Source organism: Muricomes intestini (genome assembly GCF_004346165.1).
GTDB lineage: Bacteria > Bacillota > Clostridia > Lachnospirales > Lachnospiraceae > Muricomes > Muricomes intestini.
Genome location: NZ_SLZZ01000016.1, coordinates 1 through 57,671, shown reverse-complemented (window position 1 = coordinate 57,671; position 57,671 = coordinate 1). Strand labels below are relative to the sequence as shown.

General features: G+C 42.0%; 55 protein-coding genes and 1 tRNA gene (1 of these 56 running past the window's edge). 29 read left to right on the top strand and 27 right to left on the bottom strand.

Features of this window, described 5'->3' with window-relative positions; all coding sequences use genetic code 11:
- From EDD59_RS11720 to glgB, 7 genes are all read left to right on the top strand, one after another.
- Window positions 1–1,211, top strand: the 3' portion of a protein-coding gene (locus EDD59_RS11720; protein WP_132382073.1) for an L-aspartate oxidase. It extends 25 nt beyond the left edge of the window; 1,211 of the gene's 1,236 nt are visible here — the last part of the coding sequence; its start codon lies beyond the left edge, outside the window; its stop codon occupies window positions 1,209–1,211.
- Entirely contained in the window at window positions 1,180–2,037 is an 858-nt protein-coding gene (gene nadC / locus EDD59_RS11715) for a carboxylating nicotinate-nucleotide diphosphorylase (protein ID WP_132382071.1), read from the top strand. The genes EDD59_RS11720 and nadC overlap by 32 nt, the downstream gene beginning before the upstream one ends.
- Window positions 2,038–2,077: 40 nt before the next feature.
- Window positions 2,078–2,608: a transcription repressor NadR gene (locus EDD59_RS11710; protein WP_132382119.1), complete on the top strand. Its 531-nt coding sequence runs from the start codon at window positions 2,078–2,080 to the stop codon at window positions 2,606–2,608.
- Window positions 2,609–2,756: 148 nt separating this feature from the next.
- The gene (locus EDD59_RS17825; protein ID WP_165920926.1) at window positions 2,757–2,906 is read left to right on the top strand and encodes a hypothetical protein; all 150 of its coding nucleotides are present in this window, start codon (window positions 2,757–2,759) and stop codon (window positions 2,904–2,906) included.
- 136 nt (window positions 2,907–3,042) lie between these two features.
- Complete coding sequence (gene metG / locus EDD59_RS11705) at window positions 3,043–4,953, top strand: methionine--tRNA ligase (RefSeq protein ID WP_132382069.1); 1,911 nt, start codon at window positions 3,043–3,045, stop codon at window positions 4,951–4,953.
- A gap of 1,052 nt (window positions 4,954–6,005) precedes the next feature.
- Entirely contained in the window at window positions 6,006–9,014 is a 3,009-nt protein-coding gene (locus EDD59_RS11700; RefSeq protein ID WP_330572084.1) for a hypothetical protein, read from the top strand.
- A gap of 174 nt (window positions 9,015–9,188) precedes the next feature.
- Complete coding sequence (gene glgB, locus EDD59_RS11695) at window positions 9,189–11,114, top strand: 1,4-alpha-glucan branching protein GlgB (RefSeq protein WP_132382065.1); 1,926 nt, start codon at window positions 9,189–9,191, stop codon at window positions 11,112–11,114.
- 105 nt (window positions 11,115–11,219) lie between these two features.
- On the opposite strand, the gene EDD59_RS11690 is transcribed toward glgB, so the two are convergent.
- The 9 genes from EDD59_RS11690 to EDD59_RS11650 form a co-directional block, all read right to left on the bottom strand.
- A complete protein-coding gene (locus EDD59_RS11690; protein WP_132382063.1) occupies window positions 11,220–11,846 on the bottom strand; it encodes a V-type ATP synthase subunit D in 627 nt (208 codons plus the stop codon).
- 143 nt (window positions 11,847–11,989) lie between these two features.
- Window positions 11,990–13,357 (bottom strand): V-type ATP synthase subunit B, encoded by a 1,368-nt coding sequence (locus tag EDD59_RS11685; RefSeq protein WP_132382061.1) that lies wholly within the window; start codon window positions 13,355–13,357, stop codon window positions 11,990–11,992.
- A 15-nt stretch (window positions 13,358–13,372) separates the two neighbouring features.
- On the bottom strand, window positions 13,373–15,139 hold the full coding sequence (locus tag EDD59_RS11680) for a V-type ATP synthase subunit A (RefSeq protein WP_132382059.1): 1,767 nt from the start codon (window positions 15,137–15,139) through the stop codon (window positions 13,373–13,375).
- On the bottom strand, window positions 15,132–15,719 hold the full coding sequence (locus tag EDD59_RS11675) for a V-type ATP synthase subunit E (protein ID WP_243117414.1): 588 nt from the start codon (window positions 15,717–15,719) through the stop codon (window positions 15,132–15,134). The genes EDD59_RS11680 and EDD59_RS11675 overlap by 8 nt, the downstream gene beginning before the upstream one ends.
- Window positions 15,720–15,747: 28 nt before the next feature.
- Complete coding sequence (locus EDD59_RS11670) at window positions 15,748–16,056, bottom strand: V-type ATP synthase subunit F (protein WP_132382057.1); 309 nt, start codon at window positions 16,054–16,056, stop codon at window positions 15,748–15,750.
- Window position 16,057: 1 nt separating this feature from the next.
- Window positions 16,058–16,486 carry an ATP synthase subunit C gene (locus EDD59_RS11665; protein WP_132382055.1) on the bottom strand — a complete coding sequence of 143 codons (429 nt, stop codon included), beginning with the start codon at window positions 16,484–16,486 and terminating at the stop codon, window positions 16,058–16,060.
- A 14-nt stretch (window positions 16,487–16,500) separates the two neighbouring features.
- A complete protein-coding gene (locus EDD59_RS11660) occupies window positions 16,501–18,447 on the bottom strand; it encodes a V-type ATP synthase subunit I (RefSeq protein ID WP_132382053.1) in 1,947 nt (648 codons plus the stop codon).
- A complete protein-coding gene (locus EDD59_RS11655; RefSeq protein ID WP_132382051.1) occupies window positions 18,444–19,490 on the bottom strand; it encodes a V0D/AC39 family V-type ATPase subunit in 1,047 nt (348 codons plus the stop codon). The genes EDD59_RS11660 and EDD59_RS11655 overlap by 4 nt, the downstream gene beginning before the upstream one ends.
- Before the next feature lie 3 nt (window positions 19,491–19,493).
- Window positions 19,494–19,805, bottom strand: a complete 312-nt coding sequence (locus EDD59_RS11650; protein ID WP_132382049.1) for a hypothetical protein — start codon at window positions 19,803–19,805, stop codon at window positions 19,494–19,496.
- Window positions 19,806–20,043: 238 nt separating this feature from the next.
- Between EDD59_RS11650 and trmB the strand changes: the two genes are divergently transcribed.
- The 4 genes from trmB (at window position 20,044) to EDD59_RS11635 (ending at window position 21,705) form a co-directional block, all read left to right on the top strand.
- Complete coding sequence (gene trmB, locus EDD59_RS11645; protein WP_132382047.1) at window positions 20,044–20,694, top strand: tRNA (guanosine(46)-N7)-methyltransferase TrmB; 651 nt, start codon at window positions 20,044–20,046, stop codon at window positions 20,692–20,694.
- A 231-nt stretch (window positions 20,695–20,925) separates the two neighbouring features.
- A complete protein-coding gene (locus EDD59_RS17820; RefSeq protein WP_165920925.1) occupies window positions 20,926–21,066 on the top strand; it encodes a hypothetical protein in 141 nt (46 codons plus the stop codon).
- Between the two features lie 27 nt (window positions 21,067–21,093).
- On the top strand, window positions 21,094–21,405 hold the full coding sequence (locus tag EDD59_RS11640) for a thioredoxin family protein (protein WP_132382045.1): 312 nt from the start codon (window positions 21,094–21,096) through the stop codon (window positions 21,403–21,405).
- Between the two features lie 227 nt (window positions 21,406–21,632).
- A tRNA-Lys gene (locus EDD59_RS11635) sits at window positions 21,633–21,705 on the top strand.
- Window positions 21,706–21,822: 117 nt separating this feature from the next.
- Here EDD59_RS11635 and EDD59_RS11630 read toward each other — a convergent pair.
- From EDD59_RS11630 to EDD59_RS11595, 8 genes are all read right to left on the bottom strand, one after another.
- Entirely contained in the window at window positions 21,823–22,230 is a 408-nt protein-coding gene (locus EDD59_RS11630) for a NifB/NifX family molybdenum-iron cluster-binding protein (protein ID WP_132382043.1), read from the bottom strand.
- Window positions 22,231–22,339: 109 nt separating this feature from the next.
- Window positions 22,340–22,684 (bottom strand): DUF134 domain-containing protein, encoded by a 345-nt coding sequence (locus EDD59_RS11625; protein ID WP_132382041.1) that lies wholly within the window; start codon window positions 22,682–22,684, stop codon window positions 22,340–22,342.
- 416 nt (window positions 22,685–23,100) lie between these two features.
- Window positions 23,101–23,664: a 6-pyruvoyl trahydropterin synthase family protein gene (locus EDD59_RS11620; RefSeq protein ID WP_132382039.1), complete on the bottom strand. Its 564-nt coding sequence runs from the start codon at window positions 23,662–23,664 to the stop codon at window positions 23,101–23,103.
- Between the two features lie 99 nt (window positions 23,665–23,763).
- Window positions 23,764–24,150 (bottom strand): Fur family transcriptional regulator, encoded by a 387-nt coding sequence (locus EDD59_RS11615; protein ID WP_132382037.1) that lies wholly within the window; start codon window positions 24,148–24,150, stop codon window positions 23,764–23,766.
- Window positions 24,151–24,244: 94 nt separating this feature from the next.
- Entirely contained in the window at window positions 24,245–25,975 is a 1,731-nt protein-coding gene (gene dnaK, locus EDD59_RS11610) for a molecular chaperone DnaK (protein ID WP_132382035.1), read from the bottom strand.
- 34 nt (window positions 25,976–26,009) lie between these two features.
- Window positions 26,010–26,684 (bottom strand): DnaJ domain-containing protein, encoded by a 675-nt coding sequence (locus EDD59_RS11605; RefSeq protein ID WP_132382033.1) that lies wholly within the window; start codon window positions 26,682–26,684, stop codon window positions 26,010–26,012.
- 21 nt (window positions 26,685–26,705) lie between these two features.
- Window positions 26,706–27,497: a DUF5685 family protein gene (locus tag EDD59_RS11600; RefSeq protein WP_132382031.1), complete on the bottom strand. Its 792-nt coding sequence runs from the start codon at window positions 27,495–27,497 to the stop codon at window positions 26,706–26,708.
- An 11-nt stretch (window positions 27,498–27,508) separates the two neighbouring features.
- The gene (locus EDD59_RS11595; RefSeq protein ID WP_132382029.1) at window positions 27,509–28,129 is read right to left on the bottom strand and encodes a TetR/AcrR family transcriptional regulator; all 621 of its coding nucleotides are present in this window, start codon (window positions 28,127–28,129) and stop codon (window positions 27,509–27,511) included.
- 350 nt (window positions 28,130–28,479) lie between these two features.
- Here EDD59_RS11595 and EDD59_RS11590 point away from each other — a divergent pair, with 350 nt between their 5' ends.
- The 4 genes from EDD59_RS11590 (at window position 28,480) to EDD59_RS11570 (ending at window position 34,040) form a co-directional block, all read left to right on the top strand.
- Window positions 28,480–29,775, top strand: coding sequence for an ATP-binding protein (locus tag EDD59_RS11590; protein WP_132382027.1), 1,296 nt, complete (start codon window positions 28,480–28,482; stop codon window positions 29,773–29,775).
- A 539-nt stretch (window positions 29,776–30,314) separates the two neighbouring features.
- Window positions 30,315–30,890 carry an aldo/keto reductase gene (locus tag EDD59_RS11580; RefSeq protein WP_132382025.1) on the top strand — a complete coding sequence of 192 codons (576 nt, stop codon included), beginning with the start codon at window positions 30,315–30,317 and terminating at the stop codon, window positions 30,888–30,890.
- 22 nt (window positions 30,891–30,912) lie between these two features.
- Complete coding sequence (locus EDD59_RS11575; protein WP_132382023.1) at window positions 30,913–32,826, top strand: sigma 54-interacting transcriptional regulator; 1,914 nt, start codon at window positions 30,913–30,915, stop codon at window positions 32,824–32,826.
- A 326-nt stretch (window positions 32,827–33,152) separates the two neighbouring features.
- Window positions 33,153–34,040: a dihydrodipicolinate synthase family protein gene (locus tag EDD59_RS11570; RefSeq protein WP_132382021.1), complete on the top strand. Its 888-nt coding sequence runs from the start codon at window positions 33,153–33,155 to the stop codon at window positions 34,038–34,040.
- 108 nt (window positions 34,041–34,148) lie between these two features.
- On the opposite strand, the gene EDD59_RS11565 is transcribed toward EDD59_RS11570, so the two are convergent.
- The 5 genes from EDD59_RS11565 to EDD59_RS11545 form a co-directional block, all read right to left on the bottom strand.
- Window positions 34,149–34,526, bottom strand: a complete 378-nt coding sequence (locus EDD59_RS11565) for a DUF1667 domain-containing protein (protein WP_132382019.1) — start codon at window positions 34,524–34,526, stop codon at window positions 34,149–34,151.
- Window positions 34,520–35,758: an NAD(P)/FAD-dependent oxidoreductase gene (locus EDD59_RS11560; protein ID WP_132382017.1), complete on the bottom strand. Its 1,239-nt coding sequence runs from the start codon at window positions 35,756–35,758 to the stop codon at window positions 34,520–34,522. The genes EDD59_RS11565 and EDD59_RS11560 overlap by 7 nt, the downstream gene beginning before the upstream one ends.
- Before the next feature lie 4 nt (window positions 35,759–35,762).
- Window positions 35,763–37,214, bottom strand: a complete 1,452-nt coding sequence (locus tag EDD59_RS11555) for an NAD(P)/FAD-dependent oxidoreductase (protein ID WP_132382015.1) — start codon at window positions 37,212–37,214, stop codon at window positions 35,763–35,765.
- Between the two features lie 128 nt (window positions 37,215–37,342).
- Window positions 37,343–38,017, bottom strand: a complete 675-nt coding sequence (locus tag EDD59_RS11550) for a FadR/GntR family transcriptional regulator (RefSeq protein WP_132382013.1) — start codon at window positions 38,015–38,017, stop codon at window positions 37,343–37,345.
- A 14-nt stretch (window positions 38,018–38,031) separates the two neighbouring features.
- Window positions 38,032–39,051 (bottom strand): LysR family transcriptional regulator, encoded by a 1,020-nt coding sequence (locus EDD59_RS11545; protein ID WP_243117413.1) that lies wholly within the window; start codon window positions 39,049–39,051, stop codon window positions 38,032–38,034.
- 209 nt (window positions 39,052–39,260) lie between these two features.
- On the opposite strand from EDD59_RS11545, the gene garD reads away from it, so the two are divergent.
- The 5 genes from garD (at window position 39,261) to EDD59_RS11520 (ending at window position 44,603) form a co-directional block, all read left to right on the top strand.
- Entirely contained in the window at window positions 39,261–40,778 is a 1,518-nt protein-coding gene (gene garD, locus EDD59_RS11540) for a galactarate dehydratase (protein ID WP_132382011.1), read from the top strand.
- A gap of 363 nt (window positions 40,779–41,141) precedes the next feature.
- The gene (locus tag EDD59_RS11535) at window positions 41,142–42,344 is read left to right on the top strand and encodes an iron-containing alcohol dehydrogenase (protein WP_165920924.1); all 1,203 of its coding nucleotides are present in this window, start codon (window positions 41,142–41,144) and stop codon (window positions 42,342–42,344) included.
- 42 nt (window positions 42,345–42,386) lie between these two features.
- Window positions 42,387–42,767: a RidA family protein gene (locus tag EDD59_RS11530; RefSeq protein ID WP_132382007.1), complete on the top strand. Its 381-nt coding sequence runs from the start codon at window positions 42,387–42,389 to the stop codon at window positions 42,765–42,767.
- 19 nt (window positions 42,768–42,786) lie between these two features.
- A complete protein-coding gene (locus EDD59_RS11525; protein ID WP_132382005.1) occupies window positions 42,787–44,022 on the top strand; it encodes a MalY/PatB family protein in 1,236 nt (411 codons plus the stop codon).
- Between the two features lie 107 nt (window positions 44,023–44,129).
- Window positions 44,130–44,603, top strand: a complete 474-nt coding sequence (locus EDD59_RS11520) for a hypothetical protein (RefSeq protein WP_132382003.1) — start codon at window positions 44,130–44,132, stop codon at window positions 44,601–44,603.
- Between the two features lie 24 nt (window positions 44,604–44,627).
- On the opposite strand, the gene EDD59_RS11515 is transcribed toward EDD59_RS11520, so the two are convergent.
- The gene (locus EDD59_RS11515; RefSeq protein ID WP_132382001.1) at window positions 44,628–44,834 is read right to left on the bottom strand and encodes a hypothetical protein; all 207 of its coding nucleotides are present in this window, start codon (window positions 44,832–44,834) and stop codon (window positions 44,628–44,630) included.
- A gap of 324 nt (window positions 44,835–45,158) precedes the next feature.
- Entirely contained in the window at window positions 45,159–45,758 is a 600-nt protein-coding gene (locus EDD59_RS11510; protein ID WP_132381999.1) for a TetR/AcrR family transcriptional regulator, read from the bottom strand.
- 152 nt (window positions 45,759–45,910) lie between these two features.
- Here EDD59_RS11510 and EDD59_RS11505 point away from each other — a divergent pair, with 152 nt between their 5' ends.
- Window positions 45,911–46,669, top strand: coding sequence for an EFR1 family ferrodoxin (locus tag EDD59_RS11505; RefSeq protein WP_132381997.1), 759 nt, complete (start codon window positions 45,911–45,913; stop codon window positions 46,667–46,669).
- Between the two features lie 37 nt (window positions 46,670–46,706).
- On the opposite strand, the gene EDD59_RS11500 is transcribed toward EDD59_RS11505, so the two are convergent.
- Complete coding sequence (locus EDD59_RS11500; RefSeq protein WP_132381995.1) at window positions 46,707–47,357, bottom strand: Crp/Fnr family transcriptional regulator; 651 nt, start codon at window positions 47,355–47,357, stop codon at window positions 46,707–46,709.
- Between the two features lie 137 nt (window positions 47,358–47,494).
- Here EDD59_RS11500 and nrdD point away from each other — a divergent pair, with 137 nt between their 5' ends.
- From nrdD to EDD59_RS11475, 5 genes are all read left to right on the top strand, one after another.
- A complete protein-coding gene (nrdD, locus tag EDD59_RS11495) occupies window positions 47,495–49,651 on the top strand; it encodes an anaerobic ribonucleoside-triphosphate reductase (RefSeq protein ID WP_132381993.1) in 2,157 nt (718 codons plus the stop codon).
- A gap of 1 nt (window position 49,652) precedes the next feature.
- Window positions 49,653–50,204, top strand: coding sequence for an anaerobic ribonucleoside-triphosphate reductase activating protein (nrdG, locus tag EDD59_RS11490; protein ID WP_132381991.1), 552 nt, complete (start codon window positions 49,653–49,655; stop codon window positions 50,202–50,204).
- An 83-nt stretch (window positions 50,205–50,287) separates the two neighbouring features.
- Window positions 50,288–50,566: a helix-turn-helix domain-containing protein gene (locus EDD59_RS11485; protein ID WP_132381989.1), complete on the top strand. Its 279-nt coding sequence runs from the start codon at window positions 50,288–50,290 to the stop codon at window positions 50,564–50,566.
- The gene (locus EDD59_RS11480; protein WP_132381987.1) at window positions 50,550–51,677 is read left to right on the top strand and encodes a type II toxin-antitoxin system HipA family toxin; all 1,128 of its coding nucleotides are present in this window, start codon (window positions 50,550–50,552) and stop codon (window positions 51,675–51,677) included. The genes EDD59_RS11485 and EDD59_RS11480 overlap by 17 nt, the downstream gene beginning before the upstream one ends.
- Before the next feature lie 16 nt (window positions 51,678–51,693).
- Window positions 51,694–52,107, top strand: a complete 414-nt coding sequence (locus EDD59_RS11475) for an EamA family transporter (protein ID WP_132381985.1) — start codon at window positions 51,694–51,696, stop codon at window positions 52,105–52,107.
- On the opposite strand, the gene EDD59_RS11470 is transcribed toward EDD59_RS11475, so the two are convergent.
- Window positions 52,094–53,368, bottom strand: coding sequence for a sensor histidine kinase (locus EDD59_RS11470; protein WP_132381983.1), 1,275 nt, complete (start codon window positions 53,366–53,368; stop codon window positions 52,094–52,096). The two genes, EDD59_RS11475 and EDD59_RS11470, sit on opposite strands and share 14 nt — an antisense overlap.
- A complete protein-coding gene (locus EDD59_RS11465) occupies window positions 53,361–54,041 on the bottom strand; it encodes a response regulator transcription factor (protein WP_132381981.1) in 681 nt (226 codons plus the stop codon). Before EDD59_RS11465 ends, EDD59_RS11470 begins: the two co-directional genes overlap by 8 nt.
- A gap of 183 nt (window positions 54,042–54,224) precedes the next feature.
- Here EDD59_RS11465 and EDD59_RS11460 point away from each other — a divergent pair, with 183 nt between their 5' ends.
- Genes EDD59_RS11460 through EDD59_RS11450 form a run of 3 tightly spaced genes read left to right on the top strand, consistent with a single transcriptional unit; the run spans window position 54,225 to window position 57,397 of the window.
- Window positions 54,225–55,001, top strand: a complete 777-nt coding sequence (locus EDD59_RS11460; RefSeq protein ID WP_132381979.1) for a polyphosphate polymerase domain-containing protein — start codon at window positions 54,225–54,227, stop codon at window positions 54,999–55,001.
- Window positions 54,994–55,671: a DUF4956 domain-containing protein gene (locus EDD59_RS11455; protein ID WP_132381977.1), complete on the top strand. Its 678-nt coding sequence runs from the start codon at window positions 54,994–54,996 to the stop codon at window positions 55,669–55,671. The genes EDD59_RS11460 and EDD59_RS11455 overlap by 8 nt, the downstream gene beginning before the upstream one ends.
- 19 nt (window positions 55,672–55,690) lie before the next feature.
- Window positions 55,691–57,397, top strand: a complete 1,707-nt coding sequence (locus EDD59_RS11450) for a carbohydrate-binding domain-containing protein (RefSeq protein ID WP_132381975.1) — start codon at window positions 55,691–55,693, stop codon at window positions 57,395–57,397.
- Window positions 57,398–57,671: the final 274 nt, after the last annotated feature.

Sequence of the window (57,671 nt, the reverse complement as noted above, 5' to 3'; positions counted from 1 at the left end):
TTGTTGGCACTGGTGTATCCGGCCTTTTTGCGGCACTTAATCTGCCAAAGGATAAGGATATTCTGATGATTACAAAGTCGGATGTTAAGAGCAGTGATTCTTTTCTTGCACAGGGGGGAATTTGTGTACTGAGGAATGAGGAGGACTATGACAGCTACTTCGAGGATACTATGAGGGCGGGTCATTATCAAAACAGGAAGGAGTCAGTGGACATTATGATTCGCAGCTCCCGGGAAATTATAAACGACCTGGTTGGATATGGAGTGGAGTTTGAAAAAGCGGGTAAGAATTTCGCGTATACAAGAGAAGGCGCCCACTCGAAGCCGAGAATTATGTATCACGCGGATATCACGGGAAAAGAGATTACAAGCAAGCTTCTCGCGCAGGTGAGGAAGCTTGAAAATGTCACTATAGCTGAATATACGACTATGACGGATGTGCTTGTGGAGAATGGAAAATGTGTGGGGATAGAAGCGGAAAATGAATTGGAAAGGGAAATTCAGATTTATGCGGATTATACGATTCTTGCAAGCGGCGGTATAGGCGGAAGATATAAGAATTCTACTAATTTTCCCCACCTGACCGGCGATGCGATAGATATTTCTAGAAAACATGGAATCAAATTGCAGCATCTGGACTATGTACAGATTCATCCAACTACGTTATACTCAAAGAAGCCGGGAAGACGTTTCTTGATTTCTGAATCCGTCAGGGGTGAGGGGGCTGTTCTTTATAACAAAAATAAAGAACGGTTTGTCAATGAGCTGCTTCCCCGGGATGTTGTGACAAAAGAAATTTGTAAGCAGATGAAAAAAGATGGTACAGATCATGTATGGCTTTCGATGGAACATATTGACAGAGAAACAATTCTGAACCATTTTCCAAATATTTATCAATACTGCCGGGAAGAAGGCTATGATGTGACGAAGGAATGTATTCCGGTAGTCCCGGCCCAGCATTATTTTATGGGAGGAATCTGGGTGGATTCGGACAGTAAGACATCGATGGAACAGCTGTTTGCGGTAGGTGAGACAAGCTGCAATGGTGTCCACGGGGCAAACCGCCTTGCAAGCAATTCCCTGTTGGAAAGCCTTGTGTTCTCAAAACGGGCGGCGAATAAGATTAAGGGATTCTATATTGAGAAAGAAGATAAGACGAAACGACAGGAGGGACAGACAGATGAACAAAATTACCATGGAATTGCAGGCTGACCATCTCATTCTGGCGGCACTGGAGGAGGATATTTCTAGTGAGGATGTCACAACAAATGCTGTGATGAAAGAGGCTGTGACCGGTGAAGTGGAGTTAATCTGCAAGGAAGATGGAATTGTCGCCGGTCTTGACGTATTTAAAAGAGTATTTGAATTGTTGGATGACACTGTACAAGTAGAATTCTACTGCAAAGACAGTGAGTCGGTGAAAACGGGGGAGCTTATGGGAAAAGTAACAGGTGACATTCGCGTGCTTTTGTCCGGTGAGAGGGTGGCCCTGAATTATCTCCAGAGAATGAGCGGAATTGCGACCTACACACACACTGTGGCTGAGCTTTTAAGGGGAACAAGAATTAAGCTGCTTGACACGAGAAAAACAACACCGAATATGCGTATTTTTGAAAAATATGCAGTCCGGGCAGGCGGCGGTTATAATCACAGGTATAATTTATCAGACGGTGTACTGCTGAAGGATAATCATATTGGTGCGGCCGGGAGCGTGACAAAGGCTGTGCAGCTTGCGAAGGAATATGCCCCCTTTGTAAGGAAGATTGAAGTTGAGGCCGAGAATCTAGATATGGTAAAGGAGGCTGTCGATGCGGGGGCAGATATCATCATGCTGGACAATATGACAACTGAGGAGATGCAGGAAGCTATCCGTATGATTGACGGCAGGGCCAAGACAGAATGTTCCGGGAATGTAACAAAGGAAAATATTGGAAGTATTACTGCCCTTGGAGTGGATTATGTATCCAGTGGAGCTTTAACTCACTCAGCCCCGATCCTAGATATTTCTCTGAAAAATCTTCACGCAGTGCAGGAATGAAAGAGATGAACAAAAAGAAAGGAGTGGACAGCACCATATGATGACAGGTTCAAAGCGAAGGGATGCTATAATCAACCAAATAAAAGGCAGCACCGTACCGGTGTCCGGCAGGGCTCTGGCGAAGGAATATGAAGTCAGCCGTCAGGTTATTGTGCAGGATATTGCTTTGATTCGGGCATCCGGCTACGACATCATTTCGACAAACCGGGGATATGTATTGCATACACCTCATGTTGCATACAGAATATTTAAGGTGCACCACACAGACGAGGAACTGGAGCAGGAGCTGTGCTCCATTGTAGACCTGGGTGGCAGTGTGGTAAATGTGATAGTCAATCACCGGGTGTATGGCCATCTGGAAGCTGAACTTAACATTAATTCCAGAAGAAAAGTGATGGAATTTCTGGAGGACATTAAGAATGGGAAGTCCAGCCCTCTCAAAAATATTACATCAAATTATCACTACCATAGAGTGGAGGCTGAAAATGAAGAAACTCTGGACATGATAGAGGAAATGCTGCGCAGGAAAGGATATCTTGTGCATATGGAGGGACCTTTTGAATCCATATAAAGTAGCTCAGCCTTGACATTTTAAAAATGCTGTGATACTGTTTTTTAATAGGAGAAATAAAATCAAACGCAATGATAAAGAGAGTAGTCTGACGGACATCCTACAGAGAAATCCCGCGAGTTTTTGTGCAGATCCGCAGCTGAGAGGGATGGATGAAAAGCAGGTGAACATGGCTTTTGAGCGGCGCACCGAACAGGAAACAACATATTTTCCGGCAAGGCTGCGAGGGGATCCGCCCTTTACAGCGGAGAAGTGCTTACAGGCACTTCATGAGGTTTTGTCTGTGAAGGCAGAATGAACTAGAAGTGGTAACACGGGATAATCCGTCTTCTTATTTATATTTTATATATAGTAAGAAGGCGGTTTTTTATGCGAGTGAAACCCACAAAGCGTGTTTCGTCTCGTTGTACAATAATTCTAAAGGAGATATTACTATGTCAGAAAAACCAAAATATTACATTACTACAGCGATTGCCTATACATCGGGTAAACCACATATTGGAAATACTTATGAAATTATTCTTGCCGACGCGATTGCAAGATACAAAAGGAGCCAGGGCTATGATGTGTTCTTTCAGACAGGGACAGATGAGCACGGTCAAAAAATTGAGCTGAAGGCGGATGAGGCAGGTATTACTCCGAAGGAATTTGTGGACAATGTTGCCGGTCAGATTAGGCAAATATGGGATTTAATGGATACCTCCTACGATAAGTTTATCCGCACTACAGATGAGGATCACGAAAAGCAGGTTCAGAAAATTTTTAAGAAGTTATACAATCAGGGAGACATCTACAAAGGGTATTATGAAGGAATGTACTGTACCCCCTGTGAGTCCTTCTTTACAGAGTCACAGCTCGTAGACGGAAAATGCCCTGACTGCGGACGTGAAGTGCAGCCGGCAAAAGAAGAGGCTTATTTCTTCAAAATGAGCAAATATGCAGATCGGTTGATTGAGCATATTAACACACATCCTGAATTTATTCAACCAGTATCCCGCAAAAATGAGATGATGAACAACTTCCTGCTTCCGGGCCTGCAGGATCTGTGTGTATCCAGGACATCTTTTAACTGGGGAATTACTGTAGACTTTGATCCAAAACACGTTGTCTATGTGTGGCTGGACGCCCTCACAAACTACATTACAGGTATTGGCTACGACTGTGGCGGAAACAGCACAGAGCAGTTTAAAAAATACTGGCCGGCAGACTTACATCTGATTGGAAAAGACATCATCCGCTTCCATACAATTTATTGGCCTATTTTCCTCATGGCACTGGATCTGCCTCTCCCGAAACAGATCTTCGGCCACCCATGGCTTCTCCAGGGAGATGGTAAAATGAGCAAGTCCAGGGGAAATGTACTGTATGCAGACGAATTGGTGGACTTCTTTGGTGTGGATGCAGTGCGCTATTTTGTACTCCATGAAATGCCCTTTGAGAATGACGGAGTTATCACCTGGGAGTTAATGGTAGAGCGCATGAACGCAGACCTGGCAAATACATTAGGAAATCTGGTAAACCGCACCGTTTCTATGACAAATAAATACTTCGGGGGTGTGGTAACGGACAAAGGTATAACAGAAGAAGTTGATGCAGATATGAAGGCAGTTGTGGAAGGCACACCAAAGGTAGTAGAAGCAAAAATGAATGATTTGCGCGTTGCAGATGCAATTACAGAAATCTTTAACATTTTCAAACGCTGCAATAAATATATTGATGAAACTATGCCCTGGGTTCTGGCAAAGGACGACACAAAAAAAGACAGACTGGAAACCGTACTCTGGAATTTGATTGACGGTATATCTACGGGGGCCAGACTTCTTAGCTCTTTCATGCCTTCCACCAGCGAGAAAATCCTGACCCAGTTAAACGGAGGACATGTCACAGACAAACCTGAAATACTCTTCCAGAGACTGGACATAGACGAAGTCATGAAGAAGGTAGAAAGGCTTCATCCTTCTATAAATAAAGAAGAGGAAAATATAGAGGACGAAAATGTAATTGATATAGAAGAAAAACCGGAAATTACATTTGACCAATTTCAAGCAATGCAGTTTCAGGTAGGTGAGATTATAGCCTGCGAGGAAGTGCCAAAGTCCAGGAAATTACTTTGTTCCCAGGTAAAAATTGGGAGTCGGTTAAAACAAATCGTATCTGGTATTAAAGCTTACTATACGGCAGAAGAAATGGTTGGCAAAAAAGTAATGGTGCTCGTAAACTTAAAGCCTGCAAAACTGGCAGGGGTATTATCAGAAGGAATGATTCTCTGTGCAGAAGATGTAGAAGGAAAGCTGTCGATTGTAACTCCGGAAAAGGACATGCCTGCCGGAGCAGAAATTCGTTAAAGGGGACAGTCCCTTTTGCCGTTCTTTTTCAGAATTGTTTTCAAATTCCAGAAATTTAACGGCGAGTGACTGTCTAAAGGGTTATAATAGACAGATAATTCATAAAAATAAAAACAATAATAAATTTATTTTTAAAAATGGCATAAAATGCATTGACAAATAATATAAGCTGTGGTAGTATGTAACCAATCCAAAAGAGATAATAAAATTAAAAATCTCAAAAAGGATATTATCTAAGAGAACATTAAAATAAGAGATGTTCAATTGGATTAGAAATTATTATAAAGGAGGCAGAGGTCCAATGGACAGTGTAGCATCATTTATAATTCAATATGTTAGTGGTACGGCAGATGAAGGTTCCTGTGAGGAAGAGACCTTTACCGACAAAAGATAAAGGAATCCAGTACATAGAAGAATAAAAAGTTCTAATCGGAGAGTTCAATAAGCTGGATGAACAACAAAGATTTAACATTTGCCAATGTATTGAATATAGATACCACACATAACAAAATTCCTCAAATGTGTAAAGAAACATGAAGAGGATATCATTTCATAAGAAGTTTGTAGTTATAGAATGAATAGCCAAATAGTCTGTTGGAATATTGCAACACAATACTGCAGGAGACAAAAGGTTATAGGATGAATAACTTAGTATCAGATTTTGAACTTATGGATTGATACTGGAGGTGAAAATCACCGGATTTTAGTTATAAAGTGTTTTGGATATTGAAGAACAGGAGGTTTAATAAGCCAGTCTTAATAAGCGGACTGAAGTGTCAATAGTCAAAGCGGTAAAGGTCTTACAGGAACGATAAATCAGATGATTCCTCCGATTTATAAAATATATATTATGAGAAAACTAAATAAAAATTAAAATGCATCTTCAATGTCAATTGGGGATGCATTTTTTTGACATTATGGGGTGCTTATGGTAAACTAGGTTCAGAATTATCTGCACAGGTGCGTATAAACGGGCGTATGCCGGATAAAGAATATAGGTAACTATCCTGAAAACCATTAGGAGTATAAATAATATTAACGAGGTGAGTGCTGTGGATAAGTACGAATATAAGTTAAAGACAGAACAGATGCTTGAACTTATGGAAAGCGGTGCATATAGTAAAGCGGCAGAGATTGCAGATGTCATCGACTGGAAAAGGGTTAGGAATGTCACAATGTTGATGAATGTCAGCGATATATATGAAAAAAGTGGGTATTATCAAAAAAGTTATGAGGTTCTGAATATTGCTTATCATCGTGCGGAGGGAAGTAGAAAGGTGCTTTACCGTCTGTGTATGCTTGCACTTAAGACAGGTAATGTGGATGAGGCTATAGATTATTACGATGATTTTATGCAGATAGCTCCGAAAGATCCGAACCAACACATTTTAAAGTATAAGATACTCAGAGCGCGCAGGGCGCCGATTGAACAGCAGATTGAAGCTCTTGAGGAGTTTAAGAAGGCAGAATATATTGAGGAATGGGCATATGAACTAGCAAAGCTGTACCAGGAAGCAGGGATGACTGTAGAGTGTCTGGAGGAATGTGATGACCTAATCCTTTGGTTCAGCGAGGGTAAATATGTCTATAAAGCAATGGAGTTAAAGATGCAGTATAAGCCGTTGACTCCGTCACAGCAGGAGCGGTATGATCACCGTTATGAGAAGGTTGAAGCAGAAACTGAGCAAATTCCTGACCTAACACAGTATCAGGCAAGTGTGGCGGATATGAATCAAGATGGAATGGGGGACAAAGAGCAAGAGGAAACAATTGAAGGGAATCCTGCGAAAGATGCTGAAGAGGTAATCAAGGAAGACAACGATAAAGAGCAACCTTATGGAGAGATAATCGAAGATTTGGATAAAGAAGATTCCGGCGAAGAGGACATTGATGAATCTGAGTTAGCTGGTGAAGACGAGAGCGTGCAGAAGCTGACTAAAAGAGGAATCGGCAGTACAATGAAGCTGGAGGAAGCCCTGCAGAAGCTTTTGAAGCCTAAGGATGAAGAAAGGTCGGAGGCTAAAGATGCATTGGAAGATGAGGAAAATGTTTCCGGTCTGGAGGATGCAATTGAAGAGATTGAATCGGTAATTGATCTTGAACTTGTAAATGAACTTACAGGGAAAAATGATAAGGATGAGCCGCTTGATGCAGACCTGGAGGAATTGAAGGCAGAACCACTTGCAGAGGATGAAGAAGATAAGAAACCTGAAGCTGCAAAGGTCAAAAGTCCAGAACCGAAGGACATAGAACCAGAGAATACTGAAGCGGAGTCTGAGGAGCCGGAAGACGACGGACAGATTGATGGTCAGATTAGTATTGAAGATATTTTGCTGGATTGGGACAGCGAAGAGGAACCGGCAGAAAAGGCTAGAATGGAAGATGAGGAAAAAGGCGAGGATTCGGATTCGATACTGCCCGAGGATATACAGCGTATGATAGACGAGATTGAGGGTGTGCTTCCCGAAAAATCAAAACCGGTGCAGACAGCAGCACCAGTCAAAGAGGATATTGAAGATGAACCAATAGTGGTTGTCGATGACCTTCCGGAAGAAGTAGAAGAATCTAAAGATGAACTGAGTGAAGATGAATCTGAAGAAATAGACGAATTGGAAGAAGATCCTTATGAAGAATTCGGCGAGGAACCCGAAAAGGGATCTTGCGAGAAAGATTACGATGAATCGGAAGAGGATTCCTACGAGGAAAACTACGATGAACCGGAAGAGGATTCCTACGAAGAAAACTACGATGAACCGGAAGAGGATTTCCACGAGGAAGACTACAATGAACCGGAAGAGGATTCTTATGAGGAGGACTACGGTGAATTGGAAGAGGATTCTTATGAGGAAGATTACGATGAATCGGAAGAAGATTCTTACGAGGAGGATTACGGGGAATTGGAAGAGGATTCTTACGAGGAAGACTACGATGAGCTGGTGGATGATTCCTACGAAGAAGACTATAAGGCTCCGGAAGAGGAATATGATGAGTATGGTGACCGGGTAGCTGCCGGAGACAATTTGGAAAATATTGAGGCCAACTTTGAAGAGGAATTTCGTCCAAATCCAGAGCATGCTAATGAGCCGGATGACAGGGAAATTCCGGATGATAATGGTATAGATATTATGTCTGCAACCACCCCCCTGAGCCGTAAGGAAACAGCTAAACTTATTGCCACAGGAAAGACGGCGCCACTTCCTCTGGACGATATTTCTAATGCACTTTCTATGTCTAACACTGGATTCATCGTACATGGACGTTACGAGCTGGAGACCCAGAGTGGTATTGGAACCAGAGCGGGGCTTACGGATGAGCAGAAAAAGTTGTTTTCATATTTTGTGCCTGTAAGGGGGATGAGTGAACAGCTTGTTGATGTTCTTGAACAGGACCGCAATTGTACAAACCGTCGGGGTACTTCCAATACAGGAAACCTGCTGATTATAGGTAATAAAGGGAATGGAAAGACCGTTTTGGCTGTAGATGTTGTGAAAGCAATTCAGAAACAGAGAAATATCCGCCAGGGCAAAGTGGCAATTATAACAGGAGATTCCCTGAATAAGAAAAAAATCAGTGATATATTTGCAAAGCTTTATGGCGGGGCATTAATTATTGAGAAGGCCGGAAAATTGAATGAGAAAACCGTGGCAAGGCTGAACAAGGCTATGGAACAGGATACCGGGGAAATGTTGATTGTACTTGAGGAACAGAGAAAACCTCTGGACAGACTGCTCTCCTCTAACAGGGAGTTCCGCAAAAAGTTTACAGCCCGCCTGGAGGTGCCTGTTTTTATCAATGATGAGCTTGTAACATTTGGCCAGACATATGCCCAGGAGAATGGTTACCGGATTGATGAGATGGGAATTTTGGCACTCTACAGCAGGATTGACGCTCTGCAGAGGGAAGACCATGCGGTATCGGTTGCGGAGGTAAAAGATGTTATGGACAGTGCTATGGATCACTCTCAGAAAGCATCTGCAAAAAAACTGGTAAAGCGGGTATTTGGAAAAAACACAGATGATTCTGACAAAATTATTTTGACAGAAAAAGATTTCAACGCGTAAGCTAAAACAAAAATTAAAAAGCGGCAGACAGACTCTTCGCGGGCCTGTCTGTATGTTTGTAATGGAAAACTTTCATTTCATATTGCAAAAATACTCTTCGAGGGATTTCTCTTTCCTTTTCCGGTTATTTCAAGTATAATTATAGGTATAAAATACGAACTGTGAGGTGGGCTTATGGGGAAGAGTAAAACCGTACGGAAGAAGACAAAGCCTTATGAAATCGGGGAACTGGATCAATATTTGTTCGGGCAGGGTACTCATTACGAGATTTACAAAAAGCTTGGGGCCCACAGAGTAACAGTAGGAGGAAAAGAAGGAATATATTTTGCGGTCTGGGCTCCGAATGCAAGACGGGTGGCCGTTGTCGGCGATTTCAACGGCTGGAATTTTGAAAAAAACTATATGGAGCGCCAGGGAGAGATTGGCATTTACACCTGCTTTATCCCGGGAGTAAAATCAGGCGACTTATACAAGTTTTGTATAGAGACAGCCCAAGGAAAGCGCATATTTAAGGCAGACCCATTTGCCAATTATGCAGAACTGCGTCCGGGAACGGCATCCCGGGTTACGGATATTTCACATTTAGTCTGGACAGATGAAGCGTGGATGAAAGGCAGAAGAGAGTGGGATAATAAGAAAAGTCCACTTTCTGTGTATGAAGTTCATATGGGGTCATGGATGAGGCATCCGGACGGGGAGAATGAAGGCTTTTATACATACAGGCAATTCGCCAGAGAGATTGTAAAGTATGTCAAAGATATGGGGTATACACATGTGGAGCTGATGGGAATTGCGGAGCATCCTTTTGATGGCTCATGGGGGTATCAGGTGACGGGATATTATGCTCCCACATCCAGGTATGGGACGCCGGAGGATTTTGCCTACATGATTAATTATCTCCACAGGAACAGGGTTGGAGTCATACTTGACTGGGTGCCGGCACATTTTCCCCGGGATGCACATGGACTTTCTCTTTTTGACGGGACCCCGGTATTTGAGTACGCGGATCCAAGAAAAGGGGAGCACCCGGAATGGGGGACGAAAGTTTTTGACTACGGGAAACCGGAGGTACAGAATTTCCTAATAGCAAACGCACTGTTCTGGATTGAACATTATCATGCAGACGGGCTGCGCGTGGATGCTGTGGCCTCTATGCTCTACCTGGATTATGGTAAAGAAGAAGGACAGTGGATACCGAATAAATTGGGAGGAAATCAGAATCTGGAAGCGGTTGCATTTTTTAAGCATCTGAATTCTGTGGTTTTGGGCAGAAATCCCGGGACTATGATGATTGCAGAGGAATCTACCGCATGGCCAAAGGTTACAGGAGCGCCGGAGGATGGAGGCCTGGGATTCAGTCTGAAATGGAATATGGGCTGGATGCATGATTTTACGGAATATATGAAGCTGGATCCCCTGTTTCGGAAAAATGCACATTATCAGATGTCATTTTCTATAGAATATGCATATAGCGAGGATTACATACTCGTATTGTCCCATGATGAAGTGGTACACTTGAAACGCTCTATGATTAATAAAATGCCGGGGAAGGGATTTGACAAGTTTGCGAATTTAAAGGTAGCCTATGCATTTATGATGGGGCATCCGGGGAAAAAACTGCTATTTATGGGGCAGGAGTTTGCGCAGCTTCGCGAATGGAGCGAGGAACGGGAGCTAGACTGGTTTTTGCTGGCGGAGGAGCCTCATCAGCAGATACAAAAATTTTATAAGGACTTACTCCATTTATATAAGAGAAACAAGGCTTTGTATGAGTTGGACGATGAGCCGGCAGGATTTGAGTGGATTAATAAGGATGATACATTCAGAAGCATTTTCAGTTTTGTAAGACACTCTAAGGAAGGAAAGAAAAATCTTTTATTTGTATGCAATTTCACACCTGTTGAGCGTTCCGATTACAGGGTGGGGGTGCCAAGAAGAAAGCAGTATAAGCTGGTGCTCAACAGCGATGAAAAGGAATATGGCGGAGCGGGTGAAGAAAGGCCAGTTGTTTATAAGGCTGAAAAAAAGGAATGTGACGGCAGAGTTTACTCTTTTGCTTATCCGTTGCCGGGATATGGAGCTGCGATATTTGAATTTTAACAGCTTTAGGACAGACAGACCAGCCTGTGGGGAAATGGTTTAAAAGATGAGATATTTTAAAAAGAGGAAGGATTTGCAACATGCAGGAATCTTTCCTCTTTTTTGTCAGGCACCTTTTTTCTCTTTCATGCGTTTAATGACCTTTAAACGTGTGAACTCTTCCCGTTCTTTTTCTTCCAATGCATTTGTAATATCATATACAAGTTGGGAATATTTTGGAATTGTAATATTTTGCAGAGCATTTGCACGCTTCTGGGTTTTCTTTATATTGGCGGCAAGGCGATAGGCAGCATTTTCCACCATGGCAAGCTTGACAGTTAGGTCCTTCACCTTGCGGAATGCCTGTACAGCGATGTCTATGGATTCCTTTGTTGTGTGAAATGAGTAGGTGGGAACGTTGTTTCTGGGGGTATATTTCACATGAGGAATCTCAGTACCCATGATGCTGCGGGTTTGTATTGTGATGGAGTTTTCAATGGGTATGGTGTAAGCAAGCTGCGAAACCATATTGATACCATGCTCAATATTAGCACGCTGCAGGCAGCGGTAGGCGTAGGTAAATGTACTGTCTATTTCATCTTGAATATCACGGGCTTCATTAATTAAATCCATCAGCTCACGAATCAGGATATTTCGCTTTCTGTCCATTAGATCGTAGCCCTGCCGGGCAAGGGCCAGAGAATTCCTTGCAAGCATGAGGTTGCCCTTGGTTGGAAAAGTACGTGGATCCATATGTGTCCTCCTTTCTCAGTACCGAAGGGCCAGATCGATTACGCGCCGGATAGAAATACCCACGGTTAATTCGTGAACATTTCAGCCCTTCTAATTAATTTAAGAATATTCTGAAAACGGACCGCAAAAGGGACTGACCCCTTTTAGTAATATTTGTCGAGTATTTTTGTGTCTACCCGATCCAGTTCTTCTTTTGGCAGCAGTCTTAACAGTTCCCATCCCAGGTTTAATGTTTCTTCTATGCTGCGGTTTTCCTGCTGTCCCTGCCCGATGTATTTTTCTTCAAATGTCTTTCCGAATTCCAGGTATTTTTTATCGATGGGTGAGAGTTCATCTTCCCCAATGACGGATGCCAGATTTCTGGCATCTCCTACCTTTGCGTAGGCGGAGAAGAGCTGGTTTGCCAGATCTTGATGGTCTTCCCGGGTGTAGCCTTCTCCGATGCCGTCTTTCATGAGGCGGGAGAGGGAGGGCAGGATGTTGATCGGCGGGTAGATGGACTGTCCGTGAAGCTCCCGCTCCAGCACAATCTGGCCTTCGGTGATGTAACCGGTCAAATCGGGGATTGGATGGGTAATATCATCGTTTGGCATGGTCAGTATGGGGAGCTGGGTTACAGAGCCTTTTGCTCCCTCTATAATGCCGGCACGTTCGTATATGGAAGCAAGTTCGCTGTAGAGATATCCAGGGAACCCTTTCCGGCTGGGGATTTCTCCTTTGGAGGAGGAGACTTCACGCAGGGCTTCGGCAAAGGAGGTCATGTCGGTGAGGATGACCAGAATATGCATGTTCTGGTCAAAAGCCAGGTATTCTGCAACGGTAAGTGCCACTTTTGGTGTTATGAGACGCTCTACCACAGGGTCGTTTGCCAGATTCAGGAACATGGCAACATGGTCGGCAACTCCGTTTTCTTCAAAAGTGCGGCGGAAAAAGTCTGCCACATCATGCTTGACACCCATGGCGGCAAATACGATGGCAAACTCTTCCCCGGAATCCTCGCCGAGAGAAGCCTGCTTTACAATTTGAGCAGCGAGCTGGTCGTGAGGAAGTCCGTTTCCGGAAAAAATCGGAAGCTTTTGTCCCCTGATTAGGGTTGTCAGGCCGTCAATGGCAGAAATGCCGGTGTTGATATAGTTTCTGGGATATTCCCGCTTAACAGGATTCAAAGGCAGGCCGTTTACATCCCTTTTTAAAGTAGAAGTAATCTGTCCCAGGTCATCGATGGGGCGCCCGATGCCATCGAAGGTACGTCCAAGCATTTCCGGTGAAAGGGCAATTTCCATAGGATGCCCGGTGAGGCGGGTGTGGGTGTTTTTTAAGGACATGCTTTCGGTTCCTTCAAATACCTGTATCACTGCCTTGTCCTCATATACTTCGATAATGCGTCCGATTTTATGCTCTGTATCATTCACGACGAATTCTACAAGTTCATCGTAAAAGGCGTCCTGTACACCCTCCAGCGCTACCAGAGGGCCGTTAATACTGCTGAGTCCTAAATATTCTATTGCCATGAGCTCTCTCCCTCCTTAAGCATTTTTTTCCAGCACACGCTGATAAAAGGCATCAATATCGCGTTGATATTGAGCAAACATTTCCGGTTTGTCATTTGGCACATCATATTTGATGGCGATAACTCTGTCAAAAATATCCTCTGATTTTAATACGGACATGGGATGCCCCATCGTTACCAGTGAACGGGATTGTTTGTAAAGATATAAAATTGTGTCCATCATGAGAAATTGCTTTTCCATGGAAACACAAGTGTCATCTTTGTGAAAAGCATTCTGCTGTAAAAACCCAAGACGGATGACACGGGAAATTTCAAGTATTAGTTTCTGGTCATCAGGCAGCACATCGCTTCCGATGAGTTTCACAATCTCCAAAAGACTGCTCTCCTGATTCAAAAGCGCTATCAGGCGGTTGCGGTAGTCTACAAATTTGGGAGAAACGTTATCGTGGTACCAGGAGGCCAGATCTCCCAGATACTCACTGTAGCTTGTCAGCCAGTGGATGGCCGGAAAATGTCTCGCATATGCCAGACTCTTGTCCAATCCCCAGAAGCAGCGCACAAAACGCTTTGTATTTTGAGTCACAGGTTCGGAAAAGTCGCCCCCCTGAGGGGAAACTGCACCGATGATTGTGACAGAGCCGTCTGTGTCATTTAGATTGTGCATCATGCCGGCTCTTTCATAAAATGCGGAAAGCCGTGAAGCAAGATATGCAGGAAACCCTTCTTCTGCAGGCATCTCTTCCAAGCGCCCGGACAACTCCCGCAGTGCCTCTGCCCAGCGGGAGGTGGAATCCGCCATAATCGCTACATCATATCCCATATCCCGGTAGTACTCAGCCAACGTCAGGCCCGTATAGATGCTGGCCTCACGGGCCGCTACAGGCATATTGGAGGTATTGGCAATAAGAATTGTCCTGTCCATCAGCGGGTTGCCTGTTCTGGGATCGACCAGTTTTCCGAACTCTTCCAGAACCTGAGTCATCTCATTTCCACGTTCTCCGCAGCCAATATAAACAATAATATCCGCGTCGGACCACTTTGCTATCTGGTGCTGGGTCATAGTTTTCCCGGTGCCGAATCCGCCGGGAATTGCAGCTGTACCTCCTTTTGCAATAGGAAACATGGTATCAATGATGCGCTGTCCCGTAATAAGTGGCTTGGATGCAGAAAACCGGTTCTGAACTGGCCGCGCCATACGGATGGGCCACTGCTGAGTCATGGTCAGTTCTCTTTTTGCTCCATTATTAAGTTCCAGTGTAATCAGTGTATCCTGAATTGTGTAGTCTCCATCCGGTGCAGTATCCACAACAGTGCCCTGCAGATTGGGAGGCACCATACACTTATGCACAATGGCGTGAGTTTCAGGAACCTCTGCAATAATATCTCCGGGGTGAAGATATGCTCCTTTTGTTACAGTGATATGAGTTTTCCACTTTTTTTTCTTGTCCAAGGCATCTACACTGACACCGCGGGTAATAAATGGGCCGCCTGTTTCAGAAATTTTTTCCAGGGGCCGCTCGATGCCATCAAAAATATTATTCAAAATCCCGGGGGCAAGAGTCACAGAGACCGGATTGCCTGATGCAATTACCTCTTCACCAGGGTGAAGCCCTGTTGTCTCTTCATAAACCTGTACCGTAGTCAAATCCTTATCCAGGGCAATGACTTCCCCCACAAGCTTTTCATTCCCCACAAATACCATTTCTGACATCTGAAAGCCAGTGTTGCCTTTCAGATAGATGATGGGACCATTAACTCCATATATTGTTCCAGTATTAAGCAATACTGCCACCTCCTGAGAAAAAGAATTTGTCGTATTCATTCCGAAGAGCCGTTTTAAATGAGTCGTCTATTAAAACATTGCGGCTTCGGATGACTGCGCGGATGCCGCCCGTAAAATCTTCTTTGCTGACTGTGAGCTCTGCACCGGCAGCAGCCTCTAAAGCAGGGAGAAGTTCTTCATCGGAGGGATTGATATAGATGACTACGATGTCGTCCCCCGCAAAGGCTACTGCTTTGCGGATACATTTTATAAGGTAATCCTTATAGTCATCTGTCTTCATGAAATCCTGTACCAAAATGGCAGCTTCTTCAAAAATCTTGTCCTTTAGCTCTTGCTGAACCTTTCCCTGCATCCTTTTCAACTCAAGCTGGGAACGGGCCATGGTCTGATTTAACTGAAGCTTGGCGCTGATAGTTTCAGCCTTAATCCGGGTTTCGGATTGGCGGAGCGCTTCTTCTTTATGGTCTTCCAATACTTTTTGCAATGCTTCCCGGTATTTATCGATAATGGCATTTCCCTCTGCCCTTGCCTCTTTCATAGAGGTAGTCCGCAGGCGCGAAATTTTTTCTTCCAGATCCAAGATGGGCACCTCCTTTTTATGTTTTGCTTTACAGCTTCAACCCTATGGCTTCTGTAATATAAGATGTGATAAAGTCCTTTTTACGCCCGGTTCCATGCCTGTCAGGAATTTCAATAAGAAGAGGCATCTTCCTCTCCAGCCGGAATTCATTGATAATATCAGGAAATTCCACTCCGAATTTTTCTGTGAGGAGAACAATGCCTATGCTCTTATCCTGCAGGACTTTCTGGAGAGTGTCGTAAAGCTCTTCACGCTCGTGCACAACAATCCCGTCTACTCCTGCAAGACGCATTCCTGTATAGGTATCGACATTATCACTGATCAGATACATTTTCATATTACAGTTTACCCAGGATCATGAAGGAGATGATCAGCCCATAGAGGCAGACACCTTCTGCAAGACCTACAAAAATCAGTGACTTACCGAGTACGCTGGAGTCTTCACTGATGGCTCCTAAAGCTGCACTGGCTGCACTTGCCACGGCAATACCTCCGCCGATACAGGATAAACCGGTAACCAGAGCGGCTGCGAGATAGCCAAGTCCTGTTGCTGCAGACGCGGCAGCAGAGGTGTCAGCTGCCTGCACGTCGCCGCCCAGCATCATAATGGAGGCGGCAGCGAATGCGCCAAAAAAGAAAAATGCGTTTACACCGATGGTTTTCTTATAGCGTTTTTTGTTCTTCTCTCCAATTAGGTAGTAGCCAAATGGAATGATAATACTCAGAATTAAAGCTGCAATAAAAATGATTTTTGTTGCTAAAGTCATAATGAAGGTCCTCCCTACTTTTTCTTTGTTTTTTTCGTTTTTTTAGTATATGGTTCAAAGGCTCTGCCGCCTCCTTTGTAAAAACGGCTGAACATTTCATAATATTCCAGACGAAGTACCTGAATTCCTACAATCAAACCTTCAAAGCCGCATACAAAAAGATTCCCCAATATAACGACCGCCCAATTGGGAGAACCGCTTTCCGCGCCTGCCAGAATAAGCACAACTTCCATAATGGCAGCATGGCTGACTGCGAAGGCACCAATACGGACAAAAGAAAGGGTGTTGGAAAAGTAACTCAACAATGTTTCAAATAGTTCAAAAAATCCCTGTACAAGAAACATGCCGGCACCTTCGTCCATTTTTTTTGCCCGTTTTTGTACTGCTCTTGTAAGCGGCTCCTTAAAGAGGATGAGCAGAAGCGGTATCCCAAACATGATGCTCATAACAATCCCTCCGGGAGTTTTATGGCCGGTCATGAACAATACAATAGTAACCACAATGGAAAGATAAAATACAAACCCGGCAAGTCCGTTGGAGTCAAACCAGATATTTTCTGTATCTTTACTCCGGGCGGCATTGACAATATGCAGAAGCATTGCCACCAGTATGATTCCCATACCAAAAGCCACAGATACAATAAAAACCGTATTCAGCTTTCCGATAAAGGGCAGTGTGGTCATATGGTCGATTGGTCTCAGCCAGAGAGGCCTGATAACATCTTCAAATCCAAATATACTGCCGAACATAAATCCAAAGATTGTGGAAAAGATGCCGGCTGTCGCAATAATTCCTGCCAGGGGAGCCTTTTTAAAATGATAAATGAGGCCGCCGCCGATCAGAAGCAGAAGACCCTGTCCCACATCCCCAAACATGACACCAAATATGAAGGAATAGGTCAGCCCTACAAATATTGTGGGGTCTATTTCGTCATGAGAAGGAAGGCCATACATTCGGACAAACATTTCAAAAGGCTTAAAAATCTTAGGATTTTCAAGCTTTGTTGGGGGCTCTCCAAAATAAGTGTCACGGTCGTCTTCCACAACAACAAAGATTTTATCGTCATTTTTTACTTCCTGCAGAAACATCTCCACATCATCTTCAGCCATCCATCCACATAAAATGTAATAATCTTCTTTTTTATTTTCCATGCGGGCTGCCATTTTGCGGACGTCGAAGTTATTGGCAAGTTCCTCCAGACGGTTTTTGGCTGCAATGAGCCGGGGAGCCTGTGAAAGAAACATTTCACCTATAGCTTTCTCCAGTTCGTCCATCTTCTGATTTGTATTGTAAATTTCACGGATCAGTTTTTGATATTCATCTACGGGAGTATCACGAAATTCATCGGGCAATTCTATTTTTTCAAAATGGAGGGAACGAAATACCGCATCTATTTTCTGTGTATCTCCCGGAGATAAAAAGTAAGCTCCGTATACATAGCTTTCGTCTCTCTCTCCCTCTACAAATATGGCACTGAGATTATCCATTAGATATTTATTCATCTTGTCAAAATATTCTATGGGAATGCGTCCGAACCGATATGCAATATACTTAAAGTTCAGGATCTTTCCCAGTTCACAGTCCATTGACTTGAAGGGTGCGATAATCTGCTGTTTTTTCTTCAGCTCATCCATTCTTTTCTTCAGTTCATTTCTCTTTTCCTGAAAACCTGTATAGCTTTGATTCGCATTTCGGATGACCTCAAACATATCATTGAGGGTAAGCGAATCATCCGGTGTAATATTTTCAGAATCGGGCAAGTAATCTACAAATTGCACAGCCTTGTTCAGCGCATCCCGGTATGGATTCATTTCCATAAAAGGCCTGAGATCATCAACGGTTTTCAATTCGGAGAGGGCTGACTCCAATTGAATCTCATATCTTGACAGGTAGAGATCTGTCACCCGGTCAATATCGTTCCGCGGGCCGGAGATGTTAACAAATTTCATTTTAACAATCATTGAGTTATACCTCCAACATATGCCAGTGTTTCGCCAGGCGTAAGATTGTAGCGGATACACTCCATGGCGGTCGTTAGTTTTCTGAGCTCTTCTTCTTTAAGGAACAAATAGGTATTAATTGTAGCAATGGAATAAGGATTGCTCCTTTTGTCTGCAGTATAAAGGTGATACAGGCAGTTTGTGTACATCTGTTCAATCGTCAGATGTTGCTCAAAATCATAGTGATGCGAGTAAGATGTCTTTGCCATGGCTGCAAAAAAATCCTCCATGTTAGCTGACTCCACAAGCTCCTTTATTAAATCTATAGAAATTTTATAGTGTATAGGAATCAGAAGAGAATAAATGTGGACAGGGGGCATTTCGTAATATTTTTTTGCCCGGTATATCCACTGCAGGTTCAGTAAATCTATCTGTGAACCACAATCATGGGTAAAGATTTCCAACTCCTTCTTCTTCAGCACTTTTTTTCGTTCTTTCCATATAGTAGAAAAGTAATATAAATCCAGGGTCAGGTCGTAATCAAATAAAGTGACTGACTGTCTGTCCTGAAGTCTCTTTAATGGCAGATAATATTCCGTATCTTTCAGATTTTCAACAAGTTCGTCCGTTGTCCTTGATTCAATCAGCCTCTCAATAGAAATGCTGGAATACTTGTCAAAAAACGGCCTCTTGTAATCAATGTCAAAAGGTTGGGAATAATGATTGATTACAATACGAAAGCAATAGTTAATTAAATCAATTTCATAGCGTTTCATGTAAAGCTTTAAAAACCTGCGCTGATCCAGACTGCAAAAGGCAAAAATTTTCTGGTAATCCTGATACAAAGATAGTGTTAAAACCTTTTCAATGTCACCTCGGTGAAGTCTAGCTTCATCGATTGCTTCCAGAGCATCGGCGTAGGAGGAATTTTCTTTGAGATAAGAAAAAACTTCCGGTACACTGTGAAGACCGGCAATCTCCTCAAACTGCTCCGGTTTTAAAAGCCTGGCCTCCATGGCACGGATTTTCGTCACAATCCCGCTGTAAACAAGTAGATTCCCCATAGACTACACCTCTGTTATCTTTTTTAAAATGGCCTGAGCGTAATGCGTGTGATTTTCATTATACTCATGATACAAAGCTGTGATAAAATCATTGTTTGCTCCGGTCTGCCCCACGAGGTGGCTTGTCTTGCTGCGCTCCAGCTCCTTTCGGATCTCTGTGATTTTAGCCTGTGTCTTTGCCTCTAGTTCTTTGTCAAATTTGCGGCGTGCCTCCTGGTACTCTTCATCCAGGGCTGCTTTCTGCGATTCTGCATGATCTACGATGGCAGCGGCAGAAGATTCTATCTCCGATAATCTCTTTACAATAGAGTCCATACATTCCCCTCCTGAACAATTACAATTGTTGATACTAATTGTTTTTATAATACACCTTTTAAAGAAAAAAGCAAGGAGAGTACAGAAAGAGGATTGATTTTTAAGCTATCTACAGTATACTATAAATAATAAGGAGGGCAGAAATATTTACAAGCTGACCGTGCAAGCTTGCCCTCTTGGATGTTCATATAAATAAAAGAGTTGTCTGGGGAGAGAAACATCGATAAGGAGGCAGAATATGAGATTAAGAAATATTCCACGTGCGGAGGGCACGATTCAGGCCCATCTTGCGGTGATTAAAAGGCCGGAGGCCCAAAAAGGATGCTGGAGGCAGGTGTTTGGGAATACAAATCCCATACATATTGAGATTGGCATGGGAAAAGGGGGATTCCTGTTAAATATGGCCCTTACGCATCCCGGTATTAACTATGTGGGAATAGAAAGGTATTCCAGCGTTTTATTGCGGGCTGTGGAAAAGCTTGATATGGAGGATTACAGAGGCTTACAGAATATACGTTTTGTCTGTATGGATGCCCGGAATGTGGGAGAAGTTTTTTCTTATAATGAAGCGGAAAAAATATATTTGAATTTTTCTGATCCCTGGCCCAAGGCCCGGCATGCAAAGAGAAGGCTGACCTCTAAGGAGTTCCTGGCACGTTACGAGAAGATTTTGGTGCCCGGCGGGCAGCTGGAATTCAAGACCGACAATACAGAGCTATTTAACTTTTCACTGGAACAGGTGAGGGAGGCAGGCTGGACCCTCGACAGATACACATATGATCTGTACCACCATGAGATCCTTAATAAAGGCAACATAACGACAGAATATGAAGAAAAATTCTCGGCAAAGGGAAATCCGATTAATAAAATGATTGCAGTCAGAAAGTAGAGGAACATTAGTAGTTCAATATAAATATCTTATTGAACATTGACAGTTCAATATAAATATCTTATTGAACATTGACAGTTCAATATAAATATCTTATTGAACATTAGTAGTTCAATAAGCATAGTATAATTATGAGTAAATAAAACCTGGTGGGCTGTTTTATTGGTTTTCAGGCAGGATATCCGAAAATGCCAATGACGGTACATCACTACAGGTGGGACAGAGGTAAGTATGAAAAGAAGAGGCTGGAAAGATTATGCACGCCGTAAAATGTATGTCAAGCCAGAGCTGAACCGAAAGCTGATGTACCTGAAATGTTCTTTTGAAGAAGTATTTAATATTTTAAACGGTGTAAATAAGTGTGAGAAGTAAATATCAAGAGAAATGTGGGTGTTTGTCATGAAAATCAGAGTAACCGCGAAAAATTATCCACAGGAGGTTCTGCAATCGGAAACATCTGTATTAGTTGAATTTTTTGCCGCATGGTGTGCAAAATGTGCCATGATGGAAAGCATTGTAGATGAACTTGCAGAGGAATATGACAGCCGGGTTAAGATATGCCAGATTGACATTGATAAAAATAAAGCCCTGGCAGCAGAATTTGGAATTGGGATAGTTCCCGCATTTGTCCTCTTTAAAAAAGGAGAACCCGTGTCGGCTGCCGAAGGTGTCCTAAGTAAGAATGTGCTGGAGGATATGATTGGGGAATAGATAGATGGAGGGAACCGCTTTTTGCGAGCGCGGTTCCCTCTTATATAATATATGTTGTGAAGCAAAGGTCAAAAGGCTTATAGTACCGGGAATTTGCGTGGCAAAACAGAAGAATAGAATGTAAAAAAGCTTAAAAAAATGTAAAAAAAGCTTGCAATTTTTAATCATATGATTTATAGTATTACTTGCGTTACTCATAAAAGAAACGTTAATTGAATAAAATATATGCGCGATTAGCTCAGTTGGCAGAGCACCTGACTCTTAATCAGGGTGTCCAGGGTTCGAACCCCTGATCGCGCAGTCAAAAGATCGCTTTTACAGACATGGAGCTGTGGGGGCGGTTTTTTTCGTTGTAATGCTTATTTACAAGGGTTTGTGGATTCACAGGGAATCCCTATTCTGCTATTTGCGTATCGCTTACCTTACAAACGCCCTGTGAGAACCATGTTCATCCTGGCCGTCACAACTGTGACCTTCTCCATGATGCTCACCATGGTGTCTGCACGTTACATCGGGGGTGTATTTCAAGTTACCGTCCAAAAAGTCTTTTACAGCCTGATCAGCATTTCCAGAAACACCACCGTACAATTCAATGCCTGCTTCTGACAGAGCACGTTTTGCACCGTCCCCAATTCCTCCGCAAATCAAGATGGCAACGCCGTTTTCTTTCAGAAGGCCAGTCAATGCTCCGTGCCCGCTGCCGTCTGTGTTTACAGTGGAAGTTAGTTGAACCTTATCATCTGCAATGTCATAGACCTTAAATTGTTTGGTGTGCCCAAAATGCTGAAATATTTTTCCATCCTCATATGCTACTGCAATTTTCATTTTTCCTCCATTTCTTCAAATAGATTGATTAACCCGATCAGATTATTGTTCTCAAACGCGGCATCCAGAGAAATGTCCTCCACGTTTTTCACTCAATATTAAACCTTTCCTATTCAATTTGAGAATTTTTCCACCTGCAGCAACCTTTGCTGCAGGTGGGATTACGATACTCACAAATACGCACATCACCGCCGCTAATTTGTAGAGAATGTCCTTCGACGATACATTGAGCCAATGTTTTTCTTGCCCTGGCATAAATGGCCTGTACGGTGGTACGTGCGACCTCCATCTGCTCTGCACATTGTTCCTGTGTTAATCCTTCTAGATCAATCAGGCGAATAACCTCATATTCGTCAAGTGTCATTGTGATTACTGGCTTATCCCCTCCGCACGGCTTGAAGCCGGTGCATCTTGGATGCGAGCATACACGCCGATGTTTCCTGGGTCTTGGCATCTTTTCACCTCATATATGTTATTGACATATGTCAATATTATTATACATCTTTTATGTCATATGTCAATAATAAAACCTATTAGCCAGATTAATATTTGCATCTCTTAAAAATGATACCAGGGTCAAAAGGTCATGCGTTTCATGCTTGCATGAAAAAGCATGACTTTGGGACCCGCAAAACATGAGAAAGAAGCCCGAGTAGGGCGGATTTCGAATGTTTTTAGGATTGCGGGAGCACAAAGTGCGGAGCAATCCGTAGGTATCAGGGGGCAAAATACCTTTTGACCCCTACATCTTAAAAATGTTAGAAGAACAAAATACGTATATTTCGATGACAGAAAAAGGAAACAAAGAGAGAAGGCCGGTCGCCTCTAATGGCGACCGAACCTTCTGCTAATAGGATATTTGAATGTAGGTTACTTTCTATATCCACACTTGGGGCATACGCCGTTTGCATCTAAGGCAATGCCGCACAGTGGACAGCGGTCAATTTTATTGTTCGTCTGAAATTCTTCAGAAGCTGCATTATCACCGCTGGTAAAGGTAAGTTTGGCTATGTTCAGCTTATCCTTCAGAAGGTCATAAACAATTTTAATCATGCCTTCAACGGTCATTGTCTCTTTGGTCACTACTAAACGGCACTCAGGATATGCAGTTGCCAGCGCTGTCTTAAAAGCGGGTCCCTTCATTTGGTTGTTTGGTGCGCCGTCCTTAATACCCTGTTGTTCATAAACACCAAGGATTGCAGGCAACAGGGGATCGTCTTCTCGCAGGATCAGCGCATGGTCGAAGTTTTTCAGGACTCCCCATGCGGTTTTCTGAATTTCATTACAGGGGAAAACCATATTTACGCCGGAATTAACAGAATCTTCTACCTCAATCGTCAAGGTGCCGGTGTGACCGTGCAAATACTGAGCTTCACCTTTGAATCCATAGAATCTGTGTGCATACTGCAGGTTCAATGTTGTAATACTTCTCATATTTTCTCTCCTTATGTATATATTATTTACGGGGATTCGTATGCTCCCGTATGAGCATTAAAGAATGTCTTCTGGAATATTTGGAGCCAAAGTTATAGCTTACAGCTTATTTTTGCATTCCTGGCAGATACCTTTGAACACAATGTCGTGCCCGGTGAATACGAATCCATGGGTATTCTTGATAGATTTCTCCATATCCGTTATATATTCCATGTCTACATCAAAAACATGACCGCATTTAATGCACCTGGCATGATAATGATCACTGCAAATATGGTCGAAACGTTCAGGTTCGCCTGGAATCTCTCTTTTTCGTATTTCTCCCATTTCACATAACCTCTGCAGATTACGGTATACGGTTCCTTTGCTGATATTTGGATGTTCCTTAATAAGCTCATTGTATATCTCGTCTGCAGTTGCATGACACTGTAATTTCTTTACAGCCTCAAGAACTAAATCATATTGAATTGTTTTACGTTTAATCATAAATTCGACTCCATTTCAGTATTCATTCCTTAATGATAATATACAACAATAAGGAATGAATGTCAATAGGGAAAGCAGCTCTAGTGAATCAGTTTTATTTTTGATATCTTCCCATTACCTGCTCAAGCTTCATGGCACACCTGTTGAGTTCATCCAGAGTTGTATTCTTCCCTTTCAGTGCTTTGGCCGCATCTTTAATCGGCCTCGCCAAATCTTTTTTTGCCTCTTTTCCCTTGGCTTTATCCGTTTTTGAGAGCTGTTTTTGCATTTCATTTGCTTGAAGAATTAAAGTATTAAGTCTATTTCTTGTTTCACTCATACTACGGATATTTTCATCTTCTCCTGCATAACGTCTGGCATCCTCCATAGCCTTTTCTATTTCCGCCTGACTCATGTTTTCAGAAGATTCTATTGTAATCTCCTGTGCTTTTCCTGTCTTTTGATCTCTGGCACTAACATTTACAATACCATTGGCATCAATATTAAAGGTCACCTCAATTTGAGGCACTCCTGCCATCGCTTTTTGAATGCCTTTTAGTTTAAATTTTCCCAGCAGCTTATTATCTGCCGCTTTTGCTCTTTCTCCCTGCAGCACCTTAATCTCTACCTGGGGTTGAAAACTCGCCGCCGTTGTAAATACCTGGCTCTTTGAAATAGGAATAGTTGTGTTTCTTTCAATTACTTTGGTACACATTCCGCCTACCGTCTCAATGCCAAGGCTAAGAGGGGTCACATCAAGAAGCAAGAGTCCGGTAATCTCTCCGCCCATAACGCCTCCTTGAAGTGCTGCTCCCATAGCTACACATTCATCAGGGTTAATTCCTTTAAAGCCTTCTTTTCCCGTAAGAAGCTGTATTTTATTTTGAACAGCAGGTATTCTGGTACTTCCGCCTACAAGGATTACTTTTCCTATATCATCCTTTGTTACATGGGCATCCTCCATTGCCTGTAATACCGGTTTTTGCGTTTTTTCTACAAGAGCAGATGTGAGTCTGTCAAATTTAGCCCTGTCAAGAGTGTATTCTAAATGTACCTGTTCTCCTTTGATCTCTGTCAGGTAGGGCAGGTTAATCTGGGTTGTTGCTGTAAATGAAAGTTCTTCTTTCGCCTTTCTTGCAGCTTCTCTAATTCGCCGCATAGTTATCTCTTGATTCCTTATATTTACTCTATATTGTCTGGAAAAAGTATCTATAAGCTCTGTGGTTATACATTCGTCAAAATCATCCCCGCCAAGATGATTATCTCCAGCAGTAGCAATGACTTCTATTACTCCGTCTTTAATATCTAATATGGATACATCAAAGGTACCGCCGCCAAGGTCAAAAACTAATACTTTCTTCGCTTCTTCCTTATCTACTCCATATGCCAAAGCTGCTGCTGTGGGCTCATTTATAATACGTTTTACATTTAATCCTGCAATGGTTCCGGCATCTTTTGTTGCCTGCCTCTGAGCATCTGAGAAATAAGCCGGAACGGTAATAACCGCCTCTGTTACATCCTCACCTAAATAGCTTTCTGCATCTTTTTTAAGTTTACCAAGAATGATTGCCGATATTTCGGCAGGGTTAAAATTTCTTCCCTCCGCTTTTACACGATAGTTTGTACCCATTTCTCTTTTAATAGATGTAATTGTTCCTTTTGGGTTTGTTATCGCTTGTCTAAGAGCAACTTGACCTACAAGGCGTTCTCCATTATCTGTAAATGCTACTACACTGGGGGTTGTACGCTCTCCCTGTGAATTGGGAATTATTACTGCTGCACCGCCTTCAACCACTGCCACACAAGAATTCGTTGTACCAAGGTCAATTCCAATTGTTTTACCCATATTATATCCTCCATCTTTCTTTGGTTATTTATAGTTAAAATAGTCTGCAGCAAAAGCAACAAAATAGCTGCATAAGCATTATGCTTAAAAAGCTGCTGCCCATGTTTTCCATATTGTATCCACTTTGTCTTCCGGCATTCTGATAGGTATAATTGCCACTTTTAAATTGCTCCAGCAGTTGCTGGTACTGTCTGTTAGCCGGTTCCATTCGCACTGCCTCATTTGCATAATTAAGAGCACTTACTTGATTTCCTGCTCCTGCATTTGCTCTTGCGCACAAATAGTACCATCTTGCATCACGATTATTTATCTGTGATAAAATCTGCCCTGCATACTGGTATTGCCCTCTGCTCATATACATTTCCGCTTGTACATAAGGGTCTCCTCCTCCAAAAAAGCTCCCAAATATGTCTTCAAAGTCAAAATTAAATCCACCATATGGATCATCACCCTGATAGGAGCCTCTAGAGGAATCATATTCTCTTTGAGGGCCGTAGCTTCCATCTGCCTGTTCATAGTTTACGCCGCCGGTCTCCCCGGTTTTTATCTGCTCATAAGCTGCATTAATCTGCCTCATTTTTTCTTCTGCCGTTACATCATCCGGGTTGATATCCGGATGATATTTTCTTGCCAGCTTTCGATATGCCGCGGTAACCTCTTCCATAGAGGCATCACTGGACACACCTAAAACACTATATGGATCCTTCATAACCGCTGTTTCTCCCTTTTACTAATCTTTTATATACGTCTGCCATATCCCTGCATAAAGTACGTTTTCAATAATGTCTTTATCTTTATAGACATGTATTTTATCCAATACATCTGTAACCTCAGAAAGAATGGCAGTGAGCACCATTTGGTAGTCCATGTGCATCTGTGCTACTAACGGATTATACCTCTGTTTCTTTAAATCCTCTTTAAAATCATTCACTGCATCCAAAAGATAAATGAATTTGCCAAGACCTTCTCCCATTTTAAACAAAATATCTCTGTAATCATCATCTCTCCATGCAAAAACTTCTCCAAGTATTTTACCAAAGCAATTGGTTGGTAAATCAGGATTAAGTTCATTATCTGCCTCCATTTTCCCAAGGGTTTTTAACCCTTCTTCTACTGCCTTAGTCTGTCTTGGCCACTTAGTCCGTATATCTGTAAGAAATGGCTTTAAATCTTTACTCTTTTTAAATGCCGATTTATTCTTATCATCATTCCAGTCATCCAGTGCCTGATAATATGTCAGAAATATATTCATATCCGCGGCATACCCGGCCGCTTCATTTACAATATACTTATGAGTTTTAAAGGGATGGACAGTACACTTCTCTTTACCCTTTTCTTCCGGCAAATTGTAAATGCCGCCCAATAGAATACTTAGAAATGTCATATCATAAGTTAATGTTCTCTGACCGACCGCCCCATAGTCTTCTAATAGCGTGTGGCACAATCCACAATAGCTTTCACCATAGCGGACATTTGATTCCTTTGATAAAGTTTTTCGCTGAATCATGATGGTTCCAAACATTTTGTCTCCTCTTATTTTGCGAAGCCTCTTTTTATAAGCTCAAGTTGTTTCCTGAAACGCTCTCTGTTTACATTATAATTGTCGTCTGTATCCCGAAAGGTCTGTGCAAATGAAAATGCTGCGTAAGGTATCAGTACTCGCAGCATACCTTCTAAATCATCTTCTTCTCTAATGTCAAGTTTATTTTTATCTATAAGAGAAAATATTTTCTCAATCAACTCACTTTTTACATGTCTGCTTTGATAATTTCTATTCATTGTGAAAGCTTCTACATTAAAGCGCATATCTGACAATATCCGCATCCATGCATGCCCCTCTCCCTTACTCCTTAACTGACTAAATGTAAAATCCATTAAGTCAAGAAACATAGCAAAAATATCACCATGATTTTTGCTCAAGCTTTCTTCTGTCTGTTTTAAAATTTCCTTTTGATACTCTTCGAGAACAAATTCAAGAACGTCATGCTTATCTTCAAAGTATTGGTAAAAACTTCCTCGCGGTATCTTCGCTATACCGATAATTTTATTAATAGATACATCTTCATAAGACACTCTTGAAAATTCTTGATAAATGGCATTTATGAGCCGTTCTCTTTTTTCTTCCGGCAGATTATAAAATGTTTGTTTTGGCATATTTATGTCCTCTTTACAAATTCATTTATGCATTTATGACAAGCTGTCATGTCATAAAAACAGTATAAGGAAAACCCTTTGATCTGTCAATATATCCAAGAGACTTCACAGTTTTTTCATTTTTATATAATGATGTAGGGGTCAAAAGGTATTTTGCCCCTGATACCTACGGATTGCTCCGCACTTTCTGCTCCCGCAATCCTAAAGTCATGCTTTTTGTGATGTTCATGTAAAATTATGCAAAGTCGTTAAAAATGTTGGTGGCATATAGTGAGAAAAACTAAATAAAATATGTTTATATTTACATGAATATGTGCTATACTATAATCAGCATTTTAGGAGGGATGATTATGTATCGGAAAATCATGGGCTTTTTGGAAGTGTGGAAAAAAAATGAACACCGTAAACCTTTAATTTTGCAGGGGGCAAGGCAGGTTGGCAAAACCTATGCTGTTCTGGAGTTTGGACGAAACCATTATGAGAATGTTGCCTATTTCAATTTTGAGACTAGTCCAAAGTTAAGCGAAACCTTTGAAGAAGATATTAGCCCCAATTATCTGATTCCCATTTTATCGCATATTGCAGGTCAGACTATCGTAAGAGAAAAAACATTAATTGTGTTTGATGAGATACAGCTTTGTGAACGGGCATTGACTTCTCTGAAATATTTTTGCGAGGAGGCTCCTGACTATCACATTATCGTGGCGGGAAGTCTGCTTGGTGTGGCAGTCAACAGAGCGAGGTTTTCTTTTCCTGTGGGCAAGGTGGATATGAAAACCTTGTATCCTATGGATATGGAGGAATTTATGCTTGCCATGAGCGAGGAAGCTCTGACAGAGCAGATTAAAGAGTGCTTCCGGACGGATACGCCGCTGCCTTCTGCTTTGCACAATGCAGCGATGCAGCTCTACCGTCAGTATCTTGTGGTGGGCGGAATGCCGGAATGTGTGCTGCAGTTTGCAGAAACAAGAGATTATGTTCTGATACGTCACACGCAGGATACAATTTTGGCAGGCTATCTGAGTGATATGAGTAAGTACAACAACCTGAATGAAATCAAGAAAACAAGGCTTGTCTATGATAATATTACTGTTCAGCTTTCCCGGAAAAATACCCGTTTTCAATATAAGCTGATTAAAAAAGGGGGACGAGCTTCGGAGTTTGAGAATGCAATTGAATGGCTTACTCTTTCCGGCATCGTATCTCAGGTCTATAAGGTGGAGCAAATAAAGAAGCCTTTGGAAAATTATCGGGATATTGATGCGTTCAAGATTTATGTTTCTGATTTAGGATTACTCTGTGCAAAAAAAGACCTTGCAGCAAATGATGTTCTGTATATGGTTGATGAAATCAATGATTTTAAGGGAGGTATGGCTGAAAACTACGTCAATGTGCAGCTTTCTATAAGTGGATATAAGACCTATTATTGGGAATCTCCACGGGGAGCGGAAATTGATTTTATTATTCAGCGCAAAGGAGAACTCATTCCAATTGAGGTCAAATCAGCTGACAACACCAGAGCCAAGAGCCTGAAGGTCTATATGGACACCTACAAGCCGTCCTATGCCATCAAGCTCTCTGCCAAAAACTTTGGCTTTGAGAATGGGAAAAAAATTGTTCCTCTCTATGCTGCCTTTTGTATCTAAATGTATGTAATGTGAATTGTTTATAGTAGCTTTGTTTATAGTAGCTTAAGACTATGCTTTACAAACACCACCGTATAGTTCAATGCCTGCTTCGGCCAAGGCACGTTTTGCACCGTCGCCAATTCCCCCGCAAATCAAGGTGGCAACGCTGTTTAAGCGGCATCCAGAGAGACTTCCTCCGCGCTATTCACTCAATATTAATTGCTTTCCTTTTCAATTTGAGAATTTTTCCGCCTGCAGCAACCTTTGCCGCAGGCTGGATTATGATACTCACAAATACGCACATCGCCGCCGCCAATTTGCAGCGGGTGCCCTTCAACGATACACTGAGCCAACTATTCGTATGTTTTTGATACAGGCAGTTGCTATTTTGTATAACATATGATTGAACTATAGGGGATGTTTTGGTAAAATTAAAGAAACATCTTTGCCTAAGCGTTAACAAAGTATATACTAGCTGAATCATTTGAAAAATTGCTGGAAACACGCTCCTTTGTATTCAGTGAAGCTTTGACTTTATACTAGTGAGGAGGAATAAAATGGAGAAGTATATTAAGTTGATAAATGGAGACACAATCCCAAAGCTGGGCATGGGAACATGGTTCCTTGGGGAAAAGCGGAAGACGAGAGAGCAGGAAATAGATGCGCTGCAGGCGGGATTAAAAGCAGGGGTGGCACTTATAGATACGGCAGAGATGTACGGGAACGGGAAGTCAGAACAGTTAATAGGCGAAGCAACTAAACCTTTTGACAGAGAAAAGCTTTATCTGGTGTCCAAAGTATATCCTCATAATGCAGGAAGGGGAAAGATTAGCGAAAGTCTGGAGCAGACTTTAAACTGTCCGCTCGCCCAGGGCGGAAACCTGCGCAAAGAAATGCAGAGAAACCCGATTCTTCTTAAGTTAGCTGAAAAACATGGTATAACTCTGATGCAGCTTCTTCTGGCTTTTGTCCTGCAAAATGAACATATGATTGCAATCCCCAGAAGCGGGAAAAAAGAACATGTTCTGGAAAATGCGGCGGTACAGGAAGTTACATTATCAGAGGAAGATCTGGAAGCTTTAAATAAGGCTTACCCCGTACCCGGAACGAAAATGCCGCTGGATATTGTATAGATTAAACTACAGGAGGGCACCAATGGTTAAGATAGGACTCCTAGTTCCTTATGAGGAAATGCTGGTTATTGGAAAAAAGATTATTAAGGAGCAGGAACTTGAAGTAGAATACATGAGAGTAATACAAACCGTAGATGCGGTGAACGAGGCCCGTATGGCAATTGATGCAGGCGTGCATATTATTGTTGCCCGCGGATATCAGGCAAAGCTGATTAAGCAATATACAAATATTCCACTCGTTGAGATTCGTCTGCATGCTCAGGAAATTGGATTGTTAATAAAGAGAGCAAAAGAAACTACTAAGAAAGAACATCCAAGGATAGGGATAATCGCATTTGAAAATATGTTGTGTGATATGTCATATATGGAAGATCTATTTGATGTAAAACTATTAGTAGAGTCCCTGGGACGTACAGAAGATAATGCAAAAGCTTTATATGCGATGTCAAATAAGAAACCGGATATTATTATCGGAGGGGAGATCACATGTGAGGAAGCTGAAAAAATGGGGTATCCGACACTTTTTTACCGCTCCACCGAAGAGTCCATTTCGGAGGCACTGCACTCGGCAAAGAAAATGGCATATGCTGCAGAATCGGAGAAACAAAATACAGCGCAGATTGAAACAATATTAGATGCATCGTTTAATGGGATCATAAAAATTAACACAGAAGGAAAGTTAATTGTAGTGAACAAACCTATAGAGAACTTAATCGGGAAAACAGCAGAAGAAGTTATTGGAACTTCAATTTCGGAGATTTTTCCCGAGTTTGATATGGGAGCAATTTGGGATATACTGCATGGGAAGAGAGAAAATTATACTATATCCGTGGATATAAGGAATCAATCATGGATATTACTTGTGGCGCCTATCCAATACGATGATAAAATAACAGGTGCAATTATTTCCCTCCACAAGGTGAATGATCTGGTTCAAAAAAAGAAACATACACAAGACGAAATGATTTTGCGCGGCTTTACTGCACAGGCAACTTTTCATAATGTATATACTGAAAATGAACAAATGGGAAAAGTGTTGGAGCAGGCAAAAGAATATGCACTGTCAGATAGTCCCATATTAATCTACAGTGAAACGGGTACGGAAAGTCATTTAATTGCAGAGGCCATTCATAATAGCAGTGAGAGAAAATCAGGACCCTTTGTAAGTATAAATATGAGTGGTGTTGACAAGGATAAACAATTGGAAATTCTTTTTGGCGGAGAATATGGATTGACTGATGTACAAACCAGGATGAAAGGAGCATTTATTAAAGCAAATCATGGAACTGTTTTTATTAAAGGGATTGAAGATTTAACATTGAGAGTTCAGCAGCAGATAGTACGGGTTATGTCATCCTGGCAGATTACAAAGACAGACATGCAATCTATTGACAACGTAAATGTGCGGGTTATGGTCAGTTCAAAAATAAATTTATACTGTTTGGTTAAAGAAGGTAAATTTAGTGAGGAATTATTCTATTTGATTCAAGGATTAACACTGGAAATCCCATCTTTAAGTCAAAGAAAGGAAGATTTGCAGTATTATTTTAAAAAATTTTTCAAAGAATATTGTCAAAAATATAATAAATACTTAGTGCTTACCCATGGGGGGAAAGATAAAATAAACCAGTTATTATGGCAGGGAAATTTAATTCAACTTAAAACTTTCTGTGAAAGGCTGGTCATTACTGCAGACAAACGGAACATTGATGAGGTAAGAATACAAAATCTATACAGTGAGTTGTATCCATATATCAGTGAAATCGGAGGCGAAGAAAAAGTAGTTATATATAAATCTCCTGAAGCGGTAAAATTGAGTGAGTTGTTAGAAAAGCACCATGGAAACAGAAACCTGGTAGCAGAGGAATTGGGAATTAGCACAACTACCTTGTGGCGTAAGATGAAAAAATATGGAGTTGAGGCAAAATATAAGTGAGAAGCGGGAATAAGCCTTAAATGTGATAAATTAATGCTTTTGTAGGATGAATTTTGTGACAAATTAATAATCTTTCAAATTTTGAAATATATAACTTAAATGATGCCTTAAATGATGCACAAGAAGGTTTTGCCGAGGGCTAGCTGAAAAGAATGAGGCGCAAGAAAAAAGGGATATTGCAATAGAATGAAATATAAGATTCAACATTTGAAATGTTGTGTATAGGGACAAAAAGTAGGTACTATTGTTAGACGTTTCGTCAGTAGTTTTTTTCTCCTTAATTCTATAAAATAAAATCGGAAGAAAATCAAAAAGGAGAAAATAAAATGAACTTTATACCAAAGGGGATAATCCCACCAATTATTACACCACTAAAGGATGATGGAGAGGTAAATTTTCCAGTGTTAAGGCAGCTGGTTAATCATCTGATTGAAAACGGTGTACATGGTCTTTTTCCAGTGGGAACGACCGGTGAATTCTATGCATTTAATAATGAAACATACAGAAAAATTCTTGAAATGGTTAAAGAGGAAGCTGCAGGCCGGGTGCCAGTCTACGGAGGAGCTAACCATATTACTACAAGAGGCGTTATTGAATTAATTAAAATTTGTGAAGAGGTAGGTGTTGATGCAGTATCTGTTTTGACACCAATGTTTATTTCACAGACACAAGAAGAGCTATATGATTATTTTGCAACAATTGCAGCCAGCACCACACTTCCGATTGTCCTGTATAATAATTGTCCCAAGACCAATATTACGATTAGCCCTGCAACAGTTGCAAAGCTGGCAGATATTGATAATATTGTCGCTGTAAAGGACAGTACGGGTGACATGACAAATACAGCAGAATACATTAGGCTGACTATAGAAAAAAATTTTTCTGTTCTGATGGGGAGAGATACGCTGATTTATGCTGCTCTTTGCTATGGAGCAACAGGTGCTGTTGCATCCTGTGCGAATGTAGCACCCAGAATTACCGCAGATATATATGATAAATACATGAGTGGGGATATGAAAGGCGCTCTTGATGCACAGTTTGTATTAGCGCCGCTTCGTATTGCATGTAGTATGGGTACTTTCCCGGCGGTAATAAAAGAAGGTCTGGTTCAAGAAGGAATTCCTGTAGGAAAATGTCTGGAGCCAATAGCAGAGCTAAAGCCGGAAGAAAAAGAAAAACTACATAAAGTGCTGACTGAAATGGGATTAGTTTGAATCTTCGATGAGAAATGATGAAAAAGTGTTGTTTATTATGTTAAGATTCCGCCTGTTACTCTATGGAGTTCAAGCGGAATCTTTTGGGAAACGCTTTTATAATATTCTTCAGATAACATAATTTTCCCTTTTTTGAACGTTTTTTGTTGCGATAATATTGCTGCCAGTACTTGCTATATCTTCGATAAGTACGGAACCGATTTTAACAGGAGCATTCACCTGTACTTTTTTAATTTCACTCATAACTTTGAAAATCTTGTCCTTCTCAATTGGCTGATCCAGGCGGATACTTACCAAGGGCTGGTCTCCACCGTTTACTAAAAGAGAGGTGGCAATGTTCCGCATAGGATTTGTTATTTCTTGCCAGGCATAATCCCTGCCTTTGGGGCAGTTATTTCCGGTTATGCTTATTATTTCTTTATCTGTCACTTCTATTTCAAGATCACACCCAATAGGACACATGATACAGGTTAATTCTTTTAGCATAGTACCTTCACCTCCAACTTTTCAGCGCCATGAAGTTTATCTTTCTTTACTGGTATTTGAATCATTTCTGCAGGCAGCGCCTTTTTCAGATGTACTTTTTTAATTAACATTTCTTTGCTGCATATCTCTATATTACAGTCTCTGAGAGGCTTGCGGACACGTAGAGATAATATGAAGTCATGGTCTGCAGAAATATTTTGCGGAACGGTATAACCAATTAGTTTATCTGTGATAATCGGAACCGTTTGAATGGGGGAAGTACACTGATGTCTGACATATGCTGCCACAGATTGAGCTAAGCGCTCTCCCTCAAGAGAAACAAAGTCAACTAAGTCGTGCACATGAAGTACGTTGCCCGCGGCGAATATACCATTGACATTTGTCTGATATGATTCGTCAACTAAAGCACCCTTTGTTCTTGAATCCAAGGTTACACCTGCTGCCAGCGATAATTCATTTTCCGGAATTAAACCAACGGACAAAATTAATGTATCACAAGAATAGGTTACTTCGGTTCCGGGAATAGGTGTGAAGTTTTCATCCACCTCTGCAATCACAACGCCTTCCAGGCGTGAGGTGCCGATGATTTCTATAACAGTGTGGCTTAGTTGGAGTGGAATTCCATAGTCATTTAGACATTGTTCAATATTTCTGGGTAAGCCGCTGGGATAAGGCTGTATTTCAAAGACGCCTTTTACATGTGCGCCCTCTAAGGTCATGCGGCGCGCCATAATCATGCCGATATCACCCGAGCCTAAAATAATAACCTCTTTTCCGGGCATTTTATTTTGAAGGTTTACATATGATTGTGCGACGCCGGCAGTATAAATGCCTGATGGACGTGTACCTGGAATGCTTAGGGCATGCCTTGTCCTTTCTCTGCAGCCCATGGCTAATACAACAGCCTTTGCTTTATATTGCATGATTCCTCCGGAAGAAGAAGTAGTTACTACTTTTTCATGTGAAAGATTGATAACAGTAGTCTCTGTCACATATTTAATATCCCGTTGTTTTGCTTCGTCAATAAAACGTTGAGCGTACTCCGGACCGCTCAGGGTCACTTTGAAACGAGTGAGACCGAATCCATCATGAATACATTGACGTAAAATGCCGCCCAAATACTTCTCGCGCTCAATAATCAAAATATCCCGGATGCCCTCATCATATAGTTTTATAGCAGCGGCAAGCCCTGCAGGTCCGCCGCCGATTATAATAACATCTTTCTTTAGCATATGATTATCCCCTTACCTTTCCCACAAACATGTATGAATCTTTATGTTGGTATAGAACTTCTTTTTCGGATATGTTTAGCTCCTCCTGTATCATTTTGGTGATTCTCGTCTCGCAGTAGCCACCCTGACAGCGCCCCATGGTTGCACGTGTACGGTTTTTGATGCCCGCTACAGTGTGCACACCCAAAGGATTATGTATAGCCTGAAGAATCTCGGCCTTTGTTACTGATTCACATCTGCAGGCTATTTCACCGTACAGAGGGTTATCTCGGACAAGTTTTTCTTTCTCTTCTAAAGACAATTCAGAGAATCTTGTAATTCCTTTCCGATAAGGACAAAAATCAGGATTGGAAATCAATGAATCGATTTCCTGCATCTTTTGGACTACACGTCTTGCAAGAGGGAGTGCACATGTTATACCGGGAGATTCTATACCTACGAGATTAATTGCATGAGGGGCATCTTCCCTGCGCTCCAAAACAAAATCCTGCACTTCACCGGTATCCGGATTAACTAATTTCCAACGGATACCGGCAAATGTTCTGATAAAAAATTCGGGGCGGACTTTATCAAACATTTGTGAACTATCTTTAACAAGACCCGAAAGATGTTCTCTGGTAGTAGAATAATCCTCTTTTCCTTCTGTAATATATGAGTCTGGTCCCACCAATACATTACCGTCAATAGTAATTGTTGCATGTGTGGCAAACCCTCCCTTTTCATTGGGAGCAGGATATACAGGGGTCCTTAACCCAATACCGGCTTTTTTGTCGAGTACATAATATTCACCCTTGAAGCCTCTTGTGACATAACCAGTAATACCTAGCATATCCGAGATTTTTGTGCTGTACATTCCGGCACTGTTGATTACCCACCGTGATGTTACCATGCCATTATTTGTTGTAATCTGATAGTGGCTATTATCTGTTTTTAAACCCAGCACCTCACTATTGAAGCGAAAATGCACTCCATTTTGATGTGCATTTTCGGCTAGGGCTATTGTGTACTGTATAGGATCTAAAATTCCTGACATAGGACTATACATTGCGAATTCACCACGGGCATTTGGCTCAATTTGGCTCAACTGCTTCTTATCAATGATTTCCAGGCCATCTACACCGTTTAATTCACCGATTGACTTGTATTTTAATATGTTGTTGTAATCAGTATCGGTAAAACCAACGACAACTTTTCCACTGCGCCTAAAAGGAACATCTAGCTCCCGTGCAATCTGATTAAACTCACGATTTCCTTCTACTGCACAAATTGCTTTTAGTGAGCCGGGTTTATAAGTAAAACCGGCATGCAGCATACCTGTATTACGACTTGAATTACCATATGCAACGTCAAGCTCTTTTTCAAGTACACATATTCGAAGCTTATATCTGGAAAGCTCTCTTGCGATTGCACATCCTACAACTCCGGCTCCAATCACTACTACATCATAGCTATACATGAGTACAACCCCCTTACATTTGTTTATAGGAATTGTAATCTGGTCTTTGTGTGCTTGCAATATTGCCATTAAAAAAAGAACAGCTTTCCCCTTGTTATTGAATAAACAGGACAAATCTGTTCTAATGTTTATCTTTCAATGCGTTCGCTGTTCTGTATTAGATGCATTAACATACTGTCATAGGCATCGCTGGATTTAACATGATTGATTGCATTGGCTATATTACGATGCACCGCGATGGTTTTGGCGCCCAACAGCTCTTTTGGCATGCTATGCTGCAGCAGCAGGGCCTGATGTATAGAGGGGATAATGTTACTGACTACAAGATTTTTACTGCTGGAAGCTATAAGAGAATGAAATTCTAAATCTTTAAGGAGATAAGATTTCTTCTCTCTGAATAGCAGCTCCATCTCATCACAAAGCTCTAATAATGCCCGGCGTTCTTTCGCAGATGCGTTCTGGGCAGCCAAAGCGGCCATTTTGGGCTCAATTAAAATGCGCAGCTGTATTAAATCCTCAGACATTTTTTTCTTATCATAAATTTGAGATAGTCCAAGAGGATCATCACTTATTAACATACGCTTTGATACAAAAGTACCTGATCCTTTTCGAACCTCTAAGATATTTTTGGAAACCAGTATTTTGATTGCATCCCTCAGAGTGTTTCGTCCCACCTCCAATTCTTCAGCAAGTTCGTGCTCATTGGGAAGCTTTGAACCTATTCCATAGTTATTGCAATAAATCATGTTTAGCAATACATCTGCAGTTTTCTCGGCCAAAGAATGCCTATTTAATTTGCTCACCTCAAATCCTCCTTTTAATGATTCCAAAATTGCTGCACAATAGAAATAAAATCTTTTGCGGCAGCACTTTGATAGCGATTTTTATTATAACATGCGACTATGTCCCAGACAGGGTGAGAGGGTAGGGAAAAGTAACATATTTTTTTATTTGAAGGATCAATGTAATGTCCGGGGATTAGGCCACAGCATATTTCGGACTCAATCATTGCTATAATTGTATATGTGCTTGTGGTTTCGAATAAAACCTGCGGCTTAAACCCACAGCTTTCAAAGAGAGGGTCAATAAGCGGTCGGATAGTTGAGGATTGGTCCATAAGAACAAAGGGTTCTTCACGCAATTCATATAAATCTCCTTCTGAGAAGGGCAGAGTGTTATTTTGGGCATATTTGCTGTAAGGATGGCGGGGAGGAATGGCAAGAAAAATCTCTTCCTTCTTAATTGGTACATATCCTAGAGGGCCTTTTTCTTTTGGAGCTGGAAGAGTTAAAAAACCAATGTCAAGATTACCTTGAGCGATTTCATGCATTTGTTCCTCCACCGATAATTCTACTGGCTTGACAATAATACCGGCATGTCTTTTGTGGAATTCAGGATAGACAGAAGAAAACATAACTGTTCCCCGGTTGTGAGTAAATCCTACAGAAAGTCTGCCCTTTTGTGCTTCTGTAAGATCATATATCCGATTATAAGCATCTTTTTTTATGGAAATTATCTTTTGCGCAGAAGCAATATATATTTTACCGGCTTCTGTCAGGTGCCAATTGGTACGGGAACGAACGAAAAGATCAGTACCAAGTTCTTTTTCTAATTTTAATAGCTGCTGGTTCAGTGCTGATTGTGTAATAAAAAGCTTCTCGGCAGCTCTGGTAATACTGTTTTCTTCAGCGATTTTTACGATGTATTCTAATTGCTTTAAATCCATGGCCAGTTCCTTTCTATAAGAAAAATTAAGGAAACAATTAATATTATAAGCTGTATTTAGAGAAAAGTCTATATTATACTGGGGATAAAATGAATGTAATAGTTCAGCCATGCGAATTTTCGACAGCGTAGGCAGGAGAAAGCTTGCTTTCGTATGCATATGCTGCCGAAAATTCATATGGCGCTCTGCCACAGCGAGATGAAGCGCAGCACATGTCCTTGGTTAGCAACCGTAGTGTGGTTGTTTAACAAGGACGGTACCCTTGGGGTGGAATCGAGCTGATGGCTGAACCGTTACAAATGAATCTAGGAGGTTGCTGAATGGAAAAGAAGTTATTGGTAAAAGTGAATGACAGGGATAATGTAGCCATAGCAATACGAGATATTCCTGCAGGAACAGACCTTGGCGGCGGTTTGACTGCCAATCAGGAAATACCACAGGCGCACAAAGTGGCTTTGCAAAGGATTGAAGAAGGTAATGAGGTTATCCGGTATGGTGTGGCACTTGGATATGCCCTGAGGACAATCGAAAGGGGGGACTGGATAAACGAATTTATGCTGGAACTTCCCAATGTCCCATCTGTAGATGAACTGGCCTGTGGAACGAATCTTGCGCCAGAATTGCCTGAGCCTGTAAGAAGAACATTCCGGGGCTTCAAGAATCCAAATGGAGGGTATGCCGGTACGAGAAATATACTTGGTATCAGTACAACGGTTCAATGTGTAACCGGGGTGTTGAATGTAGCTGTGGAAAGAATGAGAAAAGAGTTATTGCCCAAGTATTCTAATGTGGACGATATTGTACCCATCAACCATGCATATGGATGTGGAGTGGCAATTAATGCTCCGGAGGCAGTCATTCCAATTCGCACTTTACATAACCTGGTAAGAAACCCTAATTTTGGAGGAGAACTGATGGTTGTTGGGCTGGGATGTGAAAAACTCACGGTTGACAAGCTTTTAAATCAAGATGAAATTACAGAAGAAAATGTGGTTATCCTGCAGAAAGAAAAAGGATTTGAAGCTATGGTTGATAAGCTGATGAAAGTTGCTGAAGAAAAGCTAAAAGTTCTTAATAAAAGAGAAAGGGAAGAGCTGCCCTTGTCAGAGCTATGTATTGGTCTGCAATGTGGAGGAAGTGATGCATTTTCCGGTGTGTCGGCTAATCCGGCGGCCGGGTATGCGGCGGATATGCTGGTGCAGGGCGGAGCAACTGTTATGTTTTCAGAGGTAACGGAAGTCAGGGATGGGGTGCACTACATTGCCCAGCGATGTGTCGATCAAGCCGTATGTGACAAGTTGGCAAAGGAAATGAAATGGTATGATCATTATCTGGAAGAGGGTGAAGTAGACCGCAGCGCCAACCCGACTCCGGGAAACAAAAAAGGCGGACTTTGTAATATTGTTGAAAAGGCGATGGGGTCTATCGCGAAATCTGGTACATCACCCATAGCGGAGGTATTGTCACCGGCTGAATTGCCTACAAAAAAAGGATTGATTTTTGCTGCTACACCTGCAAGTGACATTGTATGTGGACCATGCCAATTAGCTTCGGGTATTACATTGCAGGTTTTTATGACTGGCAGAGGAACTCCTTACGGCCTGGCAGCGGCACCGGTTATTAAAGTTTGCTCCAGAAATGAAATGAAAGAACAATGGGGTGATCTCATTGATGTAAATGCCGGGCCTGTGGCTACAGGAGAATCTGATATTGAAACAGTGGGAACAGAGTTGTTCAACAAGATTCTCAGAGTTGCGGGTGGCGAAGAAAAATCTGCTGCTGAGAAATATGAACTGCATAATGATTTATGCATTTTCAACCCTGCGCCTATTACGTAATATACGCGCTATTGCATAACTCAAGACGAATGGCAGAAGATTATTTTTAATTAAAACAAGTTTTACAAAGACTGTTGCGAATGTAGAAGTTTGCAGCAGTTTTTTGTGCCTTTCTTATATAGTTTCAAAAATTGAAAACATATTTGCAAATGGTGAAACAAGATAACAAGAACAATAAGCGCAAAGATTTTACAGGGCATTCTGAAGCAAGAATGAAATAAAAGGCGAAATATAAGATTCATAAAGTGAAAAGCTGTCAAATGTGAATAAAATACGCAAACATTTCTTGCTCTTTTGCCAATAGATAATTTAATAGAGATTTTTTACAATGATTACATCGAAATCATGAGCTCGTTGATTTATATGTTAAATTTAAGTAGCCTGGATTACAGCGTGTTTAAAGACAAAAAATCCATCTTTTCATGGGCTCCTTCCGGCGCCATTCTCTTTGGAAACGGAGCTGCGAAACGAACTGGAGAAGAATTGAAAAAATTAGGCGTAAAAAAAGCAACCCTTGTCACGGACCAGGGACTTGTGAAATTTGGAATTGCAGATAAAATCATTCAGTCGGTCACGGGTGCGGGAATCAAACTGGATGTTTACGACGAGTGTAAGCCGGATTCTTCTGTGGAAACCGTGGACAAAATTGTGGCACTTGCAAAGGATTCAGATGTGGTAATCGGCCTTGGAGGCGGAAGCTCCATGGATCCGGCAAAAGCGGCGGCAATTCTCGTTACAAACGGCGGAAGCATCAGGGATTATCAGGGTTGTGATAAGTTTACGGCAGCGCCTCTCCCGATTGTTGCGATTCCTACCGCGGCGGGAACAGGAAGTGAATGTACACCCTTTGCAGTCATTGCAGACCGTCAGAGGGCATGGAAAATGCCGGTCGGCGGGACTGGAATTATGCCGGCACTGGCTATCTGTGATCCGGAGCTGACCTATTCTCTGCCGGCAAGTGTGACGGCAGCAACAGGGATGGATGCACTGACACATGCGATTGAAGCGTACACATCCCGCTGTACGGAGCCCATTTCCGATGCACTTGCAGTTCAGGCAATAAAACTGATTGCTCCTGCGATCCGCCCTGTGGTTTACCGGGGAGACAGTGATAAGGATGCACGGTATGATATGATGATGGGGGCAATGCTTGCGGGATATGCTTTTACCACTGCAAGTCTGGGTATTTCCCATTGCATGGCACATCCGCTGGGGGCGCAGTACCATGTGCCGCATGGTGTGGCAAATGCGTTGTGTCTTCCGGTTGTTATGGAATTTAATATGGGTGCCTGGCCGGAGCACTATGCGGATATCGCAGGGTTTTTTGGCGAGGATACCTATGGAATGTCTGTGCGGGAGGCAGCAAAAGTTGGGGTACAATGCGTATATGAATTGTTGGAAGATATGCCGATCAAACCGCTGGAGTCATTCGGCGTGACAGAGGACGGGCTGGAGCGACTTGCCGATGATGCTATGGAGGGAGGCGACCGGCCCAATAATGCGAGAATGACAACGAAGGACGACTTTATTCAGTTATACAAAAAAGTTATGACGCTGAAGAAATAGGACGTCTCTTGGATAAAGCGAAAGAACAGGAAGGAGAACATCATGATACACACTATTTCAACACTAGCAGCACCAGCAGCAATCGGACCATATTCTCAGGGGAACCAGGCCGGCCATTTTATTTTTCTTTCCGGGCAGCTCCCGGTTGACATGGAGAGCGGCGCATTTCCGGAAAGCGTGGAGGAACAGACGGAAAAGTCGCTGACAAATATCCGCTCCATTCTGGAGTCCAGTGGCTGTACCATGGATAATGTGATTAAGACAACCGTATTTCTGAGTGACATGAACAATTTTGGTGCAATGAATGGAGTTTATGAGAAGTTTTTTTCAAAAAATGCCTACCCGTCCCGAAGCGCGGTAGAGGTAGCAACACTGCCGAAAGATGCATTGGTTGAGATTGAAGCAATTGCTTATATCGATTAACTGAAGGAGTACAAGTATCATGAAATATAATTTTGATGAAATTATTGACCGCAAACATACAAGCTGTATGAATACAGATGGGTTCAGGCAATATATCTTTCATGCAGATGAAACGCTGAAGTTTCCCTATACAGACGATGAATTTATTCGTATGTGGATTGCCGATATGGAATTTGCAGCACCAGACTGTATTACTGACGCAATCAGGCAAAGGCTTGACAGGAAGATTTTCGGCTATACGAGGATTTTTGGGGATGAATATTACAACACGTTTTTGTCATGGACAAAGAAGCTGTACGATTGGACATTTCCGAAGGAAAACCTGTATACTTCTCACGGAGTAATTCCTGCACTGTATGAATTGACCGGGTATATTTGCGGGCCAAAGGATAAAGTTCTGATTATGACGCCTTCTTATGCGTATTTTAAATATGCCGCAGAGCATAACGAGGTGGAATATGTCTGCTCTGATTTATTGAATCAGAAAAACGACGGATATTATGAAATCGACTTTGAGGATTTCAGGGGAAAAGCGGAAGATCCTGCAGTAAAACTATTCATTTTCTGTAATCCGCATAATCCGTCCGGACGAATTTGGAGTGAGGAGGAGCTGCACAGGGTAGCGGAGATTTGTTTTGAAAACGGGGTCATGATTATTTCCGATGAAATTCATTGTGATTTGATTCGGACAGGATGTACACATACTCCTCTTGCAAAACTGTATCCTGACAGTGACCAGATTATTACCTGCATGGCTCCCAGCAAAACATTTAATACGGCAGGACTGCAGTTCTCCAATATCATCATCCCAAATGAAAAGGTGCGGAAATGTTGGCTGAAATGGCATAATTTCGATGAGAATCCATTGTCATTGGCGGGGGCTCTGGGCGCCTATCAGGGGGGGTATGACTGGCTGATGGAACTGAGAAAGTATCTGGATGCAAATTTTGCGTTTGTACAGGATTATCTGGCGTCTCATCTGCTGGAGGCCGTGTTCCGGATTCCCGAGGCAACATATCTCGGCTGGGTGGATATCGGAGCATATGTAGAGGAAGGCGAAAATCTCCCGCTGCTTTTTGCAGAAGGCGCTGGTGTGCTTTTGGAGGGCGGCAACATGTTCGTCCAGAATTCAGATACATATATCCGACTGAATGTGGCTTGTCCTCGTTCAGTGTTGGAAGAAGGGATGCGCAGAATATGCAGTCTGCTGACAGAAAGAAGGAAGCAAGCACGAAAAAACTGTAAAACAAAGTAGCTTTCTGGTTTCCATTTTTGGTGACGTGTATATTTTATATGAGGTGGTGCCCGAGAAATTTATATGTGATATACTAATATCTATAATAATACACGGAGGGATAAGCTATGCATTTTGGATTTTCATATGTCGGTCTAATTTTTTTAATTATGCTGACGGTGCCAAACATTTTTTGGACGAAAAATCAACCAAAGGATTACGAGAGATATGTTGTGAATGAGAATAAAATTTTGTTGATATTTGAGCGTGCCGGCGAAGTTCTGGTTACTTGTTTGGCATTGATTTTCAGTGATTTTAACATTCACCCGTGGTCTGCCTGGACACTGTGGTTAATCACAGCGGCTGTTCTGATGGTTTTGTATGAAGTTTATTGGATTCGATATTTTAGAAGTGAAAAGACCATGAAGGATTTCTATAGTAGTTTACTTGGAGTACCTGTAGCCGGAGCCACGCTTCCCGTATCTGCATTCTTTTTGTTGGGAGTGTACGGTAAAAATATTCTGCTGATAATTGCTGTAGCAATTTTAGGCATCGGACATATTGGCATTCATTTAAATCATAGGAAGGAACTGCTTTTATGATGTCATTTCCTGTGGAAGAGAGCCTCACAGCTGCTCCTTTTTGCGGGCATATTTTTTACGATATTTTTTCTCCACGGTTGATTCACTTCCCGCCTCTATCGCTTCTTCGTAATAACCCAGCTTAGCATTCACAAGATTCAATTTCAGCCCCTTTATAATTCTGGGCCCGAATACAATGCCTCCTAATACACCTAATGTTAATAAACTATAAAATGGAATTTTATAATTCATTCTAACCTCCATTTCTGCATATCAAAATACGCGCCCTTCATAATCGAACGTTCGTTTATGTTAAGTGAATAAATTAGCACTCCGGATAGGAGCGTTAATTTTTAATTGCATCCCAGCACATTTGAAATACCATATCATAATTAACTGTGCCGGTCATATTAGTGGCATTACAAGTTTCTTTATAAACTTGAGTTATAGGATACGTACAAAATGCTATTAGTAAAACGGGCGAAGTCTGTTTGAGGATTCCGATTATTGTCAACAATTATTTAAAGCAGCTTATGATAAGGAGGTCCCTTGGGTGTGAAAAAAAGGTCCTGTAATTTAATCGTTGTCTTCAACAAGGGCACATTTTACGGGATTTTTTAGGCCTTGCATCATTAGGTCTGAGCAGATTGTGGCAATGGTGTTGTCTGCAATCTCCATATCACTTAAGACCCATTGCGATAGAACAGAATAGATTCCCCCGGCAGTATAACAGTTTGTAATAAATAAATAAGGATTTGATTCATTATTACTCTTGTTACACTGGGCAATGAACCGGTCTAGTATTTTTTCGCCAAAGCCGGCCTGAAGCAGAAGCTTAAACTGGGGGGCAAGCTTTCGGGTGCGGCTTAAAAGTTCCAGCCATGATTCGAAGCTCTCAGTTGAAGGATCATATTTGGTGAGAGCATTTGAATATTCTATTGTTATTTTCTGAAGGAATTTCTCAAGGATATCTTCCTTTGAAGAATAGTTTCTGTAGTAGGAAGCGCGGGATACCCCTGCTTTCCTGATAATATCTGTAATAGTTATTTCTGAAAAGGATTGTTCTTTCATTAGTAGTACAAGTGCAGACTCTATGCATTCTCTTGTAAGAGCATTTGACTCTTTATTTGATTGTCTTAATACATTTTTCTTTTGCAATTCTGTCATTTGTTTCATTGATACATTATCTCCTTTTTTGTTTCATCGGGGACTATAATAATTGACGAATCATCACACATGTGATACATTTGTTTTGATGAAACACATGTATCACTGCGAGTAGTTATGATAACATAAAAAGAAGATTAAATCAATAAGGAGTGATTGTAATGATAATATTCTATTTTACAGCCAGTGGAAACAGTCTGGCTGTTGCAAAGAAAATCGGAGGTGAATTAAAATCCATTTCTCAGGAAATGAAATGTACAGACTTAAATTATGAAGATGATGCCATAGGACTTGTTTTTCCGGTTTATGCCAATGAGCCGCCCAAAATGGTGCAAGAGTTTCTGTCCAGAGCAAAGATGAAGTCGGATTATTTTTTTGCGGTTGGAACTTACGGAATGATGTCCGGAAACCCCTTTAAGTATGTTCAGAGAGAAGCAAAAAAGAATGGGTATCAATTTGACTATACGAACTGTCTGCTGATGGTAGACAATTTTCTGGATAACTTTGATGTTAAAAAAGAAGTGCAAAAGATACCAAAGAAGAAAATTGAAGAAAATCTGGCTGTTATTTTAGCTGATATTGAGGCCCGCAGAGAAAAAGAGATGCCTGCCGGGATTATGACCAGAGCTGTCACAAAGATGTGTGAGCCACTGTACAGGGGAATTGTAAGTGGAAAGATGTCAGAAAAATTTACTGTAGATGACAAATGCATAAAATATGGTATATGCGCCAATGTTTGTCCGGCTGGGAATATCACCGTAAAAGAAAGCGTGCAGTTTAGTCAGAAATGTGAAGGGTGTTACGCCTGTCTTCATATGTGCCCCCAAAATGCAATTCATGTTAAAAATGAAAAAAGTAGTGACAGGTGGAGAAATCCGGAGGTTACTTTAAAGGAAATCATTGATTCAAATAAACAGTGAGAAAGAGTAGAGAATGAATGGAATGACAGATAATTATTTACTCTGCAGCCCGCAGTAAGGTGATATTTCTCCGTTCTGTTTTAATAAGCTGTTCATGATTTAGTTTTTTTATTTCGCGCATCATGGCGCTTCTGTCAACAGACAGATAATCGGCGAGATCGGTAAATGGCAGCGGCAGTATAAAATGATTGGCGTTATATCTTTCGCTTAAACAGCCAAAGTAAAGCAAGAGTTTCTCTCTTATTGTTCGCTGCTGCAGGATATAGATGTGTGCAGACATCTTCTTTTCAAACCCGTGCAGCATATCATCTAGGATATTTGTACTGTCCGGATGGTTTTCTGTGCAGCAGTCAGCAAGTTGATTATAATTTATTAAAGCAATTTCGCAGGGATATTTTGAAATAATATAGAAAATATTCCCTGCGAGATTTAGCAGCATTTTCCTGCTAAATAAATCTCCTGTTTCAAAGCACTCAATGATTCCCCGCTGAGCAGCTTCGTTTTCCCCTACAAGATAGGCAGTGCCTCTGATTACTACCCCTAATAAATCCTCCCTGCAGGAAGTATGCATAATCACTTCATTCTTTTTAAAGGTCTTTATATTCTTTTTATAGTTCTCCACAATTGTACTTATATCGAGTGCTGTTAATCTAAAGCCGGCATATAGATGTTTTGTCCCTTTTCGCATATTTAGTCCCCTGTTTATTGAAATATACTAGATATAGTATATTTTACTACAAATTGTGATTTATGCAACAGCTTTTTTAATCAAGATTATTTATAATAAACAATGTCGCAAACTTAGAAACAGAAAGGATAAGTAACATGAAAATCATTAAACGAAATGGATCTGAAGAAACATTTAATGCTGGTAAAATAGCCATTGCGGTTACAAAGGCCAATTCTGCCGTCGAAAGGCAGGAGCTTACACCGGAGCAAATAGCGGAGATTGCTGACTATATTGATTATAAATGTGCAAAATTGAATCGTTCTGCTTCCGTGGAGGAAGTTCAGGATATGGTGGAAAACCAGATCATGGCAATGGGGGCATTTGAGGTTGCAAGACGGTATGTCAGATATCGTTATTCGCGCTCACTGATTAGGAAAGCAAATACAACGGATGACCGCATCCTCACACTTCTAGAGTGCAACAACGAGGAGGTTATGGAAGAAAACTCCAATAAGGATCCTGTTGTTAACAGTGTTCAGCGTGATTATATGGCCGGTGAAGTCAGTAAGGACATTACAAAAAGACTGCTTCTGCCCGAAGACATTATAGAGGCAGATAAGGAGGGCATTATTCATTTTCATGATGCCGACTATTATGCTCAGCATATGCATAATTGTGATCTGGTTAATCTTGAGGATATGCTTCAAAATGGGACGGTAATCAGTGAAACCTTAATCGAAAAGCCCCATAGTTTTTCTACCGCGTGCAATATTGCAACTCAGATTATTGCACAGGTTGCCAGCAATCAGTATGGGGGACAGAGCATCAGCCTGACACACCTTGCACCGTTTGTTCAAGTCTCAAGAGACAAAATTAGAAAAGAAGTTCTGGAAGAAATAGAATCTTTAGGCATGACTGTTTCTGAGGAGGATATTACGAGAATTACAGAGAAACGTCTTCATGATGAAATTAAGAAAGGCGTCCAAACTATACAGTATCAGATCATTACATTGATGACAACAAACGGGCAGGCTCCGTTTCTTACGATTTTCATGTATCTGAATGAAGCAAAAGACGAGCAGGAAAAGAAAGATCTGGCACTGATTATTGAGGAGATGCTTCGGCAGCGCTACCAGGGAGTAAAAAATGAAGATGGTGTGTGGATTACTCCTGCTTTTCCGAAATTGATTTATGCTCTTGAAGAAGATAATATTATGGAAGGCTCCAGATTCTATTACCTTACTGAGCTTGCTGCAAAATGTACTGCAAAGAGAATGGTGCCGGATTATATCTCCGAAAGAATGATGAAAGAGCTCAAAGAGGGAAACTGCTTTCCTGTTATGGGATGCCGCAGTGCCCTGGGACCCTGGAAAGATGAAAATGGCAGATATAAATTTTACGGAAGATTTAATCAGGGTGTTGTAACAATCAATTTGGTTGATGTGGCGTTGTCTTCCGGGGGAAATATGGAAAGATTCTGGAAGATATTCGATGACCGGCTGGAGCTTTGCTACCGCGCATTAATGTGCCGCCACGAACGCCTAAAGGGAACACTTTCTGATGCGGCACCGATTCTCTGGCAGTACGGTGCTATTGCAAGACTTAAAAAAGGTGAGAAAATCGACAAGCTGCTATATGGAGGGTATTCTACAATCTCATTGGGATATGCCGGTTTGTGCGAATGCGTCAGATATATGACAGGAAAATCTCATACAGACCCTGAGGCCACCCCGTTTGCGCTGGAAGTTATGAAGCATATGAATAAAGCCTGTGAGAGATGGAAAGAAGAAACGAATATTGGATTTAGCATTTATGGCTCTCCAATTGAAAGTACTACTTACAAATTTGCAAAGTGCCTGCAAAAAAGATTTGGTATGATTGAAGGGGTGACAGACAAGAGTTACATTACAAACAGTTATCATGTTAATGTAACAGAGGAAATTGATGCTTTTTCAAAATTAAAATTTGAGGCGCAATTTCAGGAATTATCTACCGGGGGCGCAGTCAGCTATGTAGAGGTTCCCAATATGCAAAATAACATTCCGGCTGTTTTACAGGTTATCCGATTCATTTATGACAACATTATGTATGCAGAGCTTAACACAAAAAGTGATTACTGCCAAAAGTGTGGGTTTGACGGTGAGATTCAAATTGCTGCAGAGGATGGCAAACTGATCTGGGAATGCCCCCGCTGTCATAACCGTGACCAAAATACGATGAATGTTGCAAGAAGAACCTGCGGATACATCGGTACACAATTCTGGAACCAGGGCCGGACGCAGGAAATAAAAGAAAGGGTACTACATTTGTAATATGAACTATGGTGAAATTAAAAAATGTGATATAGCCAACGGAGAAGGAGTGAGGGTATCACTCTTTACTTCAGGCTGTACGCATCATTGCAAAGGATGCTTCAATAAAGAAACCTGGTCATTTTCTTATGGGAAACCATTTACAGAAGGAACGCAGAAATATATTATGAACCTCTTAGCACCGAGTTATATTAACGGACTGTCTTTATTGGGGGGAGAGCCGTTTGAGCCGGAAAATCAGCGGGCTTTGCTGCCTTTCCTAAAAGAAGTGAGAAAACAGTTTCCTGAGAAAAATATCTGGTGCTATACGGGCTATACACTGGAAAGCGATTTGCTTAGAAACAGCCGTGCGAGGTGTGAATGCACAGACGAAATGCTGGGGCTGATTGATGTGCTGGTTGACGGCGAGTTCAAGGAGGAACTAAAAGATATCAGTCTGCAGTTTAGAGGTTCATCAAATCAGAGGATTATTAATGTTTCGGGGACACTGAAAAGCAAAACGATGCAATTTTTTGCATCAGATTATGGTCATATGCCTATAAATGTGATATAATAAATAAACAAAATATTAGTCTTATGTTAATAAAAACAATATAAAGGTCAATATATTAGCCTTAAACTGGAGAATGGTAAACAATGTTTAGTGAGTTTAAGTTTCCGAAAGAAATTGCAAAAGATATTGCTTTGCAGGAAAAGAGAAAAAGGAAAAGAAGAAAACTGACACAGGCAGAGTTAAGTGAAAGGGCGGGAATCAGCCTTGCTTCTCTAAAGCGTTTTGAGCAGACCGGAGAAATCTCTTTTGTTTCGTTAATAAAAATAGCGGACATACTGGGAGAGAAAGAGGCATTTGGAAAACTCTTTACAAGTAAAGAATATCAATCAATTCAGGAGGTTATAGATGAAAGAAATCAATAATCTGACTGTAAAATATCATGACAGACTAGTAGGAATTCTGGCCGAGACAAAAGAGGGAAAAGGTGCATTCCAGTATGACAGAGAGTGGTTGGAGGAGGGATTTTCCATCAATCCATTAAGTCTGCCCCTGGAGACAAAAGTGTTTTTACCTAAAACGGATGCCTTGGAAGGCTTATTTGGAGTGTTTGCAGACTCTCTTCCGGATGGCTGGGGAAGGCTGCTGGTGGATCGGATGCTGCTGTCCCGGGGAAGAATTCCGGCTGAAGTTCGTCCTGTCCAAAGGCTGGGGATTGTTGGGAGTACAGGCATGGGAGCTCTGGAATATTACCCGGAATTGATGCAGTTAGGCGAGAGGGAGCAGATTGACTTTGACCAGATATCTGGGGAATGCAGGAAGATTTTAAATGAAGAAGAGAGTGAGAATCTGGATACACTGTTTATGTTGGGAGGTTCCTCCGGGGGAGCAAGGCCGAAAGTATTGATTTCCGTGAATGGCGAATCATGGATTGTGAAGTTCCCTTCTTCTTATGATCGAAGAACAATAGGAGAAGAGGAATACCGTTATATGGAATGTGCCAGAAAATGCGGGATAGCTGTGCCGGAAGTAAGATTATTCCCATCAGAAAAAGGGAAGGGCTATTTTGGTGTAAAGCGCTTTGACAGGGCAAGTTCTGGAAGGATTCACATGATAACGGCAAGCGGTCTGCTGGAAACCTCACACAGGATTCCGAATCTTGATTATAATGATTTGATGAAATTAATATATATTCTGACAAAGGATAACCGGGAGTTGGAAGAGATGTACCGAAGGATGTGCTTCAATGTATATGCACATAATAGGGATGACCACTCAAAGAATTTTTCCTATCTGTATAATGAAAAGGAAAAAAGATGGGTACTGTCCCCTGCCTATGATTTGACTTACAGCAATTCTATTGGTGGAGAACATGCCACCTGTGTAAATGGAAATGGGAGGGATCCTGGAATAAAGGATTTGCTTGAGGTAGGAGTGAGGGCAGGAATTCCGGAAAATAAGGCCAGGCAGATTGCCGAAAATATAGAAGAGACTGTAATAACTGAGTTGAAAGATATATTGAATTCATACAAATAATAGGAGGGTTTAGTATATGTGGGCGGTATTTGTTTTTTTATCGGCTGTATTTGCAGCCTTGACCTCCATTTTGGCCAAGGTAGGGATTGAGGGTGTAAATTCCAATCTTGCCACAGCACTTCGCACGGTAGTTGTACTTGTTATGGCCTGGGGGATGGTCCTTTTAACAAGTGCACAGAAGGGAATAACAGAAATCAGCCATAAGAGCTGGCTCTTTCTAATTCTTTCGGGTTTGGCAACGGGGGCTTCCTGGCTGTGTTACTATAAAGCTCTGCAGATGGGAGAAGCGTCTAAAGTGGTTCCGATAGACAAACTAAGTGTTGTTATAACATTGGTTCTGGCATTTGTATTCTTACACGAGAGTTTTACTTCTAAGTCTTTGATAGGTGTCATTCTGATAACAGCAGGTACTCTGATTATGGTTCTATAGAGGATTTGCGCGCAGGAAGTGATACGGTGAATACGGTTCCTTCCTGGGTGGTGCTTGACGCTTTGATGCTGCCTTTATGATTATGAACGATTGACTGGGCAATTGACAGTCCCAGCCCATAGCCGCCTGTTTCCCGGGATCTGGATTTGCTCGCACGGTAAAAGCGCTCAAAAATATGCTCCAGATCCTCCTTTGGTATGAGTGGACCTGTATTTTTCACACGAAGCACTGCTTTTTCATGTTTCTGCTCCAGAGTGACAAGTATTTCCCCGTTTTTGGCATATTTACATGCATTGTCCAGGAGAATCATTAAAAGCTGTTTTAACTGTTTTTCATTTCCTGACACAAAAGTGTTGTCTTTGATATCTTCCGTCATTGTAGTGTTCTGCTCATAGGCAACGGATTCAAAGGGAAGAATACATTCCCAAACAACCTGAGAAAAGTTCAAAGGCGTATGAGGCGCGGGAGGTGCGGCAGCCGCATCCTCTTTGGCTAAAAATAGAAGATCTTGCAGCAGATCCTTCATCCGGACTGCTTCTTCTTCTGTATTATCAAGCCATCTTTTTTCCTCTGCAATCGTGTTTTCAGGATGAGACTTCAGTATATCCAGATTGGCAAGGATTACGGTCAGTGGAGTCTTCAGTTCGTGGGAGGCGTCTGCTACGAACTGATGCTGCTTGTCCCATGCTTCCTGGACCGGACTGAGCGCCCTGCGGGACAAGTAAACGCTGATAAAAAATGAGGTCAGGAGCACAAGCACAAAGATCAGTACAGATAGCATAAGCAGACTCTGCATATTATCCTTTTCATACGTAATATCCGCAAAAACAATTTTTGTCTCACTATCTGTCTTTTCTATTTTAAAGCGGAGAGCCATATCCTGGATTGTACCGGAAGTTTTTCCCGAGGAGAGGGCGGCATCTGCCGCTGTCTGGGCGGTATCAGTGTCAATCTGGATGCCACTGTCATTGACGGCTGAGACTGTATTGGAGGTTACGTCAAGTATGACAGTGAAGACAGAAATTCTTCCGATGCCTCCATCTTCCGGCCTCTGCGGGCGATTGCCGGTTGCTTTGCCGAAATCAATGGCGGGTTTTAAATCCTCCAGATTTCTCGACAAGGTCTGCTCAATAGCCCTCATGCTGTCTGAATAATATCGCCGGTAATTGGATACGCACATGGTGATCAGAGCTGCAAGGATGACCGCAGTTACAAATACCATATTGGTAATGACAAATTTTCTTCGCAGTTTTTTAATCATTCGTTTTCTCCTCCAGGCGGTAGCCTACTTTGCGGACCGCTATGATTCCTACCTGTGAACCCAGATAATAGAATTTTTTGCGGAGGAAGGAGATGTAGGCCTCCACATTATTGTCTTCCGCATCGGAGTTGTTTCCCCATACATTTTCGATGAGAGAATCCTTTGAAATGAGAATATTGGAATTTATCATCAGAATTTTTAAAATCTCAAATTCTTTAAAGCTCAGATGGATGCTTCTGCCTTTGCACCACAGATCATTGGTGGACAGGACAAGCAGCAGATCCCCAAATTGCAGCTCTTCGAGAATCACATCACCTGTCCGCCTGGAAAGGGCGCGGATTCTCGCCAGCAGCTCTCCCGGTTCGAAGGGTTTTGTCATATAATCATCGGCGCCGTGATCCAGCCCGTCTATCTTGTCGCTCACATCGTCTTTGGCGGTAAGGAGCAGCACGGGTGTCTGGATCCCCTGTTTCCGCATCTCCTGCACAACAGAGAAGCCGTTCATTTGGGGCAGCATTACATCCAATATTACCACGTCATAATTTCCATTTACAGCATAATCCAGACCGTCTGTTCCGGTGTAAACCACATCGCACAGATATTTGGATTCCAGCATAATTTCACGCAGTGCATCTGCCAGCCGGACTTCATCTTCTACAATCAGTACGTTCATTTATCTTCTCCTCAGTCTTTTCCTAATTATACATTTCTTTTGTTTGAGTTTCAATGAAATTAGATTTTAGTGTTGAATGGAGTATACAGACACAAGCTGAAATAAAACTGAAAATCAATTTTAAGGAAAATTTAAGCTAAGGGAATTATGATAAGTGCAGGATAAGAAATGGAGGAAACAATCATGAAGATAACAGCTATTCCGATCCAGGAAGTTTTTAAGAGAACTGAGAAGAAGTATCTGCTCACCCGAAGACAGATGGAGGTGCTTCAGGCAGCGATAGCAGACAGGATGGAACCGGATGTATACGGGAAATATTCTATCTATAATATATACTTTGACACTCCCGATTTCAGTTTGATCCGTACATCTATAGAAAAGCCTGTATATAAGGAAAAAATCAGGCTCCGCAGTTATTGTGTCCCCCAGGCGGATGACAGCGTATTTCTGGAATTAAAAAAGAAATCGGAGAGAGTCGTAGGCAAGAGACGGGTCACGCTGAAGCTTAAGGAAGCTGAAAGATACCTGCTTCGGAGAATCTACCCGGAGCGCGCCGACTGCCAGATACTGCATGAGATCGATTTTGCACTGGCCAGATATCAGGTCGTACCGGCGGCATATATAGCTTATGACCGCGAGGCCCTGTCCGGCATTGAAGATTCTCAGCTCCGCATTACATTTGACGAAAATATCACCTGCCGAAAAACAGATCTGAAGCTTGAACAGGGGCGATATGGAATATCTCTTCTGGAAGAAGAACAGGTTCTCATGGAGATCAAAATTCCGGAAGCAATGCCGGTGTGGCTTGCAGAGCTGTTGTCGGAAATGGAGATTTTCCCCGTTTCTTATTCTAAATATGGCACATATTATAAGCAGTATATCCTGCCGGAGCAGTATCTGCTCTATCAGGAGTCACTGCAAAGACTTATACAGGTAAAAGGGGGTGTATGCTATGCTTAACAGTATTTTATCATCGACGGACGCATCTGCAATCAGTGTGGAGCAATTTCTGATCTGCACCGCTGTATCTCTGGTACTGGGAATTATGATCGCACTTGTACATTGCTACAAAAACAGGGCATCAAAGAACTTTCTGCTCACACTGGCGATTCTGCCGGTGATCGTACAGGTAGTCATTACGATTGTAAATGGAAATCTTGGCACAGGCGTTGCCGTCATGGGTGCTTTCTCTCTGGTACGTTTTCGCTCCGTACCCGGAAATTCAAGAGAGATAGGAAATATTTTCCTTGCAATGGCCATTGGGCTGGCAAATGGTATGGGTTATGTGGGAATCGCGGTATTATTGTTTGTAATTGTATCAGTTCTTCAGGTTCTGCTTATGGTTCTCCCAATTATCGGAGGAAACCAGTACGAAAAGGATTTGAAGATTACCATTCCTGAGAATCTGGATTACCAGGATATTTTTGACGATGTATTTGAAACTTATGCGGCATCGTCACGGCTGGACAAGGTCCGCACCGTCAATATGGGAAGTTTGTATGAATTACACTACAGGGTTGTACTTAAAGACCAGAGCAAAGAAAAAGCATTTTTAGATGACCTCAGGTGCCGGAACGGGAATTTGACTATATCCTGCGGCAGACCGGCCACGGACCGTGAGGAGTTATAGAGAAAGGAAGGTGCGGCAGATGAAAAAGAAATATTTGCTTGCAGTTTTAATATTATCTATGGTGGCTGCAGGGGGCGTGGCAGGCTGCAAGAGTTCGGGAAGTACGGCCGGTTCCACAAGCTCCTCTACCCAGTCGGCAGCGGTGGCTGCGGCTGCTTCAACTACAGTTACGGCTGCGGATATCACTTATGACAATGATGACACAAATGAGACATGGAGTGAGGAGGACGCAACAACGATTTCCCTCTCAGGCTCTTTGGCAGAGATTGATGGAGACGGCGCATCGGAGGCAGATGGTATCATTACCATTAATGATGCAGGGACCTATGTAATAAGCGGAACTTTAAGTGACGGTCAGCTTGTTATTGATGCAGGGTCTGATGATGTAGTGCATCTTATATTGAACGGAGCGTCCATAACTTCCTCTGATGGGGCTGCTATTAATGCACAACAAAGCGGTAAGTTAGTGATTACCCTGGCAGATGGAACAGAAAATAAGATTACAGACGGAAGCACTTATAGTGAGCTGGATGACAGTAATGAACCTGATGCAGCTATTTTCAGCAAAGACGATATTACTATTAATGGGTTCGGGTCACTTACAGTAAAGGGCAACTACAAAAATGGCATCCACAGTAAGGACGGACTGAAAATCGTAAACGGAACAATCACTGTTGATGCGGCAAATCACACTTTAAGCGGTAAGGATTATGTTGCTGTCGGCGGCGGAACTCTAAATCTAACCTCAACAGAGGATACAATCCATTCCGCAACCGATGTTTCCATTACAGATGGAAGTATCACAATCAATGCGGGGGATGACGGAATCCATGCAGACAGTACGGTTACAATAGACGGAGGCACCATAAAGATTGAAAAGAGTAATGAAGGAATTGAAGGCACAGTCGTTACTATTAACGGTGGTGATGTATCCGTAACAGCATCCGATGACGGGGTAAATGGTTCCAACGGCCTAACAGACGATTCTACAGATGAGACCACAACAGAAGAGACAACGACAGACCAGACAACAGATGCGACCAATCAGCCTCAGCCGGGAGATAATGCCGGAGGAGAACCGCCTGGAAACAATCCGGGCCGAGGCGGCGATATGGGCGGCAGCATGGAAAATGATGAAAGTGTTTTGGTTGAGATTAACGGAGGCACGCTTTATATCAATGCTGAGGGCGACTCTATTGACTCTAACGGCAGCTTATCGATCACAGGAGGCGATATCACCATTGACGGAACAACCCAGGGTGGAAATGGGATTATGGATTACAATGGGACAGCGGAGATCACAGGGGGCACAATTACAGGAGTGGGAACTTCAGACATGGCACAGCTCTTCTCGGACAGCTCAACCCAGTACAGCCTGCTCTACGGTTTTGACTCCACACAGAGTGCAGGAACTAAGATTACATTAAAAGATTCTTCAGGAAATGAGGCTGCGTCCATTACATCGGCCAAGACATTCGGTGCGGTGCTGATTAGTTCCTCTAAACTGACAGAAGGAGGAACCTACACCTTATATGCAGGTGACACAAAAGTAGCAGATATCACCCTTGATTCTGTCAACACTACTGCCGGCACGATCAGCGGCGGTATGGGCGGCAGCCAGGGAGGCATGGGCGGAGGTCAAAACGGCATGGATAACGGACAGGGCGGCCCCGGCGGAAACATGGGAAACGGGGGTCCTGGAGGACAGAGGACTCAACAGCAGTAAATGAATAAGTTTCTTAAGTAAAGGGAGGGTGTCGGGAAATAGATAATCTCAAAAAGGGAGGATGTGGCGCTCTGCCACAGCGAGATGTAGTGAAGCGAAATCGAGCTGATGGCTGAACAGTTACGACTTATCAGCCTGCCGGGAACAAAAGATTGTACAATATGGGGGGATGCCTTATAATCTCGAGTTTTGAAGTAAATATGGCAGAAAGCTTTTAAACATAGGCTTTCTGCCAATTCGCCTATATGTGGTACCAAGGCAAATTTTAAAGAAG

What these genes read in the sequence shown, in the direction of transcription:
- trmB (WP_132382047.1), top strand. Translation starts at nt 20,044, where the DNA reads ATGAGATTAAGAAATATTCCACGTGCGGAGGGCACGATTCAGGCCCAT.
- EDD59_RS11620 (WP_132382039.1), bottom strand. Translation starts at nt 23,664, where the DNA reads ATGAGAAGTATTACAACATTGAACCTGCAGTATGCACACAGATTCTAT.
- EDD59_RS11630 (WP_132382043.1), bottom strand. Translation starts at nt 22,230, where the DNA reads ATGAAAATTGCAGTAGCATATGAGGATGGAAAAATATTTCAGCATTTT.
- EDD59_RS11640 (WP_132382045.1), top strand. Translation starts at nt 21,094, where the DNA reads ATGAAAATCAGAGTAACCGCGAAAAATTATCCACAGGAGGTTCTGCAA.
- EDD59_RS11615 (WP_132382037.1), bottom strand. Translation starts at nt 24,150, where the DNA reads ATGATTAAACGTAAAACAATTCAATATGATTTAGTTCTTGAGGCTGTA.
- EDD59_RS11650 (WP_132382049.1), bottom strand. Translation starts at nt 19,805, where the DNA reads ATGGACTCTATTGTAAAGAGATTATCGGAGATAGAATCTTCTGCCGCT.
- nadC (WP_132382071.1), top strand. Translation starts at nt 1,180, where the DNA reads ATGAACAAAATTACCATGGAATTGCAGGCTGACCATCTCATTCTGGCG.
- EDD59_RS11535 (WP_165920924.1), top strand. Translation starts at nt 41,142, where the DNA reads ATGTTAAATTTAAGTAGCCTGGATTACAGCGTGTTTAAAGACAAAAAA.
- EDD59_RS11575 (WP_132382023.1), top strand. Translation starts at nt 30,913, where the DNA reads ATGGTTAAGATAGGACTCCTAGTTCCTTATGAGGAAATGCTGGTTATT.
- EDD59_RS11660 (WP_132382053.1), bottom strand. Translation starts at nt 18,447, where the DNA reads ATGATTGTTAAAATGAAATTTGTTAACATCTCCGGCCCGCGGAACGAT.
- EDD59_RS11480 (WP_132381987.1), top strand. Translation starts at nt 50,550, where the DNA reads ATGAAAGAAATCAATAATCTGACTGTAAAATATCATGACAGACTAGTA.
- EDD59_RS11625 (WP_132382041.1), bottom strand. Translation starts at nt 22,684, where the DNA reads ATGCCAAGACCCAGGAAACATCGGCGTGTATGCTCGCATCCAAGATGC.
- EDD59_RS11580 (WP_132382025.1), top strand. Translation starts at nt 30,315, where the DNA reads ATGGAGAAGTATATTAAGTTGATAAATGGAGACACAATCCCAAAGCTG.
- EDD59_RS11655 (WP_132382051.1), bottom strand. Translation starts at nt 19,490, where the DNA reads ATGGGGAATCTACTTGTTTACAGCGGGATTGTGACGAAAATCCGTGCC.
- EDD59_RS11530 (WP_132382007.1), top strand. Translation starts at nt 42,387, where the DNA reads ATGATACACACTATTTCAACACTAGCAGCACCAGCAGCAATCGGACCA.
- EDD59_RS11470 (WP_132381983.1), bottom strand. Translation starts at nt 53,368, where the DNA reads ATGATTAAAAAACTGCGAAGAAAATTTGTCATTACCAATATGGTATTT.
- EDD59_RS17820 (WP_165920925.1), top strand. Translation starts at nt 20,926, where the DNA reads ATGAAAAGAAGAGGCTGGAAAGATTATGCACGCCGTAAAATGTATGTC.
- EDD59_RS11500 (WP_132381995.1), bottom strand. Translation starts at nt 47,357, where the DNA reads ATGCGAAAAGGGACAAAACATCTATATGCCGGCTTTAGATTAACAGCA.
- dnaK (WP_132382035.1), bottom strand. Translation starts at nt 25,975, where the DNA reads ATGGGTAAAACAATTGGAATTGACCTTGGTACAACGAATTCTTGTGTG.
- EDD59_RS11670 (WP_132382057.1), bottom strand. Translation starts at nt 16,056, where the DNA reads ATGAAAATGTATCTGATCAGTGATAATGTCGATACCTATACAGGAATG.
- EDD59_RS11560 (WP_132382017.1), bottom strand. Translation starts at nt 35,758, where the DNA reads ATGCTAAAGAAAGATGTTATTATAATCGGCGGCGGACCTGCAGGGCTT.
- EDD59_RS11690 (WP_132382063.1), bottom strand. Translation starts at nt 11,846, where the DNA reads ATGGATCCACGTACTTTTCCAACCAAGGGCAACCTCATGCTTGCAAGG.
- EDD59_RS11525 (WP_132382005.1), top strand. Translation starts at nt 42,787, where the DNA reads ATGAAATATAATTTTGATGAAATTATTGACCGCAAACATACAAGCTGT.
- EDD59_RS11475 (WP_132381985.1), top strand. Translation starts at nt 51,694, where the DNA reads ATGTGGGCGGTATTTGTTTTTTTATCGGCTGTATTTGCAGCCTTGACC.
- EDD59_RS11510 (WP_132381999.1), bottom strand. Translation starts at nt 45,758, where the DNA reads ATGAAACAAATGACAGAATTGCAAAAGAAAAATGTATTAAGACAATCA.
- EDD59_RS11465 (WP_132381981.1), bottom strand. Translation starts at nt 54,041, where the DNA reads ATGAACGTACTGATTGTAGAAGATGAAGTCCGGCTGGCAGATGCACTG.
- EDD59_RS11485 (WP_132381989.1), top strand. Translation starts at nt 50,288, where the DNA reads ATGTTTAGTGAGTTTAAGTTTCCGAAAGAAATTGCAAAAGATATTGCT.
- EDD59_RS11520 (WP_132382003.1), top strand. Translation starts at nt 44,130, where the DNA reads ATGCATTTTGGATTTTCATATGTCGGTCTAATTTTTTTAATTATGCTG.
- EDD59_RS11515 (WP_132382001.1), bottom strand. Translation starts at nt 44,834, where the DNA reads ATGAATTATAAAATTCCATTTTATAGTTTATTAACATTAGGTGTATTA.
- EDD59_RS11565 (WP_132382019.1), bottom strand. Translation starts at nt 34,526, where the DNA reads ATGCTAAAAGAATTAACCTGTATCATGTGTCCTATTGGGTGTGATCTT.
- metG (WP_132382069.1), top strand. Translation starts at nt 3,043, where the DNA reads ATGTCAGAAAAACCAAAATATTACATTACTACAGCGATTGCCTATACA.
- garD (WP_132382011.1), top strand. Translation starts at nt 39,261, where the DNA reads ATGGAAAAGAAGTTATTGGTAAAAGTGAATGACAGGGATAATGTAGCC.
- EDD59_RS11710 (WP_132382119.1), top strand. Translation starts at nt 2,078, where the DNA reads ATGACAGGTTCAAAGCGAAGGGATGCTATAATCAACCAAATAAAAGGC.
- EDD59_RS11590 (WP_132382027.1), top strand. Translation starts at nt 28,480, where the DNA reads ATGTATCGGAAAATCATGGGCTTTTTGGAAGTGTGGAAAAAAAATGAA.
- EDD59_RS11595 (WP_132382029.1), bottom strand. Translation starts at nt 28,129, where the DNA reads ATGCCAAAACAAACATTTTATAATCTGCCGGAAGAAAAAAGAGAACGG.
- EDD59_RS11665 (WP_132382055.1), bottom strand. Translation starts at nt 16,486, where the DNA reads ATGACTTTAGCAACAAAAATCATTTTTATTGCAGCTTTAATTCTGAGT.
- EDD59_RS11685 (WP_132382061.1), bottom strand. Translation starts at nt 13,357, where the DNA reads ATGGCAATAGAATATTTAGGACTCAGCAGTATTAACGGCCCTCTGGTA.
- nrdD (WP_132381993.1), top strand. Translation starts at nt 47,495, where the DNA reads ATGAAAATCATTAAACGAAATGGATCTGAAGAAACATTTAATGCTGGT.
- EDD59_RS17825 (WP_165920926.1), top strand. Translation starts at nt 2,757, where the DNA reads ATGGATGAAAAGCAGGTGAACATGGCTTTTGAGCGGCGCACCGAACAG.
- EDD59_RS11555 (WP_132382015.1), bottom strand. Translation starts at nt 37,214, where the DNA reads ATGTATAGCTATGATGTAGTAGTGATTGGAGCCGGAGTTGTAGGATGT.
- EDD59_RS11600 (WP_132382031.1), bottom strand. Translation starts at nt 27,497, where the DNA reads ATGTTTGGAACCATCATGATTCAGCGAAAAACTTTATCAAAGGAATCA.
- EDD59_RS11545 (WP_243117413.1), bottom strand. Translation starts at nt 39,051, where the DNA reads ATGGCTGAACTATTACATTCATTTTATCCCCAGTATAATATAGACTTT.
- EDD59_RS11450 (WP_132381975.1), top strand. Translation starts at nt 55,691, where the DNA reads ATGAAAAAGAAATATTTGCTTGCAGTTTTAATATTATCTATGGTGGCT.
- nrdG (WP_132381991.1), top strand. Translation starts at nt 49,653, where the DNA reads ATGAACTATGGTGAAATTAAAAAATGTGATATAGCCAACGGAGAAGGA.
- EDD59_RS11605 (WP_132382033.1), bottom strand. Translation starts at nt 26,684, where the DNA reads ATGAAGGATCCATATAGTGTTTTAGGTGTGTCCAGTGATGCCTCTATG.
- EDD59_RS11505 (WP_132381997.1), top strand. Translation starts at nt 45,911, where the DNA reads ATGATAATATTCTATTTTACAGCCAGTGGAAACAGTCTGGCTGTTGCA.
- EDD59_RS11570 (WP_132382021.1), top strand. Translation starts at nt 33,153, where the DNA reads ATGAACTTTATACCAAAGGGGATAATCCCACCAATTATTACACCACTA.
- EDD59_RS11460 (WP_132381979.1), top strand. Translation starts at nt 54,225, where the DNA reads ATGAAGATAACAGCTATTCCGATCCAGGAAGTTTTTAAGAGAACTGAG.
- glgB (WP_132382065.1), top strand. Translation starts at nt 9,189, where the DNA reads ATGGGGAAGAGTAAAACCGTACGGAAGAAGACAAAGCCTTATGAAATC.
- EDD59_RS11455 (WP_132381977.1), top strand. Translation starts at nt 54,994, where the DNA reads ATGCTTAACAGTATTTTATCATCGACGGACGCATCTGCAATCAGTGTG.